The organism is Kitasatospora sp. NPDC001664, assembly GCF_053596675.1.
In genome coordinates this window covers 1-57,671 of sequence record NZ_JBSFGS010000010.1, presented here as the reverse complement: position 1 = coordinate 57,671, position 57,671 = coordinate 1, and the positions used below count along the sequence as shown (strand labels likewise).

Below are 57,671 nucleotides of genomic sequence, written 5' to 3'. Positions count from 1 at the left end.
CTCGTCGACGGTCTCGGCGACCGCCCGGGTGGCGTGCACCTTGCGCAGGGCGAGGGCCCGGTCGACGGCGGCCCAGGGAGAGAAGGTCATCACGGCACCCGGCCCGGGGGCGGTCGGCGTCGAGTCCCGCAGGGCCGCCCACTCCGCCAACGCGGCCCGGGCCGAGCCGCGCAGGGTGTGGGCGGTGGCGAGCGCTCCGATCACGGCGTGCTGCTGCGTGCGGTACTCCAGCACCGGGCGGCCCGGGGCCAGCCGGCCGTGGCTGCGCCGGGCGGAGCTGAACCGCCAGGCCGTCGCGGCGGAGCGGGCGGCGAGGGCCGCCATCGCGGAGGGCAGGGTGGCCCAGAGGGCCTGACCACAGCTCAGGGTCCGTTGCAGGCGGGCGTCCTGGCCGCCGATCGGGTCGTCGACCACGCCGCGCCCGTCGATCGTCGCACCGTCGGCCAGCCAGCGGTCACGGGGCACCTCGGCGCCGTCGAAGCGGACGAAGCCGTACGGCAGCGGCAGCGCGTCCAGCGTGACCGGGCCGGAGATGCTCACCCCCGGCGCGGGCCGCCCGTCGGCCCCCGTGATGTCCGTCAGGAAGGAGAACACCCCGCCGTCCTGGCCTCGGCCGGTGACGATCCGGGCGCAGACCACCGCCTGCTGGGGCAGGCCGGGGGCCGCCACGGAGGAGAACTTGGCTGCGGCCTCGTCCGGGGTGTCCAGCAGGAAGACCCGGCGCCCGGCGTCGTAGCGGGCCTCGGTGCGGATGCGCAGGTGGCTGGAGGCCTCACCGATCTCGGTGACCATGAACGAGCCCTTGGTCCGCGCGTGGGCCAGCTCACCGCCGAGGTCGGCCTCCGCTCCGCCCAACGCGGCGAGCGAGCCGACGCAGAGGATGTAGTGGGAGAGGAAGGTCTGGTAGAGCGCGGGGTCGGCGAGAGCCGTCAACTCGCTGACAGTGACGAGGAGTTCGGGGTCGGCCAGGACCTCGGGCGCGGGCGGGAGGTGGGCCGCGAGCCGGGCCAGGCGGCGGTGGGCGCCGGTGTCGGTGACGGCGGAGGGCGGGCGGCGCAGCAGGGTGCCGTCCAGGAGACGGGCCAGCGGGGCCGCCTGCTCGGGCGGGAGCAGGGGTGCGAGGCGGGCGTGGAGCCCGCTGGGGGCCGTGGTGGTCATGGCTTCCTCCCGACGGAGCTGGACGGAGGGCGGTGGGGGCGGGCGACGTGAGCAGCGCGGGCCGGGCGCGCGGCGTGCGTCCGGGGCACCGGGAAGCCGCGGGCCGTGGCCGCCGCCGCATCCCCTTCCGTGCCCGCCGCCACGCCCGCCGCCGTTCCCGCCGCGAGGCCTGAGGCCGGGCCCGCTGCGGCACCCGACGGAGCACCCGACGCGGCATCCGACGCACTGTCAGGAGCGCTGGAGGGCGCGGGCCAGGGTCCCTCCGCGAGCGGCGCGAGCGCCCGTACCCCCGGCGTGACCGCGCGCACCGCGCTCGCCAGTGCGCCCCCGGTCCCCATCTCCACCGCGAGCGCGGCGCCGTTCAGGCCCGAGGGCAGCACGGTGGGCAGCGAGAAGGCCTTGACCAGGCAGTGGGCCAGCGCCTTGGGCAGGTCGGTGCGCGCGTCGTGGAGGCGTCCGGCCACCGCCGAGAAGACCGGGCGGCGGGGCGGCTCCCAGCGCAGCTGCCGCGCGTACCACTCGAACGCGGCGGCCTCCTCGGCCAGGCCCGGATGGTGGCTCATGAACGGCAGCCGCAGCCGCTGGTAGGGCACGCCCATCGCGGCGGCACGCCGCTCCGCCGCCTCCAGATCGGGGAGCGGGCCCGAGACCACCGTCTCCCCGGCGTGGTTGACGCAGGCCAGTACGGTCCGGGCCGCGTCCGGGCCGGCCTGGCCGAGCAGGCGTCTGGTCTCGAAGGGGCCGGAGGCGAGCAGGGTCATGCCTCCGCCGTGCGAGGTGAGCAACTGCCCGAGGCGACAGGCGAGTCGGGCACCGTCCGCCACCGAGCAACTGCCGACGGCGGTCAGCGCGGGGATCTCCCCGAAGCTGACGGAGACGAACCGGCCGGCGATCAGCCCGTCCTCCTCCAGGGCCCGGTGCACGGCCAGGCAGACGCCGAACTGGGCGAGTTGGAGCGTGCCGGGCATCTCCGAGGCCAGCTCCCGGGCGCTCGGCGGGGTGGCCGCCGCGAGCCTGGGGCCGAGCGGCGCCACACCGAGTTCGGCGACGGCCCGGTCCGCCTCCTCGAACACCTCGGCCAGGGCGCGCCGCAGGGAGGGTGCCGCGGGCAGGGCCCGGAGCAGCGGCCCGAGGCCGAAGTCGCCCTGGCCGGGGAAGAGGTGGACGGTGGCCGCCCGGGCGGCCACGGGCCGTGGTGCCTTGCTCATCGCGGAGTTCCCTCCCATCCGGGGCGCGCACCTCGGCACACCCGGTCACCTCGATGGTGCGACCTGCCGGGCGCCCCGTGCGGCTTCCCCGGTCACTGGGGCGTCAAGAGTTCCGCCCCGTCAATTCCCGCCCGTTTTGCCCACCTTGCCCACCCGATGCCCTAACCTCTTCGTAGGCGTGCGGAGTCGTGCGGCGCCCAGGCCTCGTGCCGCGGTGACCGCTGCCGCGCGCCCGCGCACACCGCGGCCCTCCCGGCGACGGCCGCGGCAGCTCCGACGACCCGTCGAGGAGGTGCAGGCGGGTGGCAGTCCACCGCGTCCCGAACGTCCGTCTCCGAGAACTCCTGCTCGAATCCCGCTGGACCGGTGCCCAGTTGGCCCGCGCGGTCAACCGGATCGGCGCCGAGTCCGGCCTACGGGGCGTCGCCTACCAGCGCGCCTCGGTCCACCAGTGGCTGACCGGCACCCAACCCCGGGGCCCGGTCGCCCACTTGGTCTGCGCCGCGCTCACCGAACGCCTCGGCCGCCCGGTCAGCCCGGCCGAGGCCGGCTTCGAGGGAAGCCGCGCCGACAGCGGCGCGAACGGCGCACCTCCCGCCAACCCCCGTTCCCTGCTCACCCACCTGGCCACCGCCGCCCTCAGCCCCGACCGGGGCGGCAGCGTGCTCGCCTACCAGCCGGCCGCCGGGGCCCGACTGTCCGCCGAAGCCCGGACGGCGGAGCGGGCGCCCGCCCTCCCGTGCCCCGCCGCTCCACCTGGCCCGTTCCCAGACGACGGCCACCCGCCGCCGGACCCCCACGTCCTCACCCTCCTCCTGCCCGTCTTCTCCTCCGCCGACCTGATCCGCGGCGGCGGCCACGCCCGCACCGCACTCGCCGCCTTCCTCTCCTCCGCCGTCCCCGACATGCTCGCCGCCGCGTCCTCGCCCGTGCGGCACACGGAGGTGCTGGCGGCCGCCTCGCGGCTGAGCTACCTCTGCGCGTTCATGCACTTCGACGACGAACTCAACGGCCTGGCCCTGCACTTCTACCGCTTCGGCCTGGAGCTGGCCCGCCAGTGCGGCGACCTGACGGCCCAGGCCATGACCCTCCGGGCGATGGCCGCCCAGGCCTACGAACTCCACCACCCGCGGGAGAGCCTCGACCTGGCCCGGGCGGCCGCCGGCATCCGCCTCCCCGCCTCCGCGATCCGCGTGCGGGCCTCCGTCCTCGGCCAGCTCGCCCTCGCCGAGGCCGCCACCGGCGACCGCGCCGCCGCCCGCCGGCACATCCACGAGGCCTTCGACCTGCTCCCCCGCATCGAGGGCCCGGCCCCTCCGGTCGGCGACTACCACCGCGCGGCCTGGGACCACCACCACGCCCTGGTGCAGGCCGAGTCGGGCGATCTCGGCGGAGCCATCAAGTCCCTGGAGACCTCCGCCGCGCGCCGCCCCCGCACCGAGACCCGCTCGCACGCCCTGGTCCTCGCCAAGCTGGCGGAGCGTCAGCTCACCGCCGGCCGCCTCGACGCCGCCTGCTCCACCTGGCACCAGTTCCTGGACGTCTACCCCCACCTCTCCTCCCGCCGCGCCCACTCCGCCGCCGCCCGCCTGCACCGCGGCCTGCTCCCCCACCGCCGCCGCCACCCCGCCGACCACCTCCTCCAGCGCGCCACCGCCCTCCGGCTCCCCTCGTGACGGCGACCCGCCGTCGGTGTCGTCCGGGGCCGGTGCGATGCTGGCCCGATGTCGAACGAACTGGTGCGGATGCGGGAGTCGGCCGCCGCCTGGCAGGAGCTGCGGCACGAGCGGGCCGTCGGCGCGGACGGGTACGAGTACGACCGCAACGCGGCGCGGCGGGCGCAGGTGCTCTGGGCCCTGCAGTACGACCGGCGGCCGGGAGACCTGGAGTTGGTCCGCTGGCTCGCCGGGCAGGAGGCGGAGTGCCGACGGGAGGCACCGTTCCAGGGACTGACCGAGGAGACCACGCTGGCCGGACTGCTGCTCGCCGAGTACCGGGTGGTCGAGGACGTCTGGCAGCAGTGGGAGATCAAGCGGGCCAACTTCGACACCTGGTGCGGCTACGACGTCCAGGCGGTCTGCGCGGCGGGCGTGGAGGCCACTCTCGCCCACGTCCGCGCGGGCGAACACCCGGAGCGGGAGGCCCTGCTGGAGCGGCTGCTCGGCGAGGACGGGAAGCCGTGTGTCTCCGAGCAGGAGGTGACCGACTGGTTCCCGTTCATACGCAGGCGCTTCCCGGTCGACCCGGCGGAGGAGGACCCGATCACCCTGGTCGAGCGCGCCCGGATGAGCGGCGAGACCGAGCGCGCCCGGGAGTTGCTGGACGCCTGGGCCACCGGGCAGGAGCGGGACGCGGACACCCTCCGCGAACTCCGCTACCACCTGGCCGAGTTGGGTGACTTCGCAGAGGCGGCTCGGGTACGGCGCGAGTCCCTGTCGTTCGCCGAGGGCGCCCGCGACCGGGCCTTCGGCTGGCAGGACCTGGCCGGGCTGGAGCGCCGGGCCGGGCAGCACCCGGCGGCCTGGGAGGCGCTGACCGAGTGCCGCCGGGCCCTGACGGACGTCCCCGAGTGGTGGGAGTACGGCCTCGGCCGGACGTACGTCGAGGAGCTCTTCCTCCTCGCGGGCAGCGCCGACGCCACCCTCGCCCCCGCCGTCTTCGCCGAGGCCGACCGGCAGGCCGCCGAGATACCGCCCCTCGCACTGGTCACCCTCCGGGCCGCCGTCGCGGCCGCCGCCCACGTCGGTGACGCGGCCCGCGAAGAGCACTACCGGACCCTCGCCGCACAGGAGCAGCAGCGCATCGACGACGGCTTTCCCGACGAGGACTGAGCCCCCTCGGTCAGGCGCCGGGCCGAGGTGCGTCTCGGCCCGGGCCGCGCCCGCCCCCGCTCAGGCGCCGGGCCGAGCCCGCGTCAGAAGGGCGTCGGCCATCTCGGTGATCAGCTCCCGGCCCTCGACCACCGCCAACCAGTCGGTGGGGAGGGCCGCCGCGCCGTACAGGGCACCGACCAGGTTGCCGCAGACCGCCCCGGTGGAGTCGCTGTCGCCGGAGTGGTTGACGGCGAGCAGCAGGGCCGAGCGGGCGTCGGTGGTGGTCAGGGCGCAGTACACCGCGATGGCCAGGCACTCCTCGGCGATCCAGCCCAGTCCGACCCGTTCGACGGCCTCCGCCGACGGCGGGCCCTCGGCGGCGATGCGCACCGCCCGGTCCAGGGCCTCGACGGTCTCCGCCGCGTTCGGGTGGCGCTCCAGCGTCTCGACGGCCGCGGCGAGCGCCTCGGGCAGCGGCAGACCGGCCGCCACCCGGTCGACCAGGGCGGCGAAGGCGCCGGCCGCCAGTTGGCCGGTGGGGTGGCCGTGGGTCAGTTGGGCGCACTGGGCGGCCAGTTCGAAGGACGCGTCGGGGCCGAGGCCGAGCAGGCCGAAGGGGGCGGAGCGCATCACGGTGCCGCAGCCCTTGGAGTGCCCGTTCACCGGCCCGACCTGCCCGGTCGCGACCGGCGGGACGAACTCCGGGTGCTCCTCCAGTCCGCTCAGGCAGGCGTTGCCGGGGGCCCGGCGGGCGTAGAGGAAGGCGTGCGCCAGCAGGGGCGATGCGGGCTGCGGGCCCGGGCCCTCCCGACGCTGGGTCAGCAGCCAGTGCCGGTAGGAGCGGTGCAGGTCGGCCGGGGTGCCGCCGGCCAGCAGGCCCTCGACGGTGAACAGGGTCATCTGGGTGTCGTCGGTGATGTCCCCGGCCCGGTCGCCCGGGCGGTCGGCGGCCCGCAGGCCGGTCACGCCCAGGGGGCCGTAGTCGTCGCGGATGCGGTCCAGGCGGCGGAACTCCACCGGCCAGCCCAGCGCGTCGCCGAGGGCGCCGCCGAGCAGGGAGCCGTGCACGCGGTCGGAGGGGGAAATGGTCATCCGCAGACGGTACGCGGTGGGCGCTCCGGAGCGGGAGTGATTTCCGTGACCTGCCGTCAGGGGGCGGACCGGACGTCCACGCCGAGGGCGGTGAGCCCGGCGACCACCGGGTGCAGGGGGGCGGCGTCGGTGAGCACGGCGGTGACCTTCTCCCAGGGGAGGACCCGGTACGGGGAGGCGGTGCCGAGCTTCTCCGAGGAGGCCAGGACGTAGGTGTCGGCGGCCCGCCCGGCGAGGGCGCGCTTCATCGCGGCCTCGTCGGCGTCGGCGGTGGTCAGCCCGGCCTCGGGGTGGACGCCGGTGACGCCGAGCAGGCAGAGCTCGGCGGAGACGTTCTGGGCGGCCTCCACCGCGGCGGCGCCGCAGGTGACGGCGGAGTGCTTGAAGACCCGGCCTCCGAGCAGGTAGATCTCCGCACCCTGATGGTCGATCAGGGCGGTGGCGACGGTCGGACTGTGGGTGATGACGGTGCAGCCGAGGTCCTTGGGGAGGGCCCGGGCCACCGCGAGGGCGGTGGTGCCGCCGTCCAGGATGACCGAGCCGCCCGGCCGGACCAGCGCGGCGGCCGCGGCCGCCACCCTCCGCTTGCCGTCGGGGGCGACGGCCTGCCGCGCCCCGTAGTCGGCCACGGCCGGGGAGACCGGCAGCGCGCCGCCGTAGACCCGCTGGCACAGCCCCTCGGCCGCGAGGTCGCGCAGGTCGCGGCGGACGCTGTCCTCCGAGATGCCCAGGTCGACGGCGACCTCCTTGGCCACCACCTTGCCGGTGCGGGCGAGCAGTTCCAGCAGGTGGTCGCGCCGTTCGGCAGCCAGCATCCTCGTTCCTTCCTGTTCTTGCACGATTCTGCATGTATCGTAACCGCCATGACCGAACAGCCGACACCCGGCCCTCCGCTGCCCGGCACCGACACACCCGACCACCGCGGCCGCACCGGTCTCCACCTGGCCGGCCGTGACCTCGACCGCAACGCCGGCGTCCGGGTCCGCGAGGTCGAGCTCACCTCCTGCGGCTGGCACGTCCTGCGCCGCACCACCTTCGACTACCGGCGCCGGGACGGGCGTTGGGAGAGCCAGCAGCGCGAGACCTACGACCGGGGCAACGGCGCGGTGGTCCTGCCGTACGACGCGGAGCGCGGCCTCGTGCTGCTCACCCGGCAGTTCCGCTACCCCGCCTACGTCAACGGCCACCCGGACGGGATGCTGATCGAGGCGGCGGCGGGCCTGCTGGACGCGGACGACCCGGAGACCGCGGTCCGCCGGGAGAGCGCCGAGGAGCTCGGCGTCGAACTCGGGCCGCTCACCCACCTGTTCGACTCCTACATGAGTCCGGGCTCGGTCACCGAACGCCTGCACTTCTTCGCCGCCCCCTACACCGCGGCCGACCGCACCGGCACCGGCGGCGGCCTGGAGGAGGACGGCGAGGACATCGAGGTCCTCGAAGTCCCCTTCACCGAAGCCCTCGCGATGACCCTCGACGGCCGGATCTCCGACGGCAAGACCGTGATGCTGCTCCAGTGGGCAGCCCTGCACGGCCCGTTCCGGCCGACCTGACGCCGGGGTCATCAAACCGACGGCCTGACACCGAGGGGCCTGACGTCACCTCAGGCCGGCGGGAGCAGCGGCAGCGGCGCGTCCGGCGGGGTGCGCAGGACGGCGGTGGCGAGGTCGGTGAGGCGCTGGCCGCGGGAGCGGGCGGAGCTGCGGAGGAGTTCGAAGGCCGCGTCCGGGGTGGTCGAGAGGCGGTGGGCCAGGAAGCCCTTGGCCTGTTCGATGACCACCCGGTTGGCCAGGGCGGTCCTCAACTGCTCGGCGGTACGCGCCTGGTGGCGGGCGGTCTGCTCGCGCAGCACGCCGATCGCGGTCACCTCGGCGAAGGCCCGCAGCACCCGCAGCGGGTCCGGGGCCAGCGCCGCCTCGGAGTCGGCGTAGAGGCCGAGCCCGCCGAGCACCCGCTCGCGGTGCCGCAGCGGCAGGCCGACTGCTGCCCGGGCCCCGGAGCGTCCGGCGGCGGCGGCGAACAGCGGCCAGTCCACCGGGTCCCGGCCGGCCAGGAAGCGGGCCTCGCGGCCGCTGCGCAGGCAGGCCACCGCCGCCCCCTGGCCGCTCTCGGCCTCCACTCCGCCGAGCAGCCGGGCCCGTCCGTCCGTCGCGGCGGCGCAGTGCAGGCTTCCGCCGGTGCCGGTCAGCACCACCGCCACCGAGGCGACGGAGGCGACCGAGGCCATCGAGAGGAGGCCGGCGGCGCACTCGGCGAGCCGGCCGAGGTGTCCGACCACGTCGAAGTCCTCACCGAAGGTGTCGGCCAGCTCGACCAGCGCGCGCAGCACCCGCTCGTCACATCCCGCCAAGGCGCACCTCCCGCCGCCCGGTCACCGACCACGCGGTCGCCGGACACCCCGCAACCGGCCGGCCGCCCGCCCGCCACCGTCGCTCCCGCCGCCGACATCGGGTCCTGTCCTGCTGGTCGGGCCGGTCCATCCGTCCACCTCCGGGTCCGTGGCGCACTGCGGCCTGACGGCCGGTCACCATCCCTACCAGCAGGCTGCTCACCATCCCATCGGATGATCAGGGTGGGCCGGGTGCGTTCGCGGGGCCCGTCACCACGGCGGGCAGCGCCGGGGCTCGCACGCACGCCTCCCGCGCCGCCGGTGCGCCGGTCGGATCTCGGACACCGGCGGCCGGGCGGGTGCTCCGGTCCGGAGCCGTGCGCTCCGCCGAACCGGCGATGTGCGCCCGCCCGCCGGCCGGTCCCGACGGGCGGCCGCCCGGCCGGGAGAACGCTCCCCCACGACACCGTTGCCGTCGGCAAATGCCACGAACCCACCGCCGCCGGACCCACCAGCAGCGGATCCGACGATCAGTCGCACACGATGCTCCCGAGCACTCCCGTCCGTCCCGTGCTCCTGGCATGCGCCCGCCGAATCCGGCCAACCCCGTCAGGACCACTGGCGAGTTGCGCACCGGCCCCCCCAGACTCTCGGTGGGCGGTTCACCCCCGGCCCGGACCGGATTCCCGAGGCACTCCCTCGGCCCGCGTCCCGGCCCCGCTGGACCTTCGCCCCGCGCTCTCTCGCCGGCACCCGGACCCCGTGCCGTTCTTCCCGGCCCAGCGCCCCTCCCCCGCGCCCGGTCCGGTGCCGTCCTCCGTCAGCCACGCGCCCTGGAGCGATCCGATGGACATGCGCTACGAGGCGTACTCCTACGCCGATCCGGTCTTCTACGACTCACCGGTCCAGTGGGCCGCCCGCGAGGAGTTCCCCGCGACCGCCGAGCCCGCACCGCCCGGTTGGGTGAGCAACCTGCGCGAGGTGTGGGTGGGCCACCGGCCCGCGGACCTGCCGATCCCCGAGCAGGGGTGGAAGGTGCACGTCTCCGCCCGCCCGGAGAACGCCCAGCGCATCCTGGACGTGGTGCGCCCGTACTGCCACGCGAACGGGCTGGCCTTCAAGTTCCTCCGGAGCCCGGTCCTGGTGCAGACCCAGAACGCCAAGTACGCCGCCCGCGGCTCCAGCGGCAAGTTCATGACGCTCTACCCGGTGGACGACGGCCAGTTGGGCCGATGTCTGACCGAGCTGGACGAGGCGCTGGACGGTGCCCCCGGCCCGTACGTGCTCAGTGACCTCCGCTGGCGCAGGGGGCCGCTCTACCTGCGCTACGGCGCGTTCACCGAGCAGTTCTGCCGCAACGAGGAGGGCGAGCTGGTGCTCGCGCTGCGCGAACCCTCCGGCCGGCTGCGGCCGGACGTGCGAAGGGCCGCCTTCGACCTGCCCGACTGGGCACCGGTGCCGGAGGTCCTGCGCGAGACCGTCGCCGGGGCCGGCCGCGCCAGCCACGACGACGAGTTCCCGTTCACGGTGGAGCGGGCGCTGCACTTCTCCAACGGCGGCGGCATCTACCTGGCGCGGCCGGCGGCGGGCGGCGGCCCGGTGGTGCTCAAGGAGGGCCGCCCGTACGCGGGGCTGGACCAGCGCGGCGAGGACGCCGTCACCCGGCTCACCCGCGAGCAACGGGTGCTGGAGACGCTGGCCGGGCTCGACTCGGTGCCCGCCGTGCTCGGCGACCTGACGGCCTGGGAGCACCGCTTCCTGGTGCAGGAGTACGTCGAGGGCGAGGGCCTGCACAAGTGGTTCGGGCAGCGTTACCCGCTGGTGCACCCCGGCGCCGACGCGGCCACCGTCACGGCCTACCGGGACGAGGTGCTCGCGGTGCTCGGCGAGGTGGAGCGCGGGATGCGCGCCATCCACGGCCGGGGCATCGTCTTCGGCGACCTGCACCCGCGCAACCTGATCGTCCGCGACGACGGCTCGGTGGTCTTCGTCGACTTCGAACTCGCCTCCCCCGCCGAGGCGTTCGTCCGCCCCGCGCTCGGCGCGGCCGGGTTCGCCCCGCCGGCCGGCCTGACCGGCTTCGCCATCGACGAGCACGCGCTGGCCGCGCTGCGGCTCTGGGCCTTCCTGCCGCTGCTGCCGCTCAGCGTGCTGCACCCGGCCAAGGGCACCGCCCTGGTCCGGGAGGCCGAGGCGCGGTTCGACCTGCCTGCCGGCTACCTCTCCTTCCCTGCCTGCTCCGATCCGGCCCAGGAGCTCGAACTCGCCGCTGTGGAGGCGCTGTTCGACGGTGAGACGGCGAGCTGGCCCCGGCTGCGCGAGGAGCTGGTGGCCGCGATCACCGCGAGCGCCACCCCCGAACGGGAGGACCGGCTCTTCCCGGGCGACCCGGCCCAGTTCACCCACGACGGGCTCGGCCTGTCCTACGGTGCGGCCGGGGTCCTGTGGGCGCTGCACGCCGTCGGGGCCGAACCCGCCCCGGAGCACCTGGCCTGGCTGCTCGACGCGGTGCGGCGGGAACCCTGCCGGCCCGGCCTGTTCGTCGGCGCGCACGGCACCGCCTGGGCGCTGGAGCGGCTCGGCCACCGGGACGCCGCGCTCGACCTGCTCCACCGCCTGGAGAAGGACGACCCCGAGGGCCGCGGCGCCGACCTCTCCTCCGGCGCGGCCGGCATCGGCCTGGCCCAGCTGCACTTCGCCCGGCTGACCGGCGACCGCGAGCTGTTCACGGCCGCCGCCCGGAGCGCCGACCAGGCCGTCCTGGCCCTGCGGCTGGGCGGGCCCGCCCCGAAGGGCGCCCGCGCCGGGCTGCTGCACGGGGCGAGCGGCACCGCGCTGCTGCTCCTGGCGCTGCACGAGGAGACCGGCCGGCCGCAGCTGCTCGACCTGGCCCGCGCCGCGCTCGACCGGGACCTGGAGCGGTGCGTCCTCGCCGAGGACGGCACGCTCCAGGTCGACGACGGCAGCCGGGTGTTGCCCTACCTGGAGGCCGGCAGCGCGGGCATCGCCGCGGTGGCCCGGGCGCTGCTGGGGCTGCGCCCGGACGAGCAACTGGCCGAACGGGTCGGCCTGATCCGGGCGGCGGCGGAACCGGAGTTCATCGTCCAGCCGAACCTCTTCAACGGCCGCGCCGGGCTGATCGCCCTGCTCGCGCAGGAACGTTCCACCGACGGCCGGACGGACGACCGCACCGAGGAGCTGATCGCCCGTCACGTCCGCCGCCTGGCCTGGCACGTGCTGCCGCACCGCGGACACCCGGCCTTCCCCGGTGAGCAGCTGCTGCGCCTGTCGATGGACCTGGCGACCGGGACCGCGGGCGTGCTCACCGCCCTGGCCTCGGTGTACGACGGAACCGCACCGATGCCCTTCTGGCCCTGAGGCACCCGAGGGCCCCTGCTGCCCTCGCGCTCCTCGCGCCCTTCGCTCCGACGGGCCTCCGGGCCCGCGGCCCCGTCGCGGCCGGGTCATGCCGCCCCACCAGTTTCCGGCGACCGCCGGGAAGCCCACGCTCCACCCAGTACCGAAGGAGACAGCCATGGCGATCCTCGACCTGCAGGCCCTGGAGACCCCCGAGGAGACCACCGAGTACCGCTCGGTCATCAGCTCCCTGTCCGTGGTGAACTGCACCAACAGCACCGTCAGCACGGTGCTCTGCGTCTGATCCACCCCCGCCGGCCGTGCGGTCCGCCGCACGGCCGGCTCCGGCGTTCCCGCTCTCCGTCGCTGCCACCCAGGAGCGCCCGTGCCGCTGCCGCGCACCTCCCGTCCCTCGCCCCTCCGTCCGGTCCTCCGACTGGGCCGCCGCTGGACCGCGCTGCTGGCCCTCGCCGTGGCCGCCAGCACCACCTGCACCCTGCTGCTGCCGCGCACCCTGGCCCGCGCGGTCGACCGCACCCTGGCCGGTGACGACCACCGGGCGGGGATGTCCGCCGGGGCCCAACTGGTCCTCCTGGTCGCGGTGTTCGCGCTCGCCGAGTCGGCCGCCCAGTTCGCCGCGCCGCGCGGGGCAGCCGCCGTCACGGCCGCGCTGCGGGGGGCGACGGTGCGCCACCTGGCCGCCGCCGGGCCCGGCCCGGTCGGCTCCCGTACCGGCGAGCGCCCGGCGGCCGGAGACCTCGCGGCCCGGCTGACCGGCAGCGCCCCGCTGGCCGGGCTGGCCGGCGCCGCCGTGGTGTACACCGCCGCCCAGCTGGTGACCGGACTCGGCGCCGTGGCGGGGCTGTTCCTGCTCGCCCCGTGGCCCGCCCTCGCCTTCCTGGTGGCCGCCCCGCTGGGGTGGTGGCTGGTGCGCCGTCAGGTCGGCCGCACCGCCCGCCACGGCGAGGCGTACCAGGTGGCGCAGGGCGAGATCGCCAACCGCCTGGTCGAGGCCCTCCGGGGCGCGCGGAGCATCCGCGCCGCCGGCTCCGAGGAGACCGAACTCGCCCGTGTGCTCGGCCCGTTGCCGGAGATGTCGCGACACGGTCACGGCCTCTGGTCCAGCCAGCGCGAGACCGCCTGGAAGGTCGGGCTGCTCGCGCCCGCCACCCACGTGGCCGTCCTGGCCGCCGCCGGGGCCGAGCTGGCGGCCGGGCGGCTGAGCCCCGGCGGACTGGCCGCCGCGCTGGCCTACGCGACCGTCGGGCTGGGCGGGTTCGGCGCCGCCCAGAGCCTGTTGGACCTGGCCCGGGCCCGATCGGGCGCGGTCCGGATCGCCGAACTCACCGCCGCACCGGCGCCGTTGGCCGGAGTCCGGCCACTGCCGGCCGGGGCGGGCCGCCTGGAGCTCCACGAGGTGGCGCTGGCGCCGCTGCTGGTGGGCCTCAATCTCACGGTGCCGGGTAGGAGTTGGGTCGCCGTGGTGGGATCGGACGACAGCGCGACCTCCGCACTGGCCGCCCTCGCCGCCGGGCTCACGGCCCCCGACACCGGCCGGGTACGGCTGGACGGAGCCGACCTCGGCGCCGTCCGGCCGGACCGGCTGCGCGACGCCGTCGCGGTCGCCTTCGCCGACCCCGTCCTCTACGGCGGAACCGTCGGGGAGGCCCTGGCCCTCGGCCGACCTGCGCCCGGCGAAGGCGAGTTGGAGCGGGCCGCGCGGGCCGCCGGGGCCGACGCCTTCCTGCGCCGCCTCCCCCTCGGCTACCGCACCCCGATGGCCGACGCCCCGCTCTCCGGCGGCGAGCGCCAACGGACCGGCCTGGCCCGGGCGCTCTGCCGCCCCGCCCGCCTCCTCGTCCTGGACGACGCCACCGCGAGCCTGGACCGGGCCACCGAGGACGCCGTCCTGGACGCCCTCGCGGTGCACGCCGCCGGGCGGACCAGGCTCACCACCACCCGCAGCGCCGCGATCGCCGAACGGGCTGACCTGGTGGCGTGGTTGGAGGGTGGACGGATACGGGCGGTCGCCCCGCACCGGGTGCTGTGGGCACGGCGCGAGTACCGCGCGCTGTTCACCGTCGAGACCCCCGACGGACCTACGCCACCGACAGCTGCGCCCCTTCCGCCCGCCGAGCAGCCCGCCGCCGCACCGTCGGCCGAATCCGCCGTCCAGCCGTCAGTCGCGCCGGGGAGCCGCCGATGACCGCCTCACCCCGCCCCGCGCTCACCCTGCTCCGCTCCGCCCTCACCGGCAGCACCCGGGAGCTGGTGGCCCTGGCCGGCTGGACCGTGCTCTCCGCCGCCCCCGCCGCGCTCTCCGGCAAAGCCCTCTCCCTCGCCGTCGACCAGGGCTTCCTCGCCCACCGCCCCGGCCGGGCGGCCGCCTGGCTGGGCCTCTTCGCCGCCGCCGCACTGCTCTCCGCCTGGTCCACCCGCCGCGCCTACGGCCCGCTCGCCCGGACCGTCGAACCGGCCAGGGACCGGCTGTTGACCACCGCCTCGGCCGGACTGCTGCGCCGTGCCACCGGCGCACGCGGCCACAGCGACGGCGCGGCGGCCCTGGCGGTGGCCCAGGTGACCCGCCAGGTGGAGGCGGTCCGGGACGGCCTGGCCGGTCAACTCCTGCTGGTCTCGCACCTCCTGCTGACCGTCGCGGCCGTCCTGGTGGGCACGGCCGCCCTCGCCCCGGCCGCCGTGCCGCCGGTCGCCGCGCCCCTGCTGCTGGCGCTGCTGACCTTCGCCGCCCTCACCCCCCGGATGGCCCGACGGCAGCGCGAACTCTTCGTCACGGAGGAGGAGTTGGCCTCCTCAACGCTCGACGCCACGACGGCCCTGCGCGACCTGGTCGCCTGCGGCGCCGAGCAGCGGGCCCTCGACCGGATCCTGGCCGACATCGCCGCCAACGAGGCCGCCGGACGCGGGCTGGCCCGCCTCGCCGCCGTCCGCCACCTGCTGGTCGCCCTCGGCGTGCACGGCCCGCTCGCCGTCCTGGTCCTGGCCGCACCCGTGCTGCTGCGCCACGGCCTGACTCCCGGCGGCCTGCTGGGAGCGCTGGCCTACCTGCTCGGCACCCTGGAGCCCGCCGTGCGCCTGCTGATGCAGGGCCTCGGCCCGTCCTGGCTGCGGATGACCGTCGCCGCCGGCCGCCTCGCCGCCACCACGTCCGCCGTCGTACCCCCGGCCCCGCACGCCCACGCCGTACCGGTCCCCGGCGCGCCCGCCCTCGAACTGCGCGGCGCCGCCTTCTCCTACGGGGCCCACGCCGAACCGGTCTTCACCGACCTCGACCTGACGATCGAGGACGGCGGGTCCCTCGCCGTGGTCGGCCCCTCCGGCATCGGCAAGTCCACCCTGGCCGCCGTCGCGGCCGGCATCCTCCCGCCCGACCGGGGCGAGGTCCTGCTCTCCGGTCTGCCCGCCGAAGCGCTGCTCCCGGAGGAGCAGGCCGCCCTTCGCACCCTGCTGCCCCAGGACCCCTACGTCTTCACCGGAACCCTGCGCGCCAACCTCAGCTGGCCCGGCCCGCCCCGCTCCACCCCCGAACTCACCGAGGCCCTGAGCACCCTCGGCGCGGCGCACCTGGCCGACCGGCACGGCGGCCTCGACACCGTGCTCCCGGCCGCCGCCTTCTCTCCCGGCGAGCGCCAACTCCTCGCCCTGACCCGTGCCTTCCTCAGTCCGGCACGCCTGCTCGTCCTCGACGAGGCCACCAGCCACCTCGACGCCGCGGCCGCCCTCCACGTCGAGAACGCGCTGCGCCGACGCCCGGGTGCGATCGTCACCATCACCCACCACCCGTCCCAGGCCGCCCGCGCCGACCGGGTCCTCCACCTCGACCGGACCGCCTGGCGGATCACCGGCTGAGCGGCCGGCACCGGCGGCCGGAGCCGGGAAGGAGCTGCGACATGTCACCCGGACCTGACAGGCTGTCAGCTCCGATGCCGCCCAGGCTCCGAGACGAAGGACGTGCCCACTCATGACCGTCGAGATCCACCCCCGCCCGGTCCTGCGCGGGGCGCTCGCGCTGGCCACCGCAGCCCTGCTCTCGGCCGGCCTGGCCGGCTGTTCCTCCTCCGACGACGACTCCTTCAAGAGCTGGGTGGACAAGGGCGGCAAGGAGCACACCGTCACCCTGGGCACCGACATCCGCAAGCTGATACAGCTCAGCGGCCAGGGCGGTGGCAGCACCGTCATCGCGGGCTGCAAGGAGGTGCTCGACCACGTCGCAGCGGCGAAGGCGTACCGCGAGATTCCCGACGAGACCGCCCAGAAGTACTGGTCCAAGGCGCTGGACGAGACCGAGCGCACCGCCACCAACTGCGTGCAGAACAAGGCGACCGGCCTGACCGGCGGCCCGAAGCTCTCGGAGGCCGCCGAGGCGCAGAGCGCGTACAGCGCGCTGACCATCAGCATCGACCGGCTCTCCAAGACCAAGTCCTGACGGCTGCGGCTCCGTCCGGGCGACTGAACGGAGCACCGCAATGCTGCCGCAACACGGGAACATTCCCCGGCAGGTCTCGGTTCGGCATCCACGTGACGGGCAGCACGGCGCCCGTCGGACCGCTGACGCACCGTGAGACCGACCGATTGGAGTGCTCCATGAGCACCTCGTCCACCTCTCGTCCCGCCGACGCCTCGGGCACCTTCGCCCTGGGCGGCGACCTTCCCGTCAACCGGCTCGGCTTCGGCGCGATGCGCCTCACCGGGCCCGGGGTCTGGGGCGATCCGGAGGACCCGGCGGAGGCGGTGCGGGTGCTGCGCCGCGCGGTCGAGCTGGGTGTGACCTTCATCGACACCGCCGACTCCTACGGCCCGTTCATCAGCGAGAACCTGATCCGCCAGGCGCTGCGCCCGTACGCCGACGACCTGGTGATCGCCACCAAGGGCGGCCTGACCCGGACCGGCCCGAACGGCTGGCACCCGGTGGGCCGGCCCGAGTACCTGCGCCAGCAGGTCGAGTTGAGCCTGCGCCACCTCGGGCTGGAGCGGATCGACCTGTACCAGCTGCACCGGATCGACCCGCAGGTGCCGCTCGCCGACCAGCTCGGCGAGCTGGCGCAGCTCCAGCAGGAGGGCAAGATCCGCCACCTCGGCCTCTCCGAGGTCACCGTGGAGGAGCTGGAGGAGGCCCGCAAGCACGCCACCATCGTCTCCGTGCAGAACCGCTACAACCTGGTCGACCGCAGCTCCGAGCGGGTGCTCGACCACGTCACGGCCGAGGGCATCGCCTTCATCCCGTGGTTCCCGATCGCCACCGGCGAACTCGCGCGCCCGGGAAGCAAGTTGGACTCGATCGCGGCCCGCCTCGACGCCACCCCGGCCCAGCTCGCGCTGGCCTGGCTGCTGCGCCGCTCGCCGGTCGTGCTGCCGATCCCCGGCACCTCCCGGGTGGCCCACCTGGAGGAGAACCTCGGCGGCGCCCTGGTCACCCTGGACGACGCGGACTTCGCCGAGCTCAGCGCGCTGGCCTGACCCACCTCCCCGACCGACAGACACGGAGCACACCCCATGAAGATCGGCATCATCGGCGCGGGCCACATCGGCGGCAACCTCACCCGCCGCCTCAGCGCCCTCGGCCACGAGGTCTCGGTGGCCAACTCCCGTGGCCCGGAGACGCTTTCCGACCTGGCGGCCGAGACCGGCGCCACCCCCGTCCTCGCCACCGAGGCCGCGGCCGGTGCGGAGCTGGTCGTGGTGACCATCCCGCTGAAGAACATCCCCGACCTGCCGGACGACCTGTTCGCCGGCGCGGCCGAGGGCTTCGTGGTCATCGACACCAACAACTACTACCCGCGCAACCGCGACGGCCGGATCGCGGGCATCGAGGACGAGGGCGTCACCGAGAGCCGCTGGGTGGAGCGCCAGCTCGGCCACCCGGTGGTCAAGGCCTTCAACGGCACCTACGCCCAGGACATCCTCGACCGTCCCCTTCCCGCCGGCGACCCGGACCGGCTCGCCCTCCCGGTGGCCGGCGACGACGCGGCCGCCAAGCAGCTGGTCCGCGAGCTGATCGACACCCTCGGCTTCGACAGCGTCGACTCCGGCACCATCGACGAGTCCTGGCGCCAGCAGCCCGACACCCCCGTCTACGGCCTGCGGGCCGGCGTCGAGGCCGTCACCAAGGCGCTCGCCGAGGCCTCCCCGGAGCGTCCGGAGAACTTCCGCGGCTGACCCGCCGTCACTCCCTCCCGGGCCGGGGCGCACCCACGCGTCCCGGCCCGGAGCCGTACCCGGGCGCCCGTGCGGGCCACCGGTCAGGGGGACGGCGGGGCCCCCGCGTCCCCGTCCCTGAGGTGGCCGTCCACGGTCGCGTTCAGGTCGGCCATGAACGCCTCGAACTGCTCCAGCAGCCGGGGCGGGTAGTGCGCCATCGTGGCGTCCAGGCGGCGGCCGAGCGGGCCGAAGAACTCGTCGGCGCGCTCGTGGATGTGCGCGCCGCTGCGCAGGGTGACGATGCGTCGGTCGGTGCGCTCGCGGGCCCGGGTGATGTGCCCCGCCGCTTCGAGGCGGTTGAGCAGCGCGGTGGTGGCGCCCGTGGACAGGGCGATCCGCTCGCTCAGGCGGGCCGGCGACAGCGGGGTGCCGCGCTCCTCGGCGGCGGCGATCTCCAGCAGCGCGGTCGCGTCCGTGGAGTGCAGGCCGAGCCAGGCGGCGAAGCGCCGTCCGAGCTCGGCGTAGTGGCCCCCGTAGACCCGCAGCGATTCGGTCAACCGCTCCCGCTGCTGCGCGACACCGTCGTCCACGGCTTCCTCCATGCCGGCGGCCCTCCGCCGTTCTCTTCCCCGCGGTCCGGGTGGCCGCGCTTTGACAACCTACCGCCCCCGCTTTACCTTCACCATGAAACTACTTCACCATGGAGGTATCTCGCGTGGACAACCCGTCCGCCACCCACGGCGAAACCGCCGGGCCCCACCGTCGGCGCTGGCTGGTCCTGGTCGCGATGCTCGTCGCCGAGGTCATGGACCTGCTCGACGCCTCGATCGTCAACGTCGCCGGGCCCGACCTGGAGGCCTCGCTGGGGGCCGGTCCGACCGGCCTGCAGTGGGTGATCGGCGGCTACACCCTGACCCTGGGCGCCGGGCTGGTGCTCGGTGGCCGGCTCGGCGACCGCTACGGCCGGCGCCGGATGTTCCTGATCGGCCTGACCGCGTTCACCGTCTGCTCGCTGCTCTGCGCCCTCGCGCCCGACACCGGGCCACTGATCGCCTTCCGCCTGCTCCAGGGCACCGCCGGGGCGATGCTGCTGCCCCAGGGCCTGGGCCTGCTGCGGGAGAACTTCTCCGGCCCCGAACTCACCAAGGTCTTCGCGGTGTTCGGCCCCGTCCTCGGAATGGGCGGCATCATCGGCCCCGTCCTCGGCGGCTTCCTGATCGAGGGCGACTTCTTCGGTCTCGGCTGGCGGTCGGTGTTCCTGGTCAACCTGCCCATCGGCCTCGCGGCCCTGCTGGTCGCCGCGAAGTCCGTCCCGGGGCGGCCGGGCGACCGCGGCGTGCGCGTCGACACCACCGGCGCGGCCCTGGTGGCGGCGTCCTGCGCCCTGCTCGTGCTACCGCTGAACCAGGGTCAGGAGGACGGCTGGCCGCTGTGGACCTGGCTGTCGATGGCGGCCGCCGCGACCGGCTTCGCCCTGTTCGCCGCCCAGCAGCGCCGGACGGCGGCGGCGGGCCGCGAACCGCTGGTGACCCCTGGCCTGCTGCGCAAGCCGGCCTTCACCGTCGGGCTCGGCGGCATCGCCCTGTTCTTCTGCGGACTGGTCGGCACCCAGCTGGTCCTGACCCTCTACCTCCAGATCGGCCACCACTACACCGCCGGCGAAGCCGGGCTCGGCAACCTGCCGCTGGCCGTCGGCACCGCGATCGGCGGCGCCGTCAGCGGCGCGTTCCTCGCCGACCGGATCGGCCGCCGGGTGCTGCAGGTCGGGCCCGCGGTGCAGCTGCTCGGCGCCGGGCTGCTCTGGTACGAACTCGACGGCCTCGACGCGGCCCCGTTCTCGATCGTGGACGTCCTCCCCGGTGTGACGATCGCGGGCATCGGCTCCGGGATGGTGATCGCCGCCCTGTTCGGCTTCGTGCTCGCCGCCGTCGACGACCAGGAGATCGGCTCCGCCTCCGGTGTCCTCTCCGCGGTCCAGGCGGTCGGCGGCTCGATCGGCGTCGCCGTCTTCGGCTCGGTGTTCTTCGCCCGCGCCGGGACCGGAGACTTCTCCACCGGCTTCCAGCACGCCCTGCTGGTCCAGGCCTGCCTGCTCGCGGCCTTCTTCGCGATCACCTTCCTGCTCCCCGCCGCGGCCCGGCCCGAGGAGGAGCAGCACGGGGCCCTCCCCGTCTCCGCCGGGACGCGGCAGCCGGTGACCCGTCCTTGACCCCGGCTCCGGGGCGCCGGGATGATGGGCCGTCAGATCTTTGACTCCGCCGTTGGGGGAAGCCGGTCCGAAGCCGGCGCTGACCCGCAACGGTAGGCCGCCGGCCCCGGTCGGTGGCGAGCCCGGACACCCGGCGGCGGAGGTGTGTGCCCACTCCTCCCGTCGTGGTCTGCGGGCCGGAGCCTCGCGGGCTGCCCGGCATCAGGGGCGGCGCCGCCGGGCCCCTGCGTCCAGGCCCGGAAAGGCAGTTCATGCTCGCGCTCCGCCGCTCCCTGGGTCTGCTCGCGATATCCGCGCTCGCCCTCACCGCCGCTCTGCCCGCCACCACCGCCTCGGCGACCGCCGGAAGCGGCGCCACCCTGCGGCCGGACGCCGCCGCGGCCGGATGGCTGGCCCGCCAGTTGGTGAACGGCGACCACCTCGAATCGGTCTTCGACGGCGTCGCCTACCCCGACCAGGGCCTGACCGTCGACGCGGTGCTCGCCTTCGCCGCCTCCCGGAGCTCCGACCAGGCCGCCGCCAGGGCCACCGCCTGGCTGGCCCAGCCCGCCAACACCGCCGGCTACCTCGGGGACGGCACCACCGAGGCCTACGCCGGTGCCACCGCCAAGCTGCTGCTGGCCGCCCAGGTCCGCGGCGCCGATCCGGCCTCGTTCGGCGGGGTGGACCTCCCGGCCCGGCTGCGCGGGCTGCAGGCACCGTCCGGCCGGTTCGCGGACCGCTCCCAGTGGGGCGACTACAGCAACACCTTCGGCCAGTCCCTGGCCGTCCTCGCACTGCACCGCACCCCGGCCGGTGCCCCGGCCGCCGCCGTGGACTTCCTGGCCGGCACCCAGTGCGCGGACGGCGGCTTCCCGGTCGCCCTCGGCCAGAGCACCTGCACCGCCGACCCGGACGCCACCGCCCTCGCGGTCCAGGCACTGGCCGCCACCGGCCGGACCGCGAAGGCGGGTTCGGGCCTCGGCTGGCTGACGGCGCACCAGAACGCGGACGGTGGCTTCGCCGCCGCAGGGGCCACCGCCTCCAACGCCAACAGCACCGGCCTGGCCACCGCCGCCCTGCTCTCGGGCGGCCGCTACGCCGCCGGCCTCAAGGGCTGGTCCAGCCTGGTCAAGCTCCAGCAGGGCTGCTCCGCCACCGCCGTCAGCCGCGGCGCGGTGGCCTACGACGCCACCGGCTTCAACGCCGCCACCGCCAACCGGGCCACCGCCCAGGCCGTGCTCGGCCTCTCCGGCGCCTCGCTGGCCACCCTCTCCGCGCACGGCGCCCGCCCGGACGCCCCCGCCCTCGCCTGCCGCTGACCCGAAGGAGCCCGAGGACCATGCCCACCAGAAGAACCTTCGGCGCGACCGCCCTCGCCGCCGGGCTGCTCGCCGCCTCCGCCGTGGTGACCGCCACCCCCGCCCAGGCCGCCGCCTGCTCCGGCACCTCCGGCGTCACCGTGGTGGTGGACTTCACCGCCGTCGGCGGAGGCATCCAGACCGGCTGTGCTCCGGGCGACCCGGCCAGCGGCCTGGCGGCGCTCACCGGAGCGGGCTTCTCCTACTCCTTCCACCCGCGCTTCCCCGGCTACGTCTGCAAGATCAACGCCCTGCCCACCACCTGCACCGCTCCCAGCGGCTCGGCCTACTGGTCCTACTGGCACGCCCAGCACGGCACCCCCTGGGTCTACAGCACCCTGGGCGCGGGCAGCTACAACCCCGCCCCCGGCGACGTCGAGGGCTGGGCCTTCGGCGCCGGCACCCAGCCGGGCATCACCGCCCCCTGACGCCACGTCATCCGCCGGTGCCCCGGCCGACCGGGCCGCGATCAGTGGGCACCTTTTTTGGCACACCACCACTGTGGATAAGGCAAGTTCCGGAAGAGGGTCGGCCCCCGCCCGACCTGCGGAGCACGGGGCTCCGCAGACCGGGCGGGGGTGGCTCGCGACCGGCGCGATCAGCGGCAGAGGGCCGCGTCGACCGCGTCCACCACCCGCTGCCCGGCGGCCGCGTCCGGGACGGTGGTGACGGTGACGGTCGCGGCCCGGCCGTCCTCGGTGGCGCCGCCCCGGGTGCGGTGGCCCGGGGAGGTGCCGCCGTGGCCCCAGACCAGCCCGCCACAGCTGAGCGGCCGGCTCTGGATGCCCAGGCCGTAGCGGACCCCGGGGCCGAACAGCTCGGCCGGGACGGTGGTGCGCATCTCGGCGAGCTGGGCGGCGGGCAGCAGACGGCCCGTCAGGAGTGCGCCGTAGAAGGCGTTCAGGTCGGAGTTGGTGGACACCACCGCCCCCGCCGCCCAGGCCATCGAGGCGTCCATCGCGGTGTAGTCGACCAGCGGCGCGCCCGGTGCGGTGCGCAGGTAGCCGTGCGGATGGGCCTCCCGGATGGCGGTCTCGCCGACCGCCGGGACGTAGGTGCGGCGCAGGCCGATCCGGTCGATGACCCGCTTGGTGACCTCCTCCCCGTAGGGGCGGCCGGTGACCTCCTGGATCAGCAGGCCGGCCACCAGGTAGTTGGTGTTGCTGTACTCCCAGGAGGTCCCGGCCGCGAACCGGGCCCGCTGCGCCAGTGCCCCGTCGAGGAGTTCACGCGGCTCGAAGTAGCGGTACTGGATGGTGGTGAAGTCGGCCAGCGCGGGGGCGTCCATGTAGTCGGGCAGGCCGCTGCTGTGCTGGAGCAGCTGACGGACCGTGGTCCTCCGTCCGTCGATGCCGTCCCCGCGCAGCAGGCCGGGCAGGTAGGTGTCGACGGACGCGTCCAGGGCGACCTTGCCCTCGGCGACCAGCTGGAGCACCACCACGGCGGTGAACGCCTTGGTGTTGCTGCCGGCCCGGATCTGCCCGTCCACCGGGACCCGGGCGCCGGTGGCCAGGTCGCCGACACCGGCGGTGTAGGTGCGGCTGCGGCCGTCGCGGCCCTTGACGGTGGCCAGGGCGGCGGGCATCCCGTCGTCCTTCACCAGCGCGTCGAGGCGCTGCTGCACGACGTCCGGGCGCGGCCCGGCGGAGGCCTCGGCCGGGGCCGGGGCGAAGGCGGTCAGGGCGAGCCCGGCGGCGGCGGTCGCCGTCACGGCGTACCGCAGCCGCTGCAGGGCGTGTTGGTTCATCAGGACTCCACTGGTGCGGGGGAACTGTGCGGGGGGCGGGGGTCAGCGGCAGAGCGCCGCGTCCACCACCTGCTCCACGCGCTTCGCGGTCTCGGGGTTCGGGATGGTGGTCACCGCGACGTTGACGGCCCGTCCGTCCTCGGTGGCGCCGCCGACGGTCTCGAAGCCCGGGATCGCCCCGCCGTGGCCCCAGGCGAGGCCGCCGCAGGAGAGCGGTCGGCTGACCAGCCCGAGCCCGTAGCGGGCACCGGGGCCGATCGCCTCGGCGGGGACGGTGGTGCGCATCTCGGCCAGCTGGGCCGCGGGCAGCAGGCGGCCGGCCAGCAGCGCGCCGTAGAACCGGTTGACGTCGCTGTTGGTCGACACGACGGCGCCGGCCGCCCAGCCCCAGGACGGGTCCAGCTCGCTGTAGTCGCGCAGCGAGCCGTCGGCGGTGCGCTGGTACCCCTTGGGGTGGGCCTCGTGGATCGTCCGGTCCCCGGGAGCGGGGAAGTAGGTGTGCCGCAGGCCGATCCGGTCGATGACCCGCTTGGTGATCTCCTCGCCGAGCGGACGCCCGGTGACCTTCTGGATGATCAGGCCCGCCAGCAGGTAGTTGGTGTTGTTGTACTCCCACTGGGTGCCGGGGGCGGAGTGGGCCTTCTGGGCCAGCGCGGCGTCGAGGAGTTCGCGCGGCTCGTAGTAGCGCCCGGGGTCGCTCAGGACCGCGCCCTGGTTCACGTACTCGGGCAGGCCGCTGGTGTGCTGGAGCAGCTGACGGACCGTGATCTTCCGGCCGTCGATGCCGTCCCCGCGCACCAGGCCCGGGAGGTAGGTGTCGACGGACGCGTCCAGGCCGACCTTGCCCTCGGCGACCAGTTGGAGGATCACCACGGCGGTGAACGCCTTGGTGTTGCTGCCGATCCTCACCTGCCCGTCCACCGGCACCTTGGCCTTGGTGACCGCGTCGCCGACACCGGCGGTGTAGGTGCGGCTGCGGCCGTCGCGGCCCTTGACGGTCACCAGGGCGGCGGGCACGCCGTCGTTCTTGACCAGGGCGTCCAGGCGCTGCTGCACGGCGTCCGGCCGTGGGCCGGCGAAGGCCTCGGCCGGTGCCAGGGCCCCGGCCAGCACGGCGGCGGCGGTCGCGGCGGTGACGGCGGCGGCCACCCCTCGGCGGGTGGTGCGGCGGGTGGTGCCGCGGGTCGGGCGGTGCTGCTGCGGTGCGTGCTCGTTCATCGTCGGGCCCCTCCGGTTCGGGCGCCGGACCTCGTCCCGGCGCCCTTCCAGAGGACCATCCGACGGACCGTCAATCCGTCGTCGCCCGGGACGAGATGACCTCCGGGAACGTGCTCCGGGGGCGGGCCCGCCCCCGGGACCGTGGTCCTGGGCCCGTCTCGAAGCCGCTTCCGACATGCGGACGTGCGGGACAGGACCGGCGCGGGGGCCTAGGGTGGGGACCGCAGTCGGTTCGCCCTGACAGCCGGTCAGGTGCGTCGCAAGAGGGAACCCGGTGACGCCTTTCATCTGGCCATTCCGGGACTGCCCCGCAGCGGTGAGTGGGAACGACCGCCGTCACACGCACTGGGCCCGTGACGGGCCCGGGAAGCGACGGCCACTAGGAGTCCGCCCTGTCCAGGACGGACGTGCCCGCGAGTCCGAAGACCTGCCACTGCCCGCGTGCACCCCGCACGCGGTGATCTCGGTGACCTCGTGGGCGGGTCGACGGAACGGACGGGCACATCCTGGTGCCGCGTCCGCACTGTCACACCTCCTCGCCCGCGCGCCCTCCCGGGATCGCAGCGCGACTCGCGAAGGAGAGTCTCCGTGACCACCAGCACCACCGCCTCGCAGGCCACCGTCCACGGCTACCCCCGGCAGGGGCCGAACCGTGAGCTGAAGAAGGCGATCGAGGGCTACTGGAAGGGCACCGTCACCGCCGACGCCCTCCACTCCACCGCCGCCGAACTCCGGTGCGCCAACTGGCGCAGTCTCGCCGGCGTGGGCATCACCGAAGTCCCCACCGGGGACTTCTCGTTCTACGACCACGTGCTGGACACCACCGTGGCCGTCGGCGCGATCCCGGCCCGTCACCGTGCCGCCGTGCAGGCCGACCCGCTGGACGGCTACTTCGCCATGGCCCGTGGCAACCAGGACGTCGCTCCGCTGGAGATGACCAAGTGGTTCGACACCAACTACCACTACCTGGTGCCGGAGTTGGGTCCGGACACGGTCTTCGCGGCGAACTCCGCCAAGGCGGTCGGCGAGCTCCGCGAGGCGATCGCGCTCGGCCACAAGGGCCGCCCGGTCCTGCTCGGCCCGCTGACCTACCTGCTGCTCGCCAAGCCCGCACCCGGCGTGGCCTCCGACTTCCAGCCGATCACCCTGCTCGACCGCCTGCTGCCGGTCTACGCCCAGCTGCTGGCCGAGCTCAAGGCCGCCGGCGCCGAGTGGGTCCAACTCGACGAGCCCGCCCTGGTCCAGGACCGCACCCCGGCCGAACTCAACGCCGCCACCCGGGTGTTCCGCGACCTCGGCGCGCTGACCGAGCGTCCGAAGATCCTGGTCACCACCTACTTCGACCGGGTCGGCGACGCTCTGAAGGTCCTCGCCAAGGCCCCGGTCGAGGGCGTCGGCCTCGACTTCACCGGCCCGGCCGCCGCCAACCTGGCCGACCTCGCCGCCGTCGGCGGCCTGCCCGGCAAGCGCCTGGTCGCCGGAGTGGTGGACGGCCGCAACATCTGGATCAACAACCTGGAGAAGTCGCTCGCGACCCTGGCCACCCTGCTCGGCCTGGCCGACCGGGTGGACGTCGCCCCGTCCTGCTCGCTGCTGCACGTCCCGCTGGACGCCGCCGCCGAGCCCTACATCGACCCGCAGATCGCCCGCTGGCTCTCCTTCGCCCGCCAGAAGACCACCGAGGTCAGCCTGCTCGCCCGCGGCCTGCGCGAGGGCGCCGACACCATCGCGCCCCAACTCGCCGCCAACCGCGCCGACCTGGCCTCCCGGGCCGGCTCCCCGATCACCCACGACCCGGCCGTCCGGGCCCGGGTCGCGGCCACCACCGAGGCGGACGCCCACCGCGGGCAGGCCTACCCGGAGCGGGCCGCGGCCCAACGGGCCAGGCTCGCCCTGCCGCTGCTGCCCACCACCACCATCGGCTCCTTCCCGCAGACCGCCGAACTCCGCATCGCCCGGGCCGACCTGCGGGCCGGCCGGATCGACGCGGCCGCCTACCAGGAGCGGATGCGGGACGAGGTCCGCGAGGTGATCGAGTACCAGGAGAAGGCCGGCCTCGACGTCCTGGTCCACGGCGAGCCCGAGCGCAACGACATGGTCCAGTACTTCGCCGAGCAGCTCACCGGCTACCTCGCCACCCAGCACGGCTGGGTGCAGTCCTACGGCACCCGCTACGTCCGCCCGCCGGTGCTGGCCGGCGACATCTCCCGCCCGACCCCGATGACCGTCGAATGGCAGCGCTACGCCCAGTCCCTGACGGACCGTCCGGTCAAGGGCATGCTCACCGGGCCGGTCACCATGCTCGCCTGGTCCTTCGTCCGCGACGACCAGCCGCTCGGCGACACCGCCCGCCAGATCGCCCTCGCCCTGCGCGACGAGGTCACCGACCTGGAGGCCGCCGGAGCCGCCGTCATCCAGGTCGACGAGCCCGCCCTGCGCGAGACCCTGCCGCTGCGCGAGGCCGAGCGTGCCGCCTACCTCGCCTGGGCCACCGAGGCGTTCCGCCTCACCACCTCGGGCGTCCGCGCCGACACCCAGGTGCACACCCACATGTGCTACGCCGAGTTCGGCGAAATCCTCGGTGCCATCGAGGACTTGGACGCCGACGTGATCTCCCTGGAGGCGGCCCGCTCGCACATGGAGGTCGCCCACGAGCTCTCCGGAGCCGGCTACCCCCGCGAGGTCGGGCCCGGCGTGTACGACATCCACTCCCCCCGGGTGCCCTCCGCCGAGGAGGCCGCCGCCCTGCTCCGCGCCGGCCTGGCCGCGATCCCGGCCGATCGGCTCTGGGTCAACCCCGACTGCGGCCTGAAGACCCGCGCCTGGCCCGAGACCCGGGCCTCCCTGGAGAACCTGGTCGAGGCCGCCCGGACGGTACGGGCGGAGCTGACGGCCTGACCGCCCTTCCGGGGCGGGTGCGGGCGGCGCCGTGTACCGCTCGCACCCGCCCCGGAGGGACCGCCGTGACCCCGATCACGGTGCGCCCCAAGCGATCTGACACATCGTTGACGCTCTTGACCGCACCGTGGTCTGATGGACCGCCTTTCCACCCTTGGCGTCAGGGGAAGCCGGTCCGACTCCGGCGCTGACCCGCAACCGTGGACCCGCCCACCGGGCGGGTGAGCCGGAATGCCTGCGCCGGGACGTTCGTCAGCTATACGTGCGTCGTCGCGGACTACGACGCGGTCCAGACGGGATCGCCCGCTCCCCGGGCAGGCCCGTCGGCTGCGCCGGCACCCCTCGTCGACCGACCAGGGAGTCACCGTGAGGGTCAGCAGCAGGAGCAGCGGCAGGGCCGGTCGCGCGGGCGACGGCACGGGCGGTGGCGGGTACGGGGCCCGGAGTCCGGCCTCGGCCCTGCTCGCCAGCCTCCTCGCCGTGACGGCCGCCGCCACCGTGCTGTTCGGCCACCCCGGCAGCGCCTTCGCCGATCCGCCCGCCCGCACGCCCGACCTCGCCAAGGGCGCCCGCTACCTCACCGACCCGGCCCGGCTGCTCGACGGCCACTACCACGAGGCCTTCCCCGACTCCGGGTCCGCCGACTTCGGACTCACCCTGGACACCGCCTTCGCGCTGGCGGCGACCGGCGCCGACGACGCCGCGCTGCTCCGGATCGCCGACTTCCTCGACCAGGGGGGCCGGGACGGCACCGGTTTCACGGTCGACGACTGGACCGGCATCGGTACCGAGGGCGCCGCCGGAGGCTCCCTCGGCAAGGTGGCCCTGCTCGCCGAGACCGTCGGGCGTGACCCGCGCGACTTCGGCGGCCACGACCTGATCGCCGCCCTGGACGGGGCGGTCTGCGCCCGTGCCGACGAGGCACTCGGCTGCGCGGCACCGGGCAACTACACCTGGACCGGCTCGGTCTTCGCCCAATCCCTGGGCGTCATGGCGCAGTTGAGGGCCGGAGACATCCAGGGCGCGGGCGCACCCATCGCCTACCTGCGCAGCCTGCAGCAGCCGGCCGGCTCCTGGCCGAGCCTGATCCCGGCCACCGCCGCCGCCGACGTGGACAGCACCGCGATGGCGCTGATGGCCCTCTCCCTCGTGCCCGGTGACGAGGCGACCAAGGCCGTCGAGCAGGGCCTGAGCTGGCTGGCCGCCACCCAGGCGCCCGACGGCGGCTTCCCCGGCGCCGCCGGGAACTCCACCAACTCCGCCGCCCTGGCGGTCCAGGGCCTGAGCCTGCGCCAGGACCTCTACGCGGCACGGGTCGGCAAGGCCGTCGAGTTCCTGGCCGACCGGCAGAACCCCGACGGCGGCTTCGACGTCGCCTCCGCCGGACAGCCGGGCTCGGACGTCCGGGCCTCCGCCCAGGCCCTCGGCGGGGTCACCGGGAGGTCCTTCGGCACCCTCCGGCGAGTCCCCGGCACCACCCCCACGGACCCGGGCACCTCACCGTCGCCGTCCGCCTCACCCTCGCCCTCGCCGTCGCCCTCGCCGTCGCCCTCGCCCTCGCCCTCAGCTTCCGAATCGCCGTCCCCGTCCGCCTCCCCCTCTGCCTCGGCTTCGGCATCGGCATCGGTCTCCTCGTCGCCCTCCCCCTCCCCGAGCGACCCCGCCTCGCCCACCCCCGCCCCCAGCACCAGCACGCCGCTCCCTACCGCGACGAGCCCGGCGGGCGTGGCCCCGGACCAGAGTGGACCGCCGACCACGAACCTGGCCCGGACCGGCACCCGAGCACTCGAACTCCTCGCCCCCGCAATCCTGTTGACGGTAGGTGGTGCCGCGATCCTGGTCGCCCTCCGCCGCAGGACCGCCTCGCCCTCCGGGAAGCACCGGTGATCCGCCCCGCACGCCCACGCCGCCCCGGCCTGCCCGGCACCGCCGCCGGGGCCCTCCTCGCCCTGGCCCTCGGCTGGAGCGCGACCCCGGCCGCCGCCACGCCCCTGCCGCTGGACCAGTGCACGACCACCAGCGGCGTGGTGCTCGCGGTCGACTTCGGGCCCTGGGGCGGCCCGCTGCTGCGCTCCTGCGGCACCACCCCCACCACGGGCTACACCCTGCTGAACCAAGGCGGTTGGAAGTCCACCGGCACCAGCCACGACGGGCCGGCCTTCATCTGCCGGATCGGCTACAGCGGCCACGACGGGGGCCGGGGCTACCCGACGCCCGAGCAGGACAGGTGCGTCCAGACCTCGCCCACCACCGCGTACTGGTCCTACTGGTACGCCGATCCCGGCGAGAACACCTGGACCTACAGTCAGCTGGGCGCGGTCAGCCACAGGCCGCTGCCCGGCAGCGTCGAGCTGTGGGTCCACGGCAAGACCGACCTCGCGGGCACCCAGGGCAGGCCCGCCATCTCCCCGGACAGCGTCCGTGCCCACAACACCACCCCCGGTGGCGCCCCGGCGACCACCACGACGCCACCGCCACCGGCCTCCGGCGGCACCACCACGGGCCCCACCGCCACCCAGCCCGCACCTGGCGCCACCAAGCCCACGACCTCGCCAACCGCACCACCCACCACGGGAGTTCCCGCCCCCTCCGCCACTCCCGACGGCGCCACCCCCGTCCCCGGGACCTCCGTCGAACCGCCGCCCTCCCCTCCCTCCGACCCAACCTCACCGACGCCCACTCCCACCGACGTCCCGGCGCCCTCCGCCTCCAGCCCCACCCCCGTCGACGCCGCCCCGGCCGCCGACGCCCCGCGCCCGACGGACTCGATGGTCCCGGCCGTCGTCGGTGCGGCCCTCGTGCTCGTGCTCGGCACCGCCACCGCCGTCACCGCACTGCGCCGACGGCGCCGGGCGGAGTGAGCGCGGTGGATCGACCCGTCAAGTCCACCGAGGGGTTCGCCCCGGTCGCCGGGCGGATCCCCCGGGACCTGCACCCCGTCGCCTGGTGGATCTGGGCCCTCGCGCTCGCCACCGCCGCCAGCCGCACCACCAACCCCTTGCTGCTGTTCCTTGTGCTCGGCGTGCTCGGCTTCGTGGTCACCTCCCGCCGCACCGAAACGCCGTGGGCCCGCGGCTTCAAGTACTACCTCTGGCTGGCGCTGACCGTGGTCGCCGTCCGGGTCACCTTCCGCTGCGTCTTCGCCACCGGCATCACCCCGCGCGACCACCTGCTGTTCTCCCTCCCGCGCGTCCCCACCCCGGACTGGTACGCGGGCGTCCAGATCGGCGGACCGGTCTCCCTGGAGGCCGTCCTGTCCGCCGCCACCGACGGGCTTCGGCTGGCCTGTCTGCTCTGCTGCATCGGCGCCGCCAACACCCTCGCCAACCCCAAGCGCGCGCTGCGCGTACTGCCGGGCGCGCTGTACGAGCTCGGGGTCGCCGTCACCGTCGCGCTCAGCGTCGCGCCACAGCTGGTGCAGAGCGTCCAACGGGTCTTCCGGGCACGGCGGTTGCGGGCCGGGCGGAGCAAGGGCCTGCGGGCCCTGCGGGGGATCGCCGTACCGGTGCTGGAGGACGCGCTGGAGCGCTCGATGCACCTCGCCGCCGCGATGGACTCCCGGGGTTACGGCCGGGCCGGCACCGCCACCCGGGCCTCCCGGCGGATGACCGGGGCCCTGATGCTGCTGGGCATGTGCGGCCTGTGTGCCGGGATGTACGGGCTGCTCGACGGCACGGCCCCGGCCCTGCTCGGCCTGCCTGCCCTCGCCGCAGGTTCGGCGCTCTGCGTCGGCGGCCTGTTGCTGGGCGGACGCCGGATCCGGCGCACCAGCTACCGGCCGGATCCCTGGCGGGCGGCCGAATGGGCCGTCAGCCTCTGCGGGGTGGCCGCCGCGGTCCTGCTCCGCGTCAGCGTCGGCTACGACGCCACCGAGCTCAACCCCTCGCTCCACCCGCTGAGTTGGCCGACCCTGCCGGCCGTCCCGGTGGTCGCCCTGCTGCTCGCGGCACTGGCCGGAGTGCTCTCCCCGCCACCGGGCCGCCCACTCGCGATCGCCACCACCGCTCCCGCCGGCCGCCCCTCCACCGTCGGCGGCCGCACGCCCTCCGAGGTGACCCGATGATCCGCTTCGACCAGGTCGGCGTCCGCTACCACGACGCCGACCGCCCCGTCCTGCACGGCGTCGACCTGACCGTCCCCGAGGGCGAGCTCTGCCTGGTGGTGGGCCGCACCGGAAGCGGCAAGTCCACCCTGCTCGGCACCGTGAACGGCCTGGTCCCGCACTTCACCGGTGGCACCCTCAGCGGCCGGGTCACCGTCGACGGCCGGGACACCGCCCACCACCCGCCACGCGAACTCGCCGACGTGGTGGGCGTGGTGGGCCAGGATCCGCTGGCCGGCTTCGTCACCGACACCGTTGAGGAGGAACTCGCCTACGCGATGGAGCAGTTGGCCGTCGAGCCGGCCGTGATGCGCAAGCGGGTGGAGGAGACCCTGGACCTGCTCGGCCTCGCCGACCTGCGCCACCGGGGCCTCAGCGAGCTCTCCGGCGGCCAGCAGCAGCGGGTCGCCATCGGCTCGGTGCTCACCGCCCACCCCCGGGTGCTGGTCCTGGACGAGCCGACCTCCGCACTCGACCCGACCGCCGCCGAGGAGGTGCTGGCCGCGATCACCCGGCTGGTGCACGACCTGGGCGTCACCGTGCTGCTGGCCGAGCACCGGCTGGAGCGGGTGGTCCAGTACGCCGACCGGGTCCTCCACCTGCCCGGCGACGGCACCGTCCGGTACGGGGCGCCGGCCGAGGTCTTCGAGGAGACCGAGATCGCCCCGCCGGTGGTCGAGCTCGGCCGCCTGGCGGGCTGGCGGCCGCTGCCGCTCTCGGTCCGCGACGCCCGCCGGGCCGCCGCCCCGCTGCGCGAACGGCTGACCGGGCTCCCCGTTCCACCGGTACGCGAGCGACCCGGGGGTGGGGAGCCGGTGCTGACCGCCGATCAGGTCGTGGTCACGCACGGCCGGGTGGTCGCCGTCCGTGAGGCCTCGCTGGAGCTGCGCTCCGGCGAGGTGACGGCCCTGATGGGCCGCAACGGCTCCGGCAAGTCCTCCCTGCTGTGGGCCCTCCAGGGCTCCGGCCCGCGCCAGGGCGGCACCGTCCGGGTCATCCGGGACGGCGCGGGCCCTGCCGACCCGAAGAAGGTGTCCGCCGCCGAGGCCCGCCGCCTGGTCGGCCTGGTCCCGCAGACACCCACCGACCTGCTCTACCTGGAGACCGTGGCCCAGGAGCTCGACCAGGCCGACCGCGACGCGGCCCGCGACCACGAGGGCCCCACAGCCCGGCAGATCCTGGACCGGCTCACCCCGGGCATCCCGGACCGCAGCCACCCGCGCGACCTCTCCGAAGGGCAGAAGCTGGCCCTGGTGCTGGCGATCCAGCTGGTCGCCGCACCGCCGGTCGTGCTGCTGGACGAGCCCACCCGTGGCCTGGACTACCGGGCCAAGGCCGCACTCACCACCATCGTCGGCCAACTGGCCTCCGAGGGACGGGCGGTGGTGGTCTGCACGCACGACGTGGAGTTCGTCGCCGCCTCCGCCGACCGGGTGCTGGTGATGGCCGAGGGCGAGATCGTCGCCGACGGCCCGACCGACGAGGTCATCGTCGCCTCACCGACCTTCGCCCCGCAGACCGCCAAGGTCCTCGCCCCGCTCCGCTACCTGACCACCGGTCAGGTGGCCCGGGCGCTCGCCCCCGCGGAGGCCGCCCGATGACCCTCCCCGCGGCCCCCGCCCTGCCCGCCGCCGTCCGGATCCCCGGCCGGGCCAGGATCGCGGTGACGCTGGCCGCCGCCATCGGCCTGGTCGCCTTCCTCTGGCCCTTCGTCGTCGCCCCGGGGAAGTTCGGCTCCGCCTACGCGCCCCCGCTGGTCTTCGGCGCCCTGCTCGCCCTGGTGCTGGCCGTGGTGATCGCCGAGATCTCCGCCGGAGGCATCGACGCCAAGGCGCTCGCCATGCTCGGCGTGCTCTCCGCAGTGAACGCCGGACTCCGCCCGCTCGGCGCCGGCACCGCCGGGGTCGAGACGGTCTTCTTCGTCCTGGTGGTCGCGGGCCGGGTCTTCGGCCCCGGCTTCGGCTTCGTGCTCGGCTGCACCTCGCTGTTCGCCTCCGCGCTGCTCGCCGGCGGCGTCGGCCCCTGGATGCCGTACCAGATGTTCGGCTGTGCCTTCGTCGGCCTGCTGGCCGGACTGCTCCCCCCGCTGCGCGGCAGGGCCGAGGCCGCGATGCTCGCGGTCTACGGCGCCTTCTCCGGCTACCTCTTCGGCTTCCTGCTGAACCTCTCCTTCTGGCCCTTCAACCTCGACCCGACCAGCTCCATCGCCTACCTGCCGGGCCTGCCCTTCACCGAGCAGTGGCACCGCTACCTGCTCTTCGACCTCACCACCTCGCTCGGCTGGGACACCGGACGCGCCGTCACCACCGGCGTGTGCATCCTGCTCACCGGCCCGGCACTGCTCACCGTCTTCCGCCGCGCCGCCCGCCGCGCCGCCTTCGAGGCCCCCGTCCGCTTCACCCCGCCCGAGCCGGACGGCACCTGACCACGGGAGGCCGCCCCGGCCGAGCTCCCCGCCTTCGTCGCCGCCCTGCCCGAGCTGCTGCCGGTCCTGACGGCCGCCGCGACCGGCCCCGCACGCTTCACGGACCGACCGGCGCCCGGTGATCAGGGCCCGGCCGGCTCGGCGTTGTAGCCCGCGCGGACGGAGACCACCAGGACGGCGCCGTGCGCGGGGTAGGCGTCGGCGGCCAGCCGGTCGCGGCCGTACTGCTGCCAGTCGACGTAGTACCTCGTCCGCACCGTCGGGTACTTGAGCGCCACGTCGTGCAGAGCGGTCCCGTCGTCGAGGTACGGGAGGTGGGGTGCCTGGGCCACCTGGACGGTCGCCGTCGGCCGGCCGCCGTTGCCCCTGGCCTCGGCGGGGACGACGAAGTCGTCCTTCAGCGGCAGGGTGTACTGCATCCAGGCGACGTTCGGCCGCGCGGCCGCCACCGCGGTCTCCTCCGCGCTCGCGCCGCCGCCCGGGCTGTGCGCGTAGGCCAGCGCCTCGACCAGCCCGCCCTCCGTCCCCGCCCGGTTCGGGACCTCCCCGGCCCGCCAACCGGCGGCGGACAGCGCGGTGTCGACCTGCCGCAGCCGCTCCTTGAAGTCACCGTCGAAGGCCGAGTACACCGTGACGGTCCTGGTGCAGGTCACCGGGAGCCAGGTGTCCCGGGTGATCGCGAAGCCGTGGTCGACGGTGTCGGTCTCGCAGACGTCCGCCACGGTGGCGCCCAGGCGGGTGGCCCACGGCAGGGCGGCGCCCAACTGACCGAGCTGGCCGTCCAGTCGGGCGCTCACCACGCCTCCCGCAGCCCGGGCCGCCGCCGACCGCGCCACCTTCTCCACGTCGGGCTGCGGCTCGGGCCGCAGGCTCAGGTACCCCCAGACGGCCACCCCGGCGACCGCCGGCAGCACCACCATTGCGACGGTCCCGCACCCGCGCGACCCACTCCCCCGTTCGTCCGGTGCCCGGCCCGCAACCGGCGACGGGCCGGTCCGGTCCGGTGCCCCGCCGACCGGGAGTGACGGAGCGTCAGTTCGCTTCGCCCGCAGTCGATCGAAGCCCTTCGAATAAATGACCGGAGCATCCCGGCGATTACTGGTAGCTTCCGTGACGTGCCGAAGCTGAATCAGATCATCGCCGTCGAAAAGGGCGTCAAGTCCAAGTCCTTCCAGGAGCTCACGCAGGCGCACCACGACCTGCAGAAGCCCGCCCTGCTGGCCGGCATCGCCCGGACCTACCAGCCGAAGGACGAGGAGGGCGAGCAGTTGCCGCCCGAGTCGACCCGGGTCCAGGTGAAGGCCGAGGACGTCCTGCGCAGCACCGCCGCGACGCTGACCCGGCTGTTCGACGTGACCGCCACCAAGGACTGGGCGAACCGGACGGCCGCCGCCGACGTGGTGGTGGACGGCACCGTCCTGCTGGCCGCCGTCCCCGTGCCGTACCTGCTCTTCCTGGAGAAGCAGCTCACAGACCTCTACACCTTCGTCCGCAAGCTGCCGGTGCTGGACGCCGCCGAGTCGTGGAACCTCGATCCGTCGACGGACTCCTGGAAGACCGACGCGGTGCGCACCATCCGCACCAAGAAGGTGCCGCGCAACCACGTGAAGGCCGAGGCCACCGAGAAGCACCCGGCCCAGGTCGAGGTGTACTACGAGGACATCCCGGTCGGCTACTGGACGACCGTGAAGTTCTCCGGCGCCCTGCCGGCCCGCCGGGTCAACGAACTGACGGAGCGTCTGGAGAAGCTCCAGCAGGCCGTGAAGTTCGCCCGCGAGGAGGCCAACAACGCCGAGGTCTCCGACCAGCGGGTCGGCGACGCGGTGTTCGGCTACCTGTTCGGGTAGCCCCACGATCGCCCCCCGTTCGAGCGGGGGGTGCGCTGAAGAGCGCAAGCTGAAACTGATGTTGAAGCTGACCACGGGATGACAGTGGGGGTTCGAATCCCTCCCCCGGCACCACACGGGCCGGGGTGGCCCAATTCGGTAGAGGCACATCCCATGAATCTCAGATTCTCGCTCCAGTCTCAGTATTCGCCGCCGATCACCGGATCGACCGGGAGCGGACGATCTTCGACGGATGCGGGTTCAAGTCCCGCCTGCGCCTCTCACCGTGGCGCGGTAGTTCAACGGCAGAACACGTCGATCTCAGAATGATCCGCCCCCTTCAACGTGCCGGTGTGCGCAATTGGGTGGCATCTCAGGGGCCCGGGAGCTGGATACGTTCCCGGGTCCCGTCACGTTCCGCCCCGTTCGGGGCGCGGTGGGCCCTCGGCCCCGGCTTGGATCCGGCGCACGCCTGCGCCTCCGCCACTTCATGGCCGAGGAAGCACCCGACGAGATCCGGGCGGCCGTCCATGCCCTCCTCGCCCGCTGAGCTCAGCGCTGTGGCAGGCCGAGCAGCTCGGCCCGGTCGAGGCGGGCTGCCAGCACCTGCTCCCGCTGCTCGGCCATCTCGGCCAGCACCGCGCGGCGCTCGCGCTTGCCGAGGCGGTCGATGTAGAGCATCCCGTTGAGGTGGTCGGTCTCGTGCTGGAGGCAGCGGGCGAAGTAGCCGGTGCCCTCCAGCACCAGCGGCCTGCCGTCGATGTCGGTGCCGCGCGCCACCGTCCGGTCGGGGCGGCCGAGTTCGCGGCGCGGGCCGGGCACCGAGAGGCAGCCCTCGGTGGCGTCGGCCAGGCGGCGCTCCTCCTCGGCGGGCTGGTCGAGCACCGGGTTGACCAGGTGGCCGACGTGGCGGACGCCGTCCTCGTCGCGGCAGTCGTAGACGAACACGCGCAGGTCGACGTCGACCTGGTTGGCCGCCAGGCCGACACCGGCGGCGGCGTACATGGTGGCGAACATGTCGTCCACCAGGCGGGCGAGTTCGGGCGTCCCGAACTCCTCGACCGCGCGGCAGGGCCGGTGCAGCACCTCCTCGCCCACCTCGGTGATCCGCAGGACGCCGCCCCGGGCCGCCTCGGGCGCGCGCTCGGGGTAACTGTCGACGGGCTCCCCGAAGAGCCGGACCCGGCGGTCGGTGGCGGTGCTGGAGGAGGTCATGGTTGCACCTTTCGGACGGGCTCCGGCCCGGCGGGTCGCAGGGGAAGCGGCGGCGACGATCGTATCGACTCCGCCGCTTCGCCCACGACCCGTGGGCCCCGGGCGGGGAAGGGACCAACGGCCCGTCCCCGCCCGGACCGGTCAGCTCGCCGAGGCCTTGCGGCCGCGGACCAGGCCGACCGCGACGTCCACCACGACGAACGCCGCCAGCGTCACGCCGAGCACGGGCAGCGCCCAGCCGAGTGCCACCGTCAGCGGGATGCCCAGCACCAGCGCGGTCACCGGGAGGCGCCGCCAGACGCCGCGGGCCGGGGCCTTGCCGAAGCGGGCGGACCGGTCGGCGCGGGTGGGGCGGCGCTGCCACCACATCCGGTAGCCGAGGACGGTGATGACGCTCAGTCCGATGGCGAGGGCGGCCAGCACCAGCTGGTTGGCGAGGCCGAAGAGCCGGCCCATGTGGCCCTGGACGCCGAGCTTGGTGAGCTTGGAGAGCACCGGGTACTCGGACCAGTTGGTCCGGGCGGTGACGGTGCCGATGCCGTTCTTGACGTCGACCGCGACCCGGTCGTAGTGGACCGGCCAGGTGTTGTCGGCCTGCGCCACCGTCCAGGCCTTGCCCGCCTTGGCGGGCGGTGTGACCGTCACGGTGCCGCCGAGCCCGGCGGCCCGGGCCGTCTCGAGGGCGGCGTCGAACGACGCCGGGTCGGGCTCGGCGGGCCCGGCCGCCGTGCCCGCGCCCGCGCCGTGCTCGGCGTGCTCGCCGCCGGAGGTGCCCGTGGTGGCCGGCTGGGCGCCGGGCAGCGTGGTGTTGAGCTTGGGGGTGCGGGCCTTGGCCGCGTCCAGCAGCTGGCCGAAGCGGTCACCCGCGTACTGCGACCAGGTCATGCCGGTGGCGGAGAGGAAGACCAGCCCGAGCGCCAGCCAGACGCCGGTGACGGCGTGCCAGCTGCGGGTGCGGCGCACGCCCTTCGCGGCGCGGTCCGGCACCAGGACGCCGCGCACGTTCGCCGCGCGCTGCCCCCGGGCCCGGCCCAGCCAGAGCGCGAGGCCGCCGAGCACGACCACCCAGAGCCAGGTGGCGGCGGTCTCCGAGTAGAGGCGGCCGAAGTCGCCGAGGTGCAGGTTGCGGTGCAGGTCGTCCAGCCAGGTGCTGAGCGGGGTGGACCCGAACCAGGTGACCAGGTCGCCCTTCACCTGGGAGGTGTACGGGTCGACGTAGACGGTGAGCTGCTTCTCCCCGAGCTCGGGGAGGGAGAGCACCACCTGGGTGGTGTCCTCCGGGCCCGCCGGGGTGATCACCGAGGCGAGTTCGCCCTCGGGGTACGCCTGGCGGGCGGCGGCTATCTGCTCGGCGAGCGGCCGGACGGCGTCGCCCGGCTGATCGACCGTCAGCCAGCTCTGGTAGATCAGCCGGTCGAGCTGCGGGGTGAAGGTGTAGAGCAGTCCGGTCACGGCCGCGACGAGCAGGAACGGCGCGATCAGGATGCCGGCGTAGAAGTGCAGCCGGGCCAGCAGCGGCCTGACCTCCCGCCAGGAGCGGCGGGCGGGCACGGTGCCGTCCGCCTCCGGGGCGGAGGCGTCGGACGGCCGGTTTTCGGTTGTCGAAGACATGGTGATGTGTCCCCTGGGGTCGCGCGCCCGGTCATACGGGCGCGGGGCAGGCGTCGGGTGTGGTCGCTCGGGCCGCCCGCACACGGGCGGCCGGGCCCGACGCCCGAGGGGACGTCAGGCCCGGGCGGGCGGCGGCCCCCTGCGCGGCAGGGAACGGGCGATCAGCACACCGATCGCGTGGTGCACCGGTTCGGGGAAGACCGGCCGGGGCGGGGAGGGGAGCGCGGGGGCGGCGAACAGCGCCGCCAGGAACGGGAGGCGGGGCTTCGGCAGGAGGGCCGCGAGGCGGCGCAGCAGCCGGCTGCCGTGGAGCAGCGCCACGGCGCTGGTGACGGTGGCCACCGCATGCCAGGCGGCCATCGAGCCGTGCATCGCGTGGACGGCGGTCATGCCACCGCCGTGGCCGGACATCACCATCCCGGGCATGCCGGCCATGTCACCCATGCCGACCATACCCGCCATACCCGCCATGCCGAGGTCGTGGCCGGATCCGCCCGGACCGCCGGAGGGCATGGGGGCGAGCCGGTGGAAGCATTCGTGGAGCGCGAGTTGGAGGCCTCCGAGCACCACGACGGCGGTCTCGAAGCGGCGGCGCAGGCCGCTGCCCGCGAGCACGGCCCCGGGCACCGCCAGGACCGCGAGCATCACCAACAGGACACCCGCGCGAGGCAGTGCACCCCCGGCGGCGGCGTGGGCCGCGGCAGCCGGAAGCAGGCAGGCGAGGGCACCGAGCAGGCTCCAGCCGGCCCGCTCCCCCAAGCCGACCGGTCTGCGCACGGGCTCAAGGTACCGGCTCCCCGGACGGTACCCCCTCACCCGTCCCCGCCCCGCTCCCGGCCACCGGCTGGTGGGGGCATCGCCAGGTATACGGAGGAGAGCGGCAGTTGAGGGCCCGCCGGGCCGGGTGGAGGGCGCACGGGGACCCGCCGTGTCGTCCGTCACAGTCGCCGCCACCCCCTCCGGACCGCCCGAGTCACACCGATCGGCGCCGGGAGTGCTCCCTGCCCCGGCCGCAGGAGGGTGCGCCAGTAGTACCAGAGACCGGGCCCGGGGAGAATCCCTGCGGCACGCCCGGTGCGAAACCGGTTGCCGGTCGGGCCCGTCGCTTGAGAGCCTGCGAGCTCCCCGCGACTGCGACGAGGCTCGGATGACGATCTACTTCTACGGTGCGGACGAAGTCCCGTACGGCTGCTTCTCCAACTTCTCCGCGCACGAGCTGGAACTCGACGGGCACCTCTGGCCGACCTCGGAGCACTACTTCCAGGCCCAGAAGTTCGCCGGCACCCGGCACGCCGACCTCGTCCGCAGGGCCCGGACACCGCTGCGCGCGGCCGAGTTGGGCCGCGACCCGTCCAAGCCGCTCCGGCGTGACTGGGAGCGCGTCAAGGACGACGTCATGCGCCGCGCCGTGGCGGCCAAGTTCCGCACGCACGCGGACATCCGGGCCGTGCTGCTCTCCACTGCCGACGAGGAGATCGTCGAGGACACCGGCACCGACCACTACTGGGGCCGCGGCCGCACCGGGACCGGAAGGAACATGCTCGGCCGGATCCTGATGCGCACCCGCACCCAGCTCCGCAGCGAGGTCCGGGACCTGACTGTCCGAGAGGGTTCGTAGGCTGGCCGACGCACCGATCGACCGGAGGTTCCCGTGTCCAGCCATCCCGACGTACGCGCGCTCCGGGGCCTGCTGGCGCCCTGCAGGCGGAGCGCCGAGGAGGCCCCTCACGACGTGGCCCAAGTGGCGGATGCCGAACGGCGGCTCGGGCTGCGGCTCCCCTCGGACTACGTCGCGTTCCTGGAGACCTACGGAGCCGGCGGGATCGGCGGGGACCCGCTGTGGGTCCCCCCGCCCCACCACGCCCCCGGGGGTGACACCGTGGTCGGCTCGGCCGAACTCTTCTGGGAACAGGCCCCCGAGTCCTTCTCCCACCTGCTGCCCGCCGAGGTGAGTGCCGGCATGCTGCTCCGGTGGGGCTTCATCGAGGACGGCACCCACCTGTTCTGGCTGATGACGGGCGACGACAGTGACGTCTGGCCCATCGCCGAGCTCTACGAGGACGGCGGCCCTCTCACCGTCCACGAGGGCGGGTTCGCCGCCTACGTGCGGCGCTGGTGCACCCCGGCCTCCGGCCTCGCCCAGGAGGCGACGCGGTTCGTTCACTGGCGCGAGTACGAGCACCTCATGGACCAGGGGCTCGACCCTTCGACAGGCCTCCCCTGGGGCGCCTGAAGGGGCGATGCGGCGCGGGATCCGGGACGGCCCGCGCCGCGTCCGGTCCTGTCAGCCCCAGTCCTGCAGCTGCTGGAGCAGGCCGGCATCGCCCTCGATCCGCACCGAGTCGGCCGGGATGCGCATGTACATCAGCAGGGCGATCTCGCTCGCCGTGCCGTGGATGGCGGCGGTGGGCTTGCTCTCGGCGGCCTCCGCCGCGGTGAGGCGGGTGAAGCGGGAGCCGGCGGCGTCCACCGTCTGGCGCCAGGAGCCGGCCCCGGCGGCGTGGTAGTCCATGGTCGCGGGGTCGCCCGGCCACGGGACCGTGACGGTGCAGACGGTGGCGAGGAACTCCTCGATGGCGTCGGCCGCCTCGATCGCGGGAAGCTCCTGCGGGGCGCCGGAGGCCAGTTGGGCGTCGTAGGTGTGGATCAGCGACTCCGGGACGCGGCGGCGGGCCACGGCGGCCACCGTGTGCGGCGAGGCCAGCGGCTCCCACCAGGCCCAGCAGCCATGGTCCGGGCCGGCCTCGCGCAGCGCCGTGGTCAGCTGCTCCGTCGAGTCCGCGAGCCAGGCCGCGAGGGCCTCGCGCTCCCTGGGCGCCGCCAGTCCGTCCTTGCTCGGCCGCTCGTCGCCCGGCGCGGTGGTCCGCACGATGTGGGCCCAGAACCGGTCCCCCTCGCTGAGGTGGTTCGCCAGGTCGTACAACGTCCAGCCCGGGCAGGACGGGACGTCGGCGTCGAGGCTGGGGGCCTCGGCGACGGCGGCGCGGAACGCGGCGGAACGCTCGTCGATCATCCGCAGCAGGGTGGGGAAGTGAAGGTGCTCAGTCACGCAGACCTTGTATCACCCGGCCCGGCAGTCCCGCACTCGATTTGAATCCCGGAGGAGACGGCCTCACGGGGCTCCCACGGCGGGACGCGACCTCGGCCGAGGCCCTCTGACGGTGTGTCGGATCGCGGACGGGGCCGTGCCGGAGCCGTGACACCGAGGTGGCAGCATCTGCCGGATGACCAAGATCAAATCTCCCCGGGTGCTCCGGTCGCTGCTGCCGGCGGTGCTGGTGGGGGCCCTCGCCGTCGGCGGCTGGTACTGCTACGCCTGGGTCCTGCCGGGGCGGGCCGGGCCGGCCAACTCCGACAAGGTGTCGAAGGCGAGCGGCATCGCGCGGACGGAACTGGACCGGCGCCTGGCCGAGACGCTCGCCACCCTGCCGGGCCACCCGGAGCTGCTCGGCGACGCGACGCTGGACCGCTGCCTGTGGTCCGGGTCCTTCGAGGGCGCGAAGGCCGGCGAGATCAACTGCCAGCGGATGCAGGCCCGTTACGTGGCCGTCGAGGGCGCCCCGGCCGAGGTGGCGGGGCAGTGGAAGGCGGCCCTGGAGAGCCGCGGATGGAGCGGCAGCAGCGCGCCACTGCCGCCCGGCACCGGCTACACGGCCGTGCGCGACCACTACAACGACCCGTCGAACCAGGACTTCCTGTCGGTCACCCTGGTCGGCGACCGCGCGTCGATGGCCCTGCTCGACAACGACATACCACTGGGGGGCTTCTCCGAATACCGCCGCGACCTGAAGGAGTTCGGCGACCGGGGAGCAGCCGAACGGGCCCTCGCGGCCGGGCGTCAGGTCGTCCAGCTGTCCATGGCCCGCACCTACTACTTCGAGGGCCCGCGCCTCTACCTGACGGACTGAAGGACTCGGCCTCGCCGGGTGCCGCAGGGCCGGTGACGGTGCCTCAGGCCGGGGCCAGGAGGGCCAGGGCGGCTGCGGGGTCCAGGCCGCCGCAGGCCCGGCGGACGGCGGAGTCGTGGGCGGCGGCGAGGGCGTCGAGGCGGGTGAGGCGGGTGCGGCCCTGGCGGGAGAGGTGGGCGGTGATGCGGCGGCGGTCGTGGTCGCCCTGGCGGCGGTAGACCAGGCCGGCGTCGGCGAGGGCGTCGACCAGGCGGCTGAGGCTCGCCTGCGGGATCAGCAGGGCCTGGGCGAGCTCGCCCATCGGGTGGCCCTCGCCGTCGGCGAGGGCGCGCAGGACGCGCCACTGGTCGACGGTGCAGTCCTCCTCGGCGAGGGCGGCGGCCAGGCCGGTGGTGAGGCGGCGGTGGGCGAGGGCGACGAGTTCGACCAGCAGGGGGCCGCCCTGCGCCACGGTGGCCTCGGCGGTCTCGTGCGCGGTCATCCGGAGCTCCCGTTCTGCCGGTCGGTCGGCGGGGCGCCCCGGGGCCGACGGTCGGTCGGCGGGTCTTTCCCGGGGCCGACATCGCGACCATACTCGCACCGGTGATGCTGGATGCGAGGCTGGTCGACCCGCTCGACGCGCTGCACGCGGAACGGACGGACGCCGTCTTCCGGGTCGGCCTGGTCGTGCCGCAGTCCGGCCTGCTCGGGCTGACCGGTCCGTCGGCGCTGGAGGGCGCCCTGCTCGCCGCCCACGAGGTGAACGCGCGCGGCGGGATCCGGGACCGGCCGCTGGAGCTGGTGCTGGTGGACGGCGGCGGCACACCCGCGGCGGTGACCGGCGCGCTGCGCCCGCTGCTCGCGGCCGGGGCGCTGGACGCGCTGGCGGGCTGTCACACCAGCGACGTGCACCGGGCCGTGGAGGCCTTGGCCTCCGGTCGGCTCGCCTACGTCTACACGCCACCGCACGAGGGCGGTGCGCGGCGGCCGGGCGTGCTCTGCACCGGCGTCGACCCGACCGCGCAACTGTCGTACGGCATCGGAGCGTTGACGGAGCGGTACCGCCTCCGGCGGTGGGCGCTGATCGGCAACGACTACATCTGGCCGCGCTCCGTCCACCGGGCCGCCGCCCGGCTGGTGGCCTCGGCCGGTGCCGCGGTGACGCTGGAGCGCCGGGTGGGCTTCGGCGCGGTCCGGCTGGAGAGCGGGGAGCTGGTGGAGGCGCTGGGCACCGCCCGGGCGGACGCGGTGCTGCTGAGCCTGGTCGGCCGCGATCTGGTGGAGTTCAACCGGGCCCTGCGGCGCAGCGGTCTCGATCGCCGACTCGTGCGCCTGTCACCGGCGTTGGAGGAGAACGGCCTGCTGGCGCTCGGCGGCGACGAGACCGGGCTGCTGTACGCCGCGATGCCCTCGTTCTCCACCCTGGCCGAGGAGGCCCGGCAGCAGCTGGGCGAGCGTCACCGCGTGCTGTGCGGCCCGTCGGCGCCGGTGCTGGACGCCTACGCGGTGGGCCTCTACGAGGGCCTCCACCTGCTGGCCGGACTCGCGGGCCCGGCAGGCGGCCTGACGCCGCACGGCCTCGCGCGGGCCGCCGGACCGCTGCTGCGCCGCAGCGTCCACCTGGCCCGCGCCGAGGGCCCGGGCTTCACCGTCCTGCACTGAGCAGGAAGCCCGGCGGAAACCCTTCCATCTGGAAATAGTTGGCCCTACTGTCTGCTCCCATGACCGAGACATCCCCGTCACGGGACATCGAGAGCTTCGGCTACCGGCAGGAGCTCCGCCGTTCCCTGACCTTCAGTGACCTGCTCGTCTACGGGCTGGTGTTCATGGTGCCGATCGCACCCTTCGGCATCTTCGGCGGCGTCTTCCAGGGCTCCGGCGGCATGGTCGCCCTGGCGTACGTCCTCGGCATGGTGGCGATGATGTTCACCGCCCTCTCCTACGCCCAGATGTCCCGCGCCTTCCCGATGGCCGGCTCGGTCTACACCTACGCCGGGCGCGGCATCGGCGCCCCGGTCGGCTTCCTGTCCGGCTGGATGATCCTGCTCGACTACGTCCTGGTACCCGGCCTGCTCTACCTGATCGCCGGTGTGGCGATGAACTCGCTGGTGCCGTCGATCCCGGTCTGGCTCTGGCTGGTCGGCTTCGTCCTGCTCAACACCGCGGTCAACTACCTGGGCATCGAGACCACCGCCCGGGTCAACAAGGCCGTGCTGGTCGGCGAACTCCTGGTGCTGGCCGTGTTCGTGACGGCCGGTGTGGTCGCGCTGGCCGCCGGCAAGGGACGCGGCTTCGACCTCACCCCGCTGTACGACCCGCACACCTTCTCCTGGAGCCTGGCCTTCGGCGCGGTCTCGATCGCGGTGCTCAGCTTCCTCGGCTTCGACGGCATCTCCACCCTGGCGGAGGAGAACCGGGACTCCGCCAAGGCCATCGGCCGCTCGATGGTGGCCGCCCTGCTGCTGGCCGGCACCCTGTTCATCGCACAGACCTGGGTGGCCTCCCTGCTGGTCACCGACCCGCAGGCGCTGATCCGGGACGGCGACCCGAACGGCACCGCCTTCTACGACGCGGCCCGCACCGCCGCCGGGGGCTGGCTGGCCACCCTGACCGCCGTCGCCACCGCCGTCGCCTGGGGGTTCGCCAACTCGCTGGTCGCCCAGGCAGCCACCTCCCGGCTGCTGTTCGCGATGGCCCGCGACCGCCAGCTCCCCGCCTTCCTGGCCAAGGTGCACCCCACCCGCCGGGTGCCGGTCAACGCCACCCTGCTCACCGCCGGGGTCTCCCTGGTCCTCGGGCTCTACACCGCCTCCCGCGACGACGGCATCACCCTGCTGAGCACGCTGGTCAACTTCGGTGCGCTGACCACCTTCCTGGTCCTGCACGTCGCGGTCGTCGTCCACTACCTGGTCCGCAACCGCAGCCGGGACTACTGGCGGCACCTGATCGCCCCGGCGATCGGCTTCGCGATCCTCGCGTACGTGATCGTCAACGCCGACATCGCGGCCCAACGCCTCGGCTTCGTCTGGCTGTTGATCGGTGCGATCGTGCTGGCGGGCCTGATGGCGACCGGCCGCAGGCCCCGACTGTCCGTCACCGAGACGACCCAGAGCACCGGAGACCCCGAATGACCACCGCGCCCGAGACCGTCCGCCTCTCCCCCGCCCCCGAGGACTACGCCTACACCTTCGGCGGCCGTCCCCCGCTGACCACTGTCCGGCCGGGCACCGTCGTGGAACTGACCACCGAGGACTGCTTCGGCGGCAAGGTGCGCGGCGCCGGCGACCTGCCCAGCCAGGTCTGCGTCTTCCCCTACCTCAACCCCGTCACCGGCCCGATCGCGGTGGCCGGGGCCGAGCCGGGCGACCTGCTGGCCGTGCACTTCGTGGAGATCACCCCGACCCGGGACCACGGCATCTCCAGCACCTTCCCGCACTTCGGCGCCCTGACGGCCACTCACCAGACCGCGATGCTGCACCCCGCACTCGAGGAGCGGGTCTGGATCTACGACCTCGACCTCAAGGCCGGGCTGTGCCACTTCCGGGCGCACCACGGCGAGTTCACCGTCGCGCTCCCGCTCGACCCGATGCACGGCACCGTCGGCGTGGCCCCGGCCGGCGGCGAGGTGCTCGCCTCCATCACGCCCGGCGCCCACGGCGGCAACCTCGACACCCCCGAGATGCGGGCCGGCACCACCGCCTACTTCCGCGTCAACGTGGAGGGCGGCCTGCTCGCCGTCGGGGACGGGCACGCCCGCCAGGGCGAGGGCGAGGTCTGCGGCACCGCCGTCGAGGCCGCCATGCGCACCACCGTCATCGTCGACCTGGTGAAGGGCGCGGGCCCGGCCTGGCCGCGCCTGGAGAACGACGGCTTCCTGATCACCACCGGCTCGGCCCGGCCCCTGGAGGACGCCTTCCGGATCAGCCAGCACGACCTGGTCGGCTGGACCTCGGACCTGCTCGGCCTGGACCAGCTCGACGCCTACCAGCTGGTCAGCCAGGCCGGTCTGGCCCCGGCGGCCAACGTCTGCGACACCAACTACACGATGGCCGCCAAGCTCCCCAAGTCCGTCCTCGGGTCCGTGCGGGCCTACGACGGTCTGCACGACCGGCTCCGGGAGACGGCCGCTGCCTACCTCCGCCACCGCTGACACCACGGCCCGGGGGCCGCCCGGACCCCGGGCCAACGGTTCGTCCAGGACCGACCGTTGGCCGCCCTGCGCCCTCCCCGGCCTGTTCGAGAGCTGTCCGCCAGAACCCCTACGATGACCGCCATGACTACTGGGGGCCCGGGCGGCCAGCTCGTCGACGGGCGCTTCGAACTGCTGGAGCGGCTCGGTGGCGGCGGCATGGGCCTGGTCTGGCGCGCCCGGGACACGGTGCTCCAGCGCGAGGTGGCGCTCAAGGAGGTCCGGCCACCGGACCCGGCGATGCTCGCGGCCGATCCGGCGGCCGCGTACGAGCTGCGCGAGCGGGTGCTGCGCGAGGCCCAGGCGCTGGCCCGGCTCCAGCACCCCAACGTGGTGATCATCTACCACATCGTCGACACCCCCGAACTCCCGCACCCCTGGCTGGTGATGGAGCTGGTGACCGGCGGCTCGCTGCACGACCGGATCGGCCGCGGCCGCCTCTCGCCGCCTGAGGCGGCCAGGATCGGCCGGGGCGTGCTCTCCGCACTGCGCGCGGCCCACGCGGCCGGCATCCAGCACCGCGACGTCAAGCCGGGCAACGTGCTGATGCGCACCGACGGCACCCCGGTGCTGACCGACTTCGGCATCGCCGCACTCAGCGGCTCGACCAGCCTGACCGCGACCGGCTCGCTGATCGGCTCGCCCGAGTTCATCGCCCCCGAGCGGATCCGCGGCCAGGAGGGCAACCCCTCCTCGGACCTCTGGTCGCTCGGCATGATGCTGTACGTCGCCGTCGAGGGCCACCACCCGCTGCGCCGCGCCACCAGCCTGGCCACCCTGGCCGCCGTCCTGGACGAGCCGCTGCCGCCGCCGGCCCTGGCCGGCCCGCTCGGGAACACGCTCACCGCGCTGCTGGCCCGCGACCCCGCGCTGCGGCCGGACGCCGCCGAGCTCGACCGGCTGTTCGCCGCCGCCGAGCAGGGTGTCGACGGCACCCTCGGCGGTGCCCAGCAGTGGCCCACCCAGCTGAGCGGGCCGATCCCCTACACGCCGACCCAGTTCAACTCCCCTGAGTACCCGTCCGGTCCGTCCTGGCCGTCCTCACCGCCCACCGGCCCGACGGGCTCCTCGGTCCCCACGCCGTGGCCGGGCGCCTCCGCCTCCGGCCCCCACGACCAGGTGCCGCCGCACTCGACCAGCGGTCAACAGGCGTGGAAGCAGCCGGAGTCGGGTGAGCAGCGGCGGCCCGAGCGGCGGCGCGGCGGCCCGGTGGTGGTGGCCGCCGTGGCCGGGGTGCTGACCGTCGGCCTGCTCGGCTGGTCGGTCAGCCACGGGTGGTGGAAGGCGGTCACCGGCAACGACCGCAAGGTCTCCGGCACGGCCCAGCAGACCGCCGGCCCGGGCAAGGGCGGCACCAGCACCGGCAGCACCACCGTCGGCGACCAGCCGACCGGCTCCAGCCCGTCGGCCACCGCCACGGGATCCACCAAGGCGCCGCCCGCCACCAACGCCGACGTGGACCTGCTGACCCCCCAGGGCGCCCGCGGTCTGGTCTCCTCGATCCAGGCCGTCACCGGCAGCACCGTGGTCACCGACATGTGGGTCTACCCGGACCACGCCAGCGCCAAGGTGGTCTCCAAGGACAACCCCAAGCGCTACGACGACGTGACCTACCGGGCCGGCAAGACCACCAGCAAGCCGGGCGGCACCCTGAGCGCCGGCGAGGACACCGTCGACCTCACGAAGATCGACTGGAACCAGATCCCCACCGTGATGGCCACCGCCCAGACCCAGCTCGGCGTCGACAAGGTGAAGTCCCGTTACATCCTGGTGGACTACGGCTGGTTCGCGAACGAGATCACCATCCGCTACTACGTCTCCGGCGAGTACGACGGCGGTGGCTACCTCACGGCGGGCGCGAGCGGCAAGATCCTCAAGGTGGTCAAGTCCTGACCGACCACGGCGGGAGCACCTCCGCGCACCAACTAGGGTGGACCTTTTCTGCACACCGGAGGGGTCTGTGGCGGGTTCGGGGGCCGAAGGGCTCAAGGGGGCCGAACGGGCCGGGGACGGCTCCTCCGCCGAGGTCCGGCTGACCCTGCTCGGAGCCGTCGAGGCGTCCCGCGACGGACAGCCGCTGCTGCTCGGACCGCCGCAGCGCAAGGCCGTGCTCTGCGCGCTGGCCCTGCGGCCGCGCCGGTGGGTGTCCGCGCAGAGCCTGCTCGACGCCCTGTACGAGGACGTCGCGCCCGCCAGCGGCGTGGCCGTCGTGCAGACCCATGTGGCGGGTCTGCGGCGGGTGCTGGAGCCGGCCCGAAGACCGCGCTCCCCGTTCGCCGTCCTGCTCTCCGGACACGGCGGGTACCGGCTGGAGATCGAGGACGGGCAGACCGACCTGGGGGTCTTCGACCGCCTGGTGGCCGAGGGCGAACACGCCCGCGACCGGGCCGACTGGGCGGCCGCCGACGCGCACTACTCCCGTGCCCTGCGGCTGTACCGCGGCGAACCGCTGGCCGGGCTTCCCGGCCCCTACGCCGCGATGTGGCGCAGCACGCTGACCGAGCGTCACCTGTCCGTCCTGGAGGACGGCCTCGAGGTGACCCTGGCCCTCGGCCGCACCGAACAGGCCGTGGAGCGCCTGCGGGTGCTGACCGCCGAGCACCCGCTGCGCGAACGCCTCCGGGCCCTGCTGATGCGGGCCCTGCACCTGGCAGGGCGTCAGTCGGAGGCGCTGGACGTCTACGCCAGGACCAGGCGGCTGCTGGTCGGGGAGCTCGGGGTCGAGCCCGGCCCGGAGCTGCGCGAGCTGCACCGGCGGATCCTCTCCGGGCCGCCGACCCTGCCCGACCGCGCACCCGGACGAACGACGGACAGCCGGGCGACGGACAGCCAGGCGGAAGGCGCTGCGTCGGCGATCCGGGCGAACGCCGCTCCCGCCGGGTCCGCACGGAAGGTGACGGGTCCGACTGCCGCCCACCCGGCCGGGCCGTCCGCCCTGGGCAACCCCGGGGCGACGCCGCTGACCGACCGGGAGGACCAGCTGGCCACCGTGCTCGCGCTGGCCGCCCGGGCCGGGGCGGGCGAGGGCGGGCTGGTGCTGGTCTCCGGCGTCCACGGCCACGGCAAGTCCCGGTTCCTGTCGGAGCTGGCCGGCCTCCTGCCGGGGGCCCGGCGGATCGACCTGGCGGTCGGACACGCGGAGTCCGCACCGGCCGCGCTGCTGCGCGCCCTCGGACATTCGGCGACCGCTCCCGCACCTGCCCTCGCTGACGGACCGTCGGCCGAGCAGCTCCGCCGGGCCCTGCTCGACGCCACCGGGAGCGCCTCCCCCGTGGTGCTGGTCGACGACGTCGCCCCTCCGGACGAGTCCGCCACCGCGCTGCTGGCGGAGCTGGCCCTACGGCTGCGCGGCTCCGGGGTCCTGCTGGTGCTCGCGGTCGAGGACCGCCCCTGGGAGCCGGCCCGGCACCGGGACGTGGCACTGGCGAACGCGGCCGCCGCGGTGCTGCACCTGGGCCGGTTCACGGAGCAGGCCGTCGCGGAACTGGTCGCGCGCAAACTGGGCGCGCCCGGGGCGGACGGGCTGGCGCTGAGCATCCATCAGGCCACCGCGGGGATCCCGCTGCTGGTGGCCGGCCTGGTCGCTGACCTCTGCGGCCTGCCCGCCCCCGACCACGTGCCCTCGCACGCCGCCGACGGCCACTACCTGCGGGCACTGGCCTCGATGCTGGACGCGTACTCGCCCGAACGGTCCCTGCTCCTGCGGGCGGTGGCCGTGCTGCAGGGGCACCGGCCGACGCCGGAACTGCTGGCGGCCGTCACCGAGGAGCCGCTCTCGACGGTGCGGGACCGCTGCGAGCGCCTGGTCACGATCGGCGTCCTGGCCTCGGCGGACCCGCCGCGGTTCCGCCACCCGGTGGTCGCCAACGCCCTGCGCTGGCTCTGCACCCCGGAGGAGAACGCCCGGCTGCGGGTGGCGGCGGCCCGGCACGCCCTGGTCTCCGGACACGGCGCCCGGCAAGCAGCCTCCTTGCTGGACGACCTGACCGGCCCCGGGTGGTCGGAGTGGACCGACGTGCACCTGGCGGCGGCCCGGGACTGCCTGCGGCACCACCAGGTGCCCGAGGCGCTGCGGCACCTCCAGGCGGCGCTCCGGATCGCCTCGCCCGCCCAGCGCGACCCCGTCCTGGTACAGCTCGGCCAGCTGGAGCTCTGGGTCAACCCGGCCGCCTCACTGGCCCACCTCCAGGAGGCGCTGCGGGACCAGCGGGCCGCGCTCCGGCCGCCGACCGCGCTCGTCCCGCTGGCCTGGACGATGGCCTCCCACCGGCAGGCCGGTGCCGCGCTCGCCCTGTTGACGGAGGTCACCACCGAGACCGAACCGCGCGACCCGGCGGCGGCCAGGGCGCTACGGGCCTCCGCCTGGATGGTGGCGGCGCTCACCCACGAGGGCTGGGCCGCGTACGTGGCGGCGCTGCGCGCCGACCCCTCGGCGGCGGACGACCCGGTGGCGGCGGCGGTGCTCACCTGGGACGACGCCTTCGGCGTGCGGTGCAGCGCGACGGAGGCGATGGCCCGCTTCCCGGCCGAGCACAGCGCCGACGGCGCCTGGGGCCGGCTGCCCGGGGAGGTGATCGGGATCCTCACCCACATCGCGATGTGGGCCGACGACCTGACCCTGGCGGGCCAGTTGAGCGACCTCGACGAGGACCGCCACTTCGGTACGGTCGACGTCTACCGCCGGATCGTCCGTTCGGAGGTCCACCTCCGCCAGGGCGAGTACCGGCTGGCCCTGGCCGAGTGCGCCCCGGTGGTCGGGCTGCCGGTCGAGCAGGTTCCGCGGCGTCCGGCGGCCCTGGTCGCCCAGTACGCCCACGCACTGCTCGGCCTGGGGCGGCTGACCGAGGCCGAGGAGTGGCTGGACGGTGTGGCCGAGCACGCCAATCCCGAGTCCTGGGAGTGGACGGTGGTGAAGTACGTCCGGGCGCTGGTCTGTTCGGCGCGCGGTCAGGCGCAGCAGGCGGCGGCGCACTTCCTGGACTGCGGACGCCGCAACTCCGCCTGGGGGCTGGACAACCCCGCCCACATCGCCTGGCGCAGCTCGGCCGCCGTCGAACTGATGCGGGTCGGCGCGGAGGCCCGCGCCCGGGAACTGGCCCTGGCCGAACTGGAGCTCGCCCGGCGGTGGGACACCCCGGTGACGCTCGGCCGGGCCTGGCGGGCGGTGGCCCTCACCACCGCCGGGGGCCCGTCGCTTCCACTGCTGGAACGGGCGGTCGACCTCCTGAGGGCCGGTCAGGCCGTGGGCGTCCTGGTCCCCGCCCTGCTCGACCTGGCCGCCGCCCGCAGCGCGGCCGGCCACCACGCCCAGGCCGACGCCCTCCTGACGGAGGCCCGCCACCTGGCCGAACCCCGGGGCATCGCCCTGCCCTGACGTTCTCGGGAGAGGCAGGAGCCGCCCTCCGGAAGGTGGTCATACCGGGGGCGCGGGGAACTGCGCGAATCGGAAGACACAGACCCGTGTGCCGGGTACGGAGAACCACTTGCAAGTGCAGGTCCGTACCCGGCACACGGGTCCGTTCCTTCCGCAGCGCGCAGTTCCCCGCGCCCCTGGGGTGACCACTTTCCACGTTGGGCGGTCGTTGAGAGCGTTTTCAGCGGGGTGGGACAGGCTGTTCCGGTGGAACGGGAATCAGGCGCGCAGCCGCCGCGCGGCGGCGTAGGCGGCGGAGCGGTCCGCCGCGAGGCGGTCGAGCGGGGCGGTGATGCCGGGCGGCAGCCGGAGCGGGTCGAAGTCGGGCTCGGCGGCGGGGGCCTCGGCCCGGGACAGGGTCAGGGTGCCCAGGGTGACGGTCCGTCGGGAGGTCCAGCGGCGGGTGGGGTCGTGCACCTCGTCCGGCCCCTCCGGAAGGTGGGCGAGGAGGTCGAAGCCGGCCGGGAGCTCGGTGGGCAGACCTGCCGTCAGGTAGTCCCGGGGTCGGGCCAGGGCCTCCTCGACGGTCAACGGGGGCAGCGGGCGGTGCGGTCGCAGACCGAGGCGGGCCCAGCGGGTGGTGCCGACGGCGTTCACCAGGCCGAAGGCGTGCGCCGAGTGGTACTCCAGGCCGGTGAAGCCGGCCGCCGGTCGGCCCTGCTGGGCCAGGGCCAACGCCTCGGCGGCCTCGGGATGGGCGGCCGCGTAGGCCGGGACGGCCGCGGGGTCGCCGGAGTTGGCGGCACGCAGGAACTCGACCATGTCGGCTCCGGTGCGCGCGAAGAAGACCGGCAGGGTGAACAGCACCAGGTCGAGGCCCCCGATCCGGACGGCCAGGCCGTGGTCGGAGGGTGCGCCGTCGTGGCCGTGCGGCCCGCCGAGGGTGCTGGAGAAGCGCGCGGTGGCGGAGGTGGCCGGGGCGGCGAAGAGCCCGGCGGTGCTGAGCGGCGGGGCGAGCGGGGAGGGCGTGAAGGTGCCCGCCGCCCAGCCGCCGCGGGCGTGCAGCAGCCGGTCGCGGGGGTCGGCACCGGTGGCCGAGGCGATCCGGTCGGCGAGCCGGGCGCCGTGGTCGGCGGTGGAGTTGCTGGTCATGGCCGTGACGGTAGGCGCGGGGCGGGGCCGGCGGATCGGTCACCGTATCGGTCGGGGCCGCGTGGTGAGGGAACGTCAGTGGGAACGGGGAGTGCGGAAATGAAGCTGTACGGGCGGGAGCGGGAGCAGGCCGAGCTGGCGGGGCGGCTGGCCGGGGCGCGTGCGGGCCGGGGGTCGGCCCTGGTGCTCTGGGGCGAGCCCGGCATCGGCAAGAGCGCGCTGATGGAGCGGGCCGCGGCCGGGGCGGAGGGCTTCACCGTGCTGGGCTGCCGGGGCAGCCGGATGGAGTCCGGGCTGGCCTTCGCCGCGCTGCACGGGATGCTCTGGCCGGTGGCCGGACGGATCGACGCCCTGCCGGAGCCGCAAGCGGTGGCGCTGCGCGGGGTGCTCGGCCAGGGCCGGGCCGGGGCCGATCACTTCCTGGTCTACGTCGCCGTCCTCACCCTGCTGTCCGAACTGGCCGCCGAGCGGCCGCTGGTGCTGCTGGTGGACGACGCCGCACAGTTGGACGACTCCACCGCCGCCTGTCTGGCCTTCGTCGCCCGTCGGCTGTCCGGCACACCGCTGGCGGTGCTGATCGCCTCGCACACCGACCCGGCGGCCGGGGGCCGCTGGGAGGGCCTGCCGGGCCTGGCCGTCACGGGGCTGGCCGAGGCCGAGGCGGCCCGGCTGGTCAGGGCCGGGCTCCCGGAGGCCGACGGGCCGACGGTGCTGCGCGCCGTCCGGGAGGCCTGCGGGAACCCGCTGGCGCTGCTCGAACTCCCCTCCCTGCTGGGCGAATCGGCGGAGCGTCTGGCGGTCGGTCCGCGCCTGCGGCACGCCTTCGGCGTCCGGACGGCCGAACTCTCCGCTCCCGCCCGGTCCCTGCTCCTGGTGCTGGCCGCCGAGGACCGGGGTGACCGGCACCTGGTGCGGCGGGCCGCCGCCGCCCTCGGGCTCGGCCCGCAGGCCTGGGAGGAGGCACGACGCTCGGGGCTGCTGACGGCCCGTGAGCAGGAGGTGGGGTTCCGGGCGCCGCTGATCGGGTCCGTGGTCTACGAGGCCGCGCCGTTCGCCGAACGGCAGGCCGCGCACCGGGCGCTGGCGGCCGCGCTGGGCGACGGCCCGGTCCACGGCGGGCTGCGGGCCTGGCACCTGGCCGCGGCGGCCGACCGGCCGGACGAGTCGGTGGCGGGCCTGCTGGAGGACGCCGCGCACCAGGACCGCGCGGGCGGTGGCGGTGCCTCCGCGACCCGGGCGCTGCTGCGGGCCGCCGAGCTCTCCCCCTCTCCCTCGGACGCCGGGCGGCGCCTGGCCCTCGGGGCGCTCAGCGCCTGGGAGTCCGGGCAGGTGGAGCGGGCCGGGGACCTGCTGGACCGGGCCGGCCAACTGGTGCCCGACGAGCTGGTCGCCGAGGCGAGCGGCGGGCTGGCGGGGCTGGCCGAGTTCGCCCACGGCGACCAGGAGAGCGCGCACCGGCTGCTGCTGCGCGACTCCCGGACGGTCTCCGAGCCGTCCCGGGCCCTGGAGTTGGCCGCCCTGTCGATGCGGGCCGGCTGGGCGGCCGGATCCCCCGAGCGGCAGGCTGCCGGGTTGGCCCGGGTCAACGAGCTGACCAGGGACGGCGGTTCGACCGAGGCGGTGGTGCTCGCGGAGCTGGCGCCGTGGTGGGGCACCGGCGGCTCCACCGGCCCGGTGCTCACGGACGAGGCGGTGGCCCGGCTGGGCGCGGTCTGCTGGCGGCTGGTACCGCCAGGCCCGATCGCGGTGGCCTGGGGCGCCGAACGGCCGGTGGCGGAGGCCTTCGCCCGCAAGCTCGCCGAGCTGCGGCGCGGCGACGCCGCCAGCGCGCTGGTCCTGACGGTGCCGCAGACCGCGACCCTGGACATCGTCTCCGGCCGCTGGGAGACGGCGGCCGCCAACGCCGCCGCGACGCTGCGGCTGGCCGAGGAGATCGGGGCCGGGCACGCCGCCTCGCAGTGCCGCAACTCGCTGGCCTGGCTGGCGGCGCTGCGCGGCGAGGACGGGACCGTCTCCGAACTCACCTCCGTCACCCTGGAGTTGTCGGTCCCGCGACGGGTACGGGCGCTGACTGCGGCCGCGTACTGGAACCAGGGACAGGCCGCGCTGTACGCCGGACGGGCGGAGGAGGCCCTGGAGCGGCTGGTGCGGCTGGCCGAGCCCGGCCACCAGGCGGCGCACCCCACCTTCGCGCTGCTGGCCGCCGCCGACACGGTCGAGGCCGCCGTCCGGGCGGGCCGGCCGGAGGCCGGGGCGGCAGCCTTCGCCACCCTCGCCTCCTGGGCCCGGCGGACGGGCGTGGCCTGGGCGGTGGCGGCCGCGCACCGCAGCGCGGCGGTGCTCGACGGCAGGTGGGCGCAGGAGTGCTTCGAGCGGGCGCTAGCCGTGCCGGGCGCGGCCGAGCGTCCGTTCTGCCACGCGCGGACCCACCTGCTCTACGGCGAGTGGCTGCGGCGGACGCGGCGGCGGGCCCGGGCGCGGGTGCACCTGGCGGAGGCGGCGGGGGTGTTCCGGGAGCTCGGCGCCGCACCACTGCTGGCGCGGGCCTGCGGGGAACAGGACCTGACGGCCGCTCAGGGCCGTCCGGCCGAGGAGGAGGGCGGCCTGACGGCCCAGGAACTCCGGGTGGCCCGCCTGGCCGCCGAGGGCCTGACCAACCGGGAGATCGCCGCCCGCCTCCTGATCAGCCCCCGCACCGTGGGACACCACCTCTCCAACGTCTTCGCCAAACTGGGCATCGTCGCCCGCACCGAGCTGGCCCGGATCGACTTCGCCAACGGCCTCCGCCTGGTCGCCTGACGCGGCCCTTCGGCCCGCAGGGCCGACAGGGGCGCGGGGAACTGCGCGCTGCGGCAGGCGACGACCCCTGTGCCGGGTACGGACAACCACTTGCAAGTGAGGCTCCGTACCCGGCACACGGTCTCCTTCTTCCGATTCGCGCCCACGCGGCGGAGCCGCACATCGACACGGCCCCGCGCCCCCGGTATGACCACCTACCCGTGCCTCATCCGCTCGGCCACAGCCGGCACAGCGGCGCGGCAGAGGCTTGATCCCGACTGATCCGGGCGAGCGCGGAGAGCAGTGGGCCCCGCCCTGCCGGGGCTCACCAGTGGGGCGGGGCCGAAGGTACGCGGCTCAGATCGGGAGGCTCCAGCCCGGCCCGTCCTCGGTGCCGAGCCAGACCCGCTGACCGGCCGCAGACACCGTGATGCCGAATCCGTCCTGGTGGGGCTGGCCCGCCGCCTGCCAGCGCTGAACCGCGCGCTCGACCGGATCCCACAGCCTCACAGCTCCGCGCTGGGTCACAGTCCACCCGCCAGCAGGGTTCGGTGCGGTGCGGGCCTGCGATCCGGTGGCCACGTCCCAGAGGATCTGTTGGGCTCCCACTCCCATGCGAACGGCTCCAGGCGCCGCAAGCTGGGCCACCCAAGCGCCCGTCCAGTTGTCGAGCGCGGCCGGGTCGACTCGGCTCGAGCGTTCCTCGCCGGGCAACAGGTCCAGCGCCGGCAGGGGCGGGCGGTCATGCGGTCGCGCGATCATGAAACTGGTGTAGCCAGGAAGGAACCGGCCGGTCGCCTCGCCAGGGCCGGTGACCGTGAGCAGCACGAGGGCGTTCGCATAGCTCCACCCGGAGAGGGTGACCAGGATTCGACCACCGGGCTTGACCTGGTGGAGCCACGGGAGCGGGATGTACCGGACCGCACAGGTGGCGATGAGGCGGTCGTACTCGCCCCGGTCGGGGTCTCCGCGCAGCCCGTCGCCGGTGATCAGGCGGGGCGCGTATCCGGCTGCCTTGATCGCGGCGGCTGCGGCCTCGGCTACGACCGGGTCGTACTCGATGCTGGTCACGTTGGCGTCACCGAGCCGGTGCGCGCCGAGGGCGGTCGAGTAGCCCGTGCCCGTGCCGATCTCCAGCACCCGGTGGCCGGCCTCGGCGTCGAGCTGATGCCACATCCGCAGCACCAGGGACGGCAAGGTGGACGACGACGACGGAGGGCCGGTCACGGTGTCGCCGGTGACGTCCTCGGGGCGGATACGGCCGTCGACCTGGGTGATCAGCGTCTCGTTGGAGTAGACCGACTCCAGCCATCCGGGATCGCCCTCGCGAACGGTCCGGTAGGTGGTGGGGACGCTCCCCGCGAGCGGGGCGAAGTACGCGCCGACGAACAGTTCGCGGGGGACGGTCCGGGCAGCGCTCACCCACTCCGGATCGGTGAGCGTGCCGTCCTCGATGAGGCTGGTGGCGAGGGCGGCACGGAGTTCGGCCGATGTGGTCACGTGTCAGGGCCTTTCGCTAGTGTCCTGAGTCCTTGATCCGTCGTTGGTCAGTGCATGGGACGTCCTGGGCCGAGGCTGGCCGAGCTGGTGTTGTCGGATCACGAGCGGCAG

Annotated in this window: 45 protein-coding genes and 2 riboswitches (1 of these 47 running past the window's edge); of the genes, 29 read left to right on the top strand and 16 right to left on the bottom strand. The window is 75.0% G+C overall.

Annotation, left to right across the window (positions count from 1 at the left end; translation table 11 throughout):
- On the bottom strand, window positions 1-1,158 hold the 5' portion of the coding sequence (locus ACWCYY_RS15915) for an acyl-CoA dehydrogenase family protein (RefSeq protein WP_449796333.1). Its footprint begins 702 nt before the window's first position; 1,158 of the gene's 1,860 nt are visible here — the first part of the coding sequence; the start codon lies at window positions 1,156-1,158; its stop codon lies beyond the left edge, outside the window.
- Window positions 1,155-2,366, bottom strand: coding sequence for an acyltransferase domain-containing protein (locus ACWCYY_RS15910; RefSeq protein WP_449796332.1), 1,212 nt, complete (start codon window positions 2,364-2,366; stop codon window positions 1,155-1,157). The genes ACWCYY_RS15915 and ACWCYY_RS15910 overlap by 4 nt, the downstream gene beginning before the upstream one ends.
- A 302-nt stretch (window positions 2,367-2,668) precedes the next feature.
- On the opposite strand from ACWCYY_RS15910, the gene ACWCYY_RS15905 reads away from it, so the two are divergent.
- Window positions 2,669-4,042, top strand: a complete 1,374-nt coding sequence (locus ACWCYY_RS15905) for a tetratricopeptide repeat protein (protein ID WP_449796331.1) — start codon at window positions 2,669-2,671, stop codon at window positions 4,040-4,042.
- 48 nt (window positions 4,043-4,090) lie between these two features.
- A complete protein-coding gene (locus ACWCYY_RS15900) occupies window positions 4,091-5,197 on the top strand; it encodes a hypothetical protein (RefSeq protein WP_449796330.1) in 1,107 nt (368 codons plus the stop codon).
- Window positions 5,198-5,257: 60 nt separating this feature from the next.
- Here the strand turns inward: ACWCYY_RS15900 and ACWCYY_RS15895 are convergent, their stop codons facing one another.
- Together ACWCYY_RS15895 and ACWCYY_RS15890 are read right to left on the bottom strand one after the other, a co-directional pair.
- A complete protein-coding gene (locus ACWCYY_RS15895; protein ID WP_449796329.1) occupies window positions 5,258-6,271 on the bottom strand; it encodes an ADP-ribosylglycohydrolase family protein in 1,014 nt (337 codons plus the stop codon).
- Between the two features lie 56 nt (window positions 6,272-6,327).
- A complete protein-coding gene (locus ACWCYY_RS15890) occupies window positions 6,328-7,086 on the bottom strand; it encodes a DeoR/GlpR family DNA-binding transcription regulator (protein ID WP_345284537.1) in 759 nt (252 codons plus the stop codon).
- A 48-nt stretch (window positions 7,087-7,134) separates the two neighbouring features.
- Between ACWCYY_RS15890 and ACWCYY_RS15885 the strand changes: the two genes are divergently transcribed.
- A complete protein-coding gene (locus ACWCYY_RS15885) occupies window positions 7,135-7,821 on the top strand; it encodes an NUDIX domain-containing protein (protein ID WP_449796328.1) in 687 nt (228 codons plus the stop codon).
- Between the two features lie 50 nt (window positions 7,822-7,871).
- On the opposite strand, the gene ACWCYY_RS15880 is transcribed toward ACWCYY_RS15885, so the two are convergent.
- Entirely contained in the window at window positions 7,872-8,618 is a 747-nt protein-coding gene (locus ACWCYY_RS15880; RefSeq protein ID WP_449796327.1) for an ANTAR domain-containing protein, read from the bottom strand.
- Window positions 8,619-9,359: 741 nt separating this feature from the next.
- Here ACWCYY_RS15880 and lanKC point away from each other — a divergent pair.
- The 7 genes from lanKC (at window position 9,360) to ACWCYY_RS15845 (ending at window position 18,128) form a co-directional block, all read left to right on the top strand.
- Window positions 9,360-11,975: a class III lanthionine synthetase LanKC gene (gene lanKC / locus ACWCYY_RS15875; RefSeq protein ID WP_449796326.1), complete on the top strand. Its 2,616-nt coding sequence runs from the start codon at window positions 9,360-9,362 to the stop codon at window positions 11,973-11,975.
- Window positions 11,976-12,132: 157 nt separating this feature from the next.
- Window positions 12,133-12,258, top strand: coding sequence for a SapB/AmfS family lanthipeptide (locus ACWCYY_RS15870; RefSeq protein WP_345284545.1), 126 nt, complete (start codon window positions 12,133-12,135; stop codon window positions 12,256-12,258).
- Between the two features lie 81 nt (window positions 12,259-12,339).
- Complete coding sequence (locus tag ACWCYY_RS15865) at window positions 12,340-14,160, top strand: ATP-binding cassette domain-containing protein (protein WP_449796325.1); 1,821 nt, start codon at window positions 12,340-12,342, stop codon at window positions 14,158-14,160.
- A complete protein-coding gene (locus ACWCYY_RS15860) occupies window positions 14,157-15,821 on the top strand; it encodes an ATP-binding cassette domain-containing protein (protein WP_449796324.1) in 1,665 nt (554 codons plus the stop codon). Before ACWCYY_RS15865 ends, ACWCYY_RS15860 begins: the two co-directional genes overlap by 4 nt.
- 112 nt (window positions 15,822-15,933) lie before the next feature.
- Window positions 15,934-16,398, top strand: coding sequence for a hypothetical protein (locus ACWCYY_RS15855; protein ID WP_449796323.1), 465 nt, complete (start codon window positions 15,934-15,936; stop codon window positions 16,396-16,398).
- A gap of 158 nt (window positions 16,399-16,556) precedes the next feature.
- Entirely contained in the window at window positions 16,557-17,429 is an 873-nt protein-coding gene (locus tag ACWCYY_RS15850) for an aldo/keto reductase (protein ID WP_345284550.1), read from the top strand.
- A 36-nt stretch (window positions 17,430-17,465) separates the two neighbouring features.
- Window positions 17,466-18,128 carry an NADPH-dependent F420 reductase gene (locus tag ACWCYY_RS15845; protein ID WP_380149924.1) on the top strand — a complete coding sequence of 221 codons (663 nt, stop codon included), beginning with the start codon at window positions 17,466-17,468 and terminating at the stop codon, window positions 18,126-18,128.
- Window positions 18,129-18,211: 83 nt separating this feature from the next.
- Here the strand turns inward: ACWCYY_RS15845 and ACWCYY_RS15840 are convergent, their stop codons facing one another.
- On the bottom strand, window positions 18,212-18,712 hold the full coding sequence (locus ACWCYY_RS15840; protein ID WP_449796322.1) for a MarR family winged helix-turn-helix transcriptional regulator: 501 nt from the start codon (window positions 18,710-18,712) through the stop codon (window positions 18,212-18,214).
- A gap of 98 nt (window positions 18,713-18,810) precedes the next feature.
- On the opposite strand from ACWCYY_RS15840, the gene ACWCYY_RS15835 reads away from it, so the two are divergent.
- From ACWCYY_RS15835 to ACWCYY_RS15825, 3 genes are all read left to right on the top strand, one after another.
- A complete protein-coding gene (locus tag ACWCYY_RS15835) occupies window positions 18,811-20,319 on the top strand; it encodes an MFS transporter (RefSeq protein ID WP_449796321.1) in 1,509 nt (502 codons plus the stop codon).
- Between the two features lie 33 nt (window positions 20,320-20,352).
- Window positions 20,353-20,471: riboswitch (cobalamin riboswitch) on the top strand.
- Window positions 20,472-20,570: 99 nt separating this feature from the next.
- Complete coding sequence (locus ACWCYY_RS15830) at window positions 20,571-21,620, top strand: peptidase (protein WP_449796320.1); 1,050 nt, start codon at window positions 20,571-20,573, stop codon at window positions 21,618-21,620.
- A gap of 20 nt (window positions 21,621-21,640) precedes the next feature.
- The gene (locus ACWCYY_RS15825; protein WP_449796319.1) at window positions 21,641-22,087 is read left to right on the top strand and encodes a flagellar hook-length control protein FliK; all 447 of its coding nucleotides are present in this window, start codon (window positions 21,641-21,643) and stop codon (window positions 22,085-22,087) included.
- A 170-nt stretch (window positions 22,088-22,257) separates the two neighbouring features.
- Here ACWCYY_RS15825 and ACWCYY_RS15820 read toward each other — a convergent pair whose 3' ends face one another.
- Both ACWCYY_RS15820 and ACWCYY_RS15815 read right to left on the bottom strand, forming a co-directional pair.
- The gene (locus tag ACWCYY_RS15820) at window positions 22,258-23,406 is read right to left on the bottom strand and encodes a serine hydrolase domain-containing protein (RefSeq protein ID WP_449796318.1); all 1,149 of its coding nucleotides are present in this window, start codon (window positions 23,404-23,406) and stop codon (window positions 22,258-22,260) included.
- A gap of 42 nt (window positions 23,407-23,448) precedes the next feature.
- Entirely contained in the window at window positions 23,449-24,624 is a 1,176-nt protein-coding gene (locus tag ACWCYY_RS15815; RefSeq protein WP_345284559.1) for a serine hydrolase domain-containing protein, read from the bottom strand.
- Window positions 24,625-24,834: 210 nt separating this feature from the next.
- A riboswitch (cobalamin riboswitch) is annotated at window positions 24,835-25,073 on the top strand.
- Window positions 25,074-25,212: 139 nt separating this feature from the next.
- Here ACWCYY_RS15815 and metE point away from each other — a divergent pair.
- From metE to ACWCYY_RS15785, 6 genes are all read left to right on the top strand, one after another.
- Window positions 25,213-27,522, top strand: coding sequence for a 5-methyltetrahydropteroyltriglutamate--homocysteine S-methyltransferase (metE, locus tag ACWCYY_RS15810; protein WP_449796317.1), 2,310 nt, complete (start codon window positions 25,213-25,215; stop codon window positions 27,520-27,522).
- A 366-nt stretch (window positions 27,523-27,888) separates the two neighbouring features.
- Window positions 27,889-29,409 carry a prenyltransferase/squalene oxidase repeat-containing protein gene (locus tag ACWCYY_RS15805; protein ID WP_345284562.1) on the top strand — a complete coding sequence of 507 codons (1,521 nt, stop codon included), beginning with the start codon at window positions 27,889-27,891 and terminating at the stop codon, window positions 29,407-29,409.
- On the top strand, window positions 29,406-30,383 hold the full coding sequence (locus ACWCYY_RS15800) for a hypothetical protein (RefSeq protein WP_449796316.1): 978 nt from the start codon (window positions 29,406-29,408) through the stop codon (window positions 30,381-30,383). The genes ACWCYY_RS15805 and ACWCYY_RS15800 overlap by 4 nt, the downstream gene beginning before the upstream one ends.
- Window positions 30,380-31,585, top strand: a complete 1,206-nt coding sequence (locus ACWCYY_RS15795; protein ID WP_449796315.1) for an energy-coupling factor transporter transmembrane component T — start codon at window positions 30,380-30,382, stop codon at window positions 31,583-31,585. The genes ACWCYY_RS15800 and ACWCYY_RS15795 overlap by 4 nt, the downstream gene beginning before the upstream one ends.
- Window positions 31,582-33,225, top strand: a complete 1,644-nt coding sequence (locus ACWCYY_RS15790; RefSeq protein WP_449796314.1) for an ABC transporter ATP-binding protein — start codon at window positions 31,582-31,584, stop codon at window positions 33,223-33,225. The genes ACWCYY_RS15795 and ACWCYY_RS15790 overlap by 4 nt, the downstream gene beginning before the upstream one ends.
- Window positions 33,222-34,049 carry an ECF transporter S component gene (locus ACWCYY_RS15785; protein ID WP_449796313.1) on the top strand — a complete coding sequence of 276 codons (828 nt, stop codon included), beginning with the start codon at window positions 33,222-33,224 and terminating at the stop codon, window positions 34,047-34,049. Before ACWCYY_RS15790 ends, ACWCYY_RS15785 begins: the two co-directional genes overlap by 4 nt.
- Before the next feature lie 122 nt (window positions 34,050-34,171).
- Here the strand turns inward: ACWCYY_RS15785 and ACWCYY_RS15780 are convergent, their stop codons facing one another.
- Entirely contained in the window at window positions 34,172-34,969 is a 798-nt protein-coding gene (locus ACWCYY_RS15780) for a hypothetical protein (RefSeq protein WP_449796312.1), read from the bottom strand.
- 195 nt (window positions 34,970-35,164) lie between these two features.
- Between ACWCYY_RS15780 and ACWCYY_RS15775 the strand changes: the two genes are divergently transcribed.
- Window positions 35,165-35,896: a DUF7873 family protein gene (locus tag ACWCYY_RS15775; RefSeq protein WP_345284574.1), complete on the top strand. Its 732-nt coding sequence runs from the start codon at window positions 35,165-35,167 to the stop codon at window positions 35,894-35,896.
- Window positions 35,897-36,427: 531 nt separating this feature from the next.
- On the opposite strand, the gene def is transcribed toward ACWCYY_RS15775, so the two are convergent.
- The 3 genes from def to ACWCYY_RS15760 all read right to left on the bottom strand — a co-directional run bounded on the left by def (window position 36,428) and on the right by ACWCYY_RS15760 (window position 39,478).
- On the bottom strand, window positions 36,428-37,090 hold the full coding sequence (def, locus tag ACWCYY_RS15770; RefSeq protein ID WP_345284576.1) for a peptide deformylase: 663 nt from the start codon (window positions 37,088-37,090) through the stop codon (window positions 36,428-36,430).
- Window positions 37,091-37,231: 141 nt separating this feature from the next.
- Window positions 37,232-38,701, bottom strand: coding sequence for a PepSY domain-containing protein (locus ACWCYY_RS15765; protein ID WP_449796311.1), 1,470 nt, complete (start codon window positions 38,699-38,701; stop codon window positions 37,232-37,234).
- 114 nt (window positions 38,702-38,815) lie between these two features.
- The gene (locus ACWCYY_RS15760; protein ID WP_449796310.1) at window positions 38,816-39,478 is read right to left on the bottom strand and encodes a hypothetical protein; all 663 of its coding nucleotides are present in this window, start codon (window positions 39,476-39,478) and stop codon (window positions 38,816-38,818) included.
- Between the two features lie 370 nt (window positions 39,479-39,848).
- Here ACWCYY_RS15760 and ACWCYY_RS15755 point away from each other — a divergent pair, with 370 nt between their 5' ends.
- Window positions 39,849-40,319 (top strand): NADAR family protein, encoded by a 471-nt coding sequence (locus ACWCYY_RS15755; protein WP_345284582.1) that lies wholly within the window; start codon window positions 39,849-39,851, stop codon window positions 40,317-40,319.
- Window positions 40,320-40,352: 33 nt separating this feature from the next.
- Window positions 40,353-40,934 (top strand): SMI1/KNR4 family protein, encoded by a 582-nt coding sequence (locus ACWCYY_RS15750; RefSeq protein WP_449796309.1) that lies wholly within the window; start codon window positions 40,353-40,355, stop codon window positions 40,932-40,934.
- A 51-nt stretch (window positions 40,935-40,985) separates the two neighbouring features.
- On the opposite strand, the gene ACWCYY_RS15745 is transcribed toward ACWCYY_RS15750, so the two are convergent.
- Entirely contained in the window at window positions 40,986-41,750 is a 765-nt protein-coding gene (locus ACWCYY_RS15745; RefSeq protein ID WP_449796308.1) for a maleylpyruvate isomerase family mycothiol-dependent enzyme, read from the bottom strand.
- A gap of 175 nt (window positions 41,751-41,925) precedes the next feature.
- On the opposite strand from ACWCYY_RS15745, the gene ACWCYY_RS15740 reads away from it, so the two are divergent.
- Window positions 41,926-42,609, top strand: coding sequence for a hypothetical protein (locus ACWCYY_RS15740; protein ID WP_449796307.1), 684 nt, complete (start codon window positions 41,926-41,928; stop codon window positions 42,607-42,609).
- Between the two features lie 43 nt (window positions 42,610-42,652).
- Here ACWCYY_RS15740 and ACWCYY_RS15735 read toward each other — a convergent pair whose 3' ends face one another.
- Window positions 42,653-43,090 carry a MarR family winged helix-turn-helix transcriptional regulator gene (locus ACWCYY_RS15735; RefSeq protein ID WP_380150414.1) on the bottom strand — a complete coding sequence of 146 codons (438 nt, stop codon included), beginning with the start codon at window positions 43,088-43,090 and terminating at the stop codon, window positions 42,653-42,655.
- Between the two features lie 104 nt (window positions 43,091-43,194).
- Here ACWCYY_RS15735 and ACWCYY_RS15730 point away from each other — a divergent pair, with 104 nt between their 5' ends.
- From ACWCYY_RS15730 to ACWCYY_RS15710, 5 genes are all read left to right on the top strand, one after another.
- Window positions 43,195-44,250: an ABC transporter substrate-binding protein gene (locus ACWCYY_RS15730; protein ID WP_449796306.1), complete on the top strand. Its 1,056-nt coding sequence runs from the start codon at window positions 43,195-43,197 to the stop codon at window positions 44,248-44,250.
- 59 nt (window positions 44,251-44,309) lie between these two features.
- Window positions 44,310-45,719: an APC family permease gene (locus ACWCYY_RS15725; RefSeq protein WP_449796305.1), complete on the top strand. Its 1,410-nt coding sequence runs from the start codon at window positions 44,310-44,312 to the stop codon at window positions 45,717-45,719.
- Window positions 45,716-46,738, top strand: a complete 1,023-nt coding sequence (locus ACWCYY_RS15720; RefSeq protein WP_449796304.1) for an acetamidase/formamidase family protein — start codon at window positions 45,716-45,718, stop codon at window positions 46,736-46,738. The genes ACWCYY_RS15725 and ACWCYY_RS15720 overlap by 4 nt, the downstream gene beginning before the upstream one ends.
- A gap of 123 nt (window positions 46,739-46,861) precedes the next feature.
- Complete coding sequence (locus tag ACWCYY_RS15715; RefSeq protein ID WP_449796303.1) at window positions 46,862-48,670, top strand: protein kinase domain-containing protein; 1,809 nt, start codon at window positions 46,862-46,864, stop codon at window positions 48,668-48,670.
- Window positions 48,671-48,737: 67 nt separating this feature from the next.
- Window positions 48,738-52,151: a BTAD domain-containing putative transcriptional regulator gene (locus tag ACWCYY_RS15710; protein WP_449796302.1), complete on the top strand. Its 3,414-nt coding sequence runs from the start codon at window positions 48,738-48,740 to the stop codon at window positions 52,149-52,151.
- Window positions 52,152-52,409: 258 nt separating this feature from the next.
- Here the strand turns inward: ACWCYY_RS15710 and ACWCYY_RS15705 are convergent, their stop codons facing one another.
- A complete protein-coding gene (locus ACWCYY_RS15705; protein WP_449796301.1) occupies window positions 52,410-53,282 on the bottom strand; it encodes a catalase in 873 nt (290 codons plus the stop codon).
- A gap of 99 nt (window positions 53,283-53,381) precedes the next feature.
- On the opposite strand from ACWCYY_RS15705, the gene ACWCYY_RS15700 reads away from it, so the two are divergent.
- Complete coding sequence (locus ACWCYY_RS15700; RefSeq protein ID WP_449796300.1) at window positions 53,382-56,081, top strand: helix-turn-helix transcriptional regulator; 2,700 nt, start codon at window positions 53,382-53,384, stop codon at window positions 56,079-56,081.
- A gap of 336 nt (window positions 56,082-56,417) precedes the next feature.
- On the opposite strand, the gene tgmC is transcribed toward ACWCYY_RS15700, so the two are convergent.
- Complete coding sequence (tgmC, locus tag ACWCYY_RS15695) at window positions 56,418-57,560, bottom strand: ATP-grasp peptide maturase system methyltransferase (protein ID WP_449796299.1); 1,143 nt, start codon at window positions 57,558-57,560, stop codon at window positions 56,418-56,420.
- Between the last annotated feature and the right edge of the window lie 111 nt (window positions 57,561-57,671).

Bases quoted from the DNA above. Each gene is read 5' to 3' on its own strand.
- ACWCYY_RS15910 (WP_449796332.1), bottom strand. From the start codon at position 2,366: ATGAGCAAGGCACCACGGCCCGTGGCCGCCCGGGCGGCCACCGTCCAC.
- ACWCYY_RS15900 (WP_449796330.1), top strand. From the start codon at position 4,091: ATGTCGAACGAACTGGTGCGGATGCGGGAGTCGGCCGCCGCCTGGCAG.
- ACWCYY_RS15895 (WP_449796329.1), bottom strand. From the start codon at position 6,271: ATGACCATTTCCCCCTCCGACCGCGTGCACGGCTCCCTGCTCGGCGGC.
- ACWCYY_RS15890 (WP_345284537.1), bottom strand. From the start codon at position 7,086: ATGCTGGCTGCCGAACGGCGCGACCACCTGCTGGAACTGCTCGCCCGC.
- ACWCYY_RS15885 (WP_449796328.1), top strand. From the start codon at position 7,135: ATGACCGAACAGCCGACACCCGGCCCTCCGCTGCCCGGCACCGACACA.
- ACWCYY_RS15870 (WP_345284545.1), top strand. From the start codon at position 12,133: ATGGCGATCCTCGACCTGCAGGCCCTGGAGACCCCCGAGGAGACCACC.
- ACWCYY_RS15860 (WP_449796324.1), top strand. From the start codon at position 14,157: ATGACCGCCTCACCCCGCCCCGCGCTCACCCTGCTCCGCTCCGCCCTC.
- ACWCYY_RS15855 (WP_449796323.1), top strand. From the start codon at position 15,934: ATGACCGTCGAGATCCACCCCCGCCCGGTCCTGCGCGGGGCGCTCGCG.
- ACWCYY_RS15850 (WP_345284550.1), top strand. From the start codon at position 16,557: ATGAGCACCTCGTCCACCTCTCGTCCCGCCGACGCCTCGGGCACCTTC.
- ACWCYY_RS15845 (WP_380149924.1), top strand. From the start codon at position 17,466: ATGAAGATCGGCATCATCGGCGCGGGCCACATCGGCGGCAACCTCACC.
- ACWCYY_RS15840 (WP_449796322.1), bottom strand. From the start codon at position 18,712: ATGGAGGAAGCCGTGGACGACGGTGTCGCGCAGCAGCGGGAGCGGTTG.
- ACWCYY_RS15835 (WP_449796321.1), top strand. From the start codon at position 18,811: ATGGAGGTATCTCGCGTGGACAACCCGTCCGCCACCCACGGCGAAACC.
- ACWCYY_RS15830 (WP_449796320.1), top strand. From the start codon at position 20,571: ATGCTCGCGCTCCGCCGCTCCCTGGGTCTGCTCGCGATATCCGCGCTC.
- ACWCYY_RS15825 (WP_449796319.1), top strand. From the start codon at position 21,641: ATGCCCACCAGAAGAACCTTCGGCGCGACCGCCCTCGCCGCCGGGCTG.
- ACWCYY_RS15820 (WP_449796318.1), bottom strand. From the start codon at position 23,406: ATGAACCAACACGCCCTGCAGCGGCTGCGGTACGCCGTGACGGCGACC.
- ACWCYY_RS15815 (WP_345284559.1), bottom strand. From the start codon at position 24,624: ATGAACGAGCACGCACCGCAGCAGCACCGCCCGACCCGCGGCACCACC.
- ACWCYY_RS15790 (WP_449796314.1), top strand. From the start codon at position 31,582: ATGATCCGCTTCGACCAGGTCGGCGTCCGCTACCACGACGCCGACCGC.
- ACWCYY_RS15785 (WP_449796313.1), top strand. From the start codon at position 33,222: ATGACCCTCCCCGCGGCCCCCGCCCTGCCCGCCGCCGTCCGGATCCCC.
- ACWCYY_RS15780 (WP_449796312.1), bottom strand. From the start codon at position 34,969: ATGGTGGTGCTGCCGGCGGTCGCCGGGGTGGCCGTCTGGGGGTACCTG.
- def (WP_345284576.1), bottom strand. From the start codon at position 37,090: ATGACCTCCTCCAGCACCGCCACCGACCGCCGGGTCCGGCTCTTCGGG.
- ACWCYY_RS15765 (WP_449796311.1), bottom strand. From the start codon at position 38,701: ATGTCTTCGACAACCGAAAACCGGCCGTCCGACGCCTCCGCCCCGGAG.
- ACWCYY_RS15755 (WP_345284582.1), top strand. From the start codon at position 39,849: ATGACGATCTACTTCTACGGTGCGGACGAAGTCCCGTACGGCTGCTTC.
- ACWCYY_RS15740 (WP_449796307.1), top strand. From the start codon at position 41,926: ATGACCAAGATCAAATCTCCCCGGGTGCTCCGGTCGCTGCTGCCGGCG.
- ACWCYY_RS15735 (WP_380150414.1), bottom strand. From the start codon at position 43,090: ATGACCGCGCACGAGACCGCCGAGGCCACCGTGGCGCAGGGCGGCCCC.
- ACWCYY_RS15730 (WP_449796306.1), top strand. From the start codon at position 43,195: ATGCTGGATGCGAGGCTGGTCGACCCGCTCGACGCGCTGCACGCGGAA.
- ACWCYY_RS15725 (WP_449796305.1), top strand. From the start codon at position 44,310: ATGACCGAGACATCCCCGTCACGGGACATCGAGAGCTTCGGCTACCGG.
- ACWCYY_RS15720 (WP_449796304.1), top strand. From the start codon at position 45,716: ATGACCACCGCGCCCGAGACCGTCCGCCTCTCCCCCGCCCCCGAGGAC.
- ACWCYY_RS15715 (WP_449796303.1), top strand. From the start codon at position 46,862: ATGACTACTGGGGGCCCGGGCGGCCAGCTCGTCGACGGGCGCTTCGAA.
- ACWCYY_RS15705 (WP_449796301.1), bottom strand. From the start codon at position 53,282: ATGACCAGCAACTCCACCGCCGACCACGGCGCCCGGCTCGCCGACCGG.
- ACWCYY_RS15700 (WP_449796300.1), top strand. From the start codon at position 53,382: ATGAAGCTGTACGGGCGGGAGCGGGAGCAGGCCGAGCTGGCGGGGCGG.